The sequence below is a fragment of the Amycolatopsis sp. ATCC 39116 genome, from assembly GCF_000231075.2.
Lineage (GTDB): Bacteria > Actinomycetota > Actinomycetes > Mycobacteriales > Pseudonocardiaceae > Amycolatopsis_E > Amycolatopsis_E tucumanensis.
This window is the reverse complement of record NZ_AFWY03000001.1, coordinates 1-55456: the sequence shown is the minus strand read 5'-3', so window position 1 is coordinate 55456 and position 55456 is coordinate 1. Positions and strand designations below refer to the sequence as shown.

The 55456-nt window shown below is 68.8% G+C and carries 60 protein-coding genes and 6 pseudogenes (1 of these 66 cut by a window edge); 50 read left to right on the top strand and 16 right to left on the bottom strand.

The annotated features are described in order from the left end of the window. The 11 genes and pseudogenes from AMY39116_RS0300325 to AMY39116_RS0300280 form a co-directional block, all read left to right on the top strand. Positions 1-287, top strand: partial view of a 2-keto-4-pentenoate hydratase gene (locus tag AMY39116_RS0300325; protein WP_020415711.1) — the 3' portion only. Its footprint begins 511 nt before the window's first position; 287 of the gene's 798 nt are visible here — the last part of the coding sequence; its start codon lies off the left edge, out of view; the stop codon is at positions 285-287. Positions 288-292: 5 nt separating this feature from the next. Further along, positions 293-1066: a 2-keto-4-pentenoate hydratase gene (locus tag AMY39116_RS0300320; RefSeq protein ID WP_051123463.1), complete on the top strand. Its 774-nt coding sequence runs from the start codon at positions 293-295 to the stop codon at positions 1064-1066. Between the two features lie 2 nt (positions 1067-1068). Beyond that, positions 1069-1281 (top strand): tautomerase family protein, encoded by a 213-nt coding sequence (locus tag AMY39116_RS0300315; RefSeq protein ID WP_020415709.1) that lies wholly within the window; start codon positions 1069-1071, stop codon positions 1279-1281. 1 nt (position 1282) lies between these two features. Next, positions 1283-1813: an acyl-CoA dehydrogenase family protein gene (locus tag AMY39116_RS47050; protein WP_020415708.1), complete on the top strand. Its 531-nt coding sequence runs from the start codon at positions 1283-1285 to the stop codon at positions 1811-1813. Further along, positions 1814-2533: pseudogene (locus AMY39116_RS47260) on the top strand (acyl-CoA dehydrogenase family protein). Between the two features lie 196 nt (positions 2534-2729). After that, on the top strand, positions 2730-4031 hold the full coding sequence (locus tag AMY39116_RS0300305; RefSeq protein ID WP_020415705.1) for a cytochrome P450: 1302 nt from the start codon (positions 2730-2732) through the stop codon (positions 4029-4031). 83 nt (positions 4032-4114) lie between these two features. Beyond that, positions 4115-4381: a 4Fe-4S binding protein gene (locus tag AMY39116_RS0300300; RefSeq protein ID WP_020415704.1), complete on the top strand. Its 267-nt coding sequence runs from the start codon at positions 4115-4117 to the stop codon at positions 4379-4381. A gap of 10 nt (positions 4382-4391) precedes the next feature. Beyond that, positions 4392-4688: a hypothetical protein gene (locus tag AMY39116_RS0300295; RefSeq protein ID WP_020415703.1), complete on the top strand. Its 297-nt coding sequence runs from the start codon at positions 4392-4394 to the stop codon at positions 4686-4688. A gap of 8 nt (positions 4689-4696) precedes the next feature. After that, positions 4697-6058, top strand: coding sequence for an FAD-dependent oxidoreductase (locus AMY39116_RS0300290; protein ID WP_020415702.1), 1362 nt, complete (start codon positions 4697-4699; stop codon positions 6056-6058). Positions 6059-6084: 26 nt separating this feature from the next. Then, a complete protein-coding gene (locus AMY39116_RS0300285; RefSeq protein WP_020415701.1) occupies positions 6085-6279 on the top strand; it encodes a ferredoxin in 195 nt (64 codons plus the stop codon). Positions 6280-6281: 2 nt separating this feature from the next. Beyond that, the gene (locus AMY39116_RS0300280; protein ID WP_020415700.1) at positions 6282-7406 is read left to right on the top strand and encodes an NAD(P)/FAD-dependent oxidoreductase; all 1125 of its coding nucleotides are present in this window, start codon (positions 6282-6284) and stop codon (positions 7404-7406) included. Positions 7407-7433: 27 nt separating this feature from the next. On the opposite strand, the gene AMY39116_RS41795 is transcribed toward AMY39116_RS0300280, so the two are convergent. Together AMY39116_RS41795 and AMY39116_RS0300270 are read right to left on the bottom strand one after the other, a co-directional pair. Continuing rightward, complete coding sequence (locus AMY39116_RS41795) at positions 7434-8216, bottom strand: IclR family transcriptional regulator (protein ID WP_020415699.1); 783 nt, start codon at positions 8214-8216, stop codon at positions 7434-7436. 91 nt (positions 8217-8307) lie between these two features. Then, positions 8308-10614, bottom strand: a complete 2307-nt coding sequence (locus tag AMY39116_RS0300270; RefSeq protein WP_020415698.1) for a LuxR C-terminal-related transcriptional regulator — start codon at positions 10612-10614, stop codon at positions 8308-8310. A gap of 178 nt (positions 10615-10792) precedes the next feature. Between AMY39116_RS0300270 and AMY39116_RS0300265 the strand changes: the two genes are divergently transcribed. Beyond that, complete coding sequence (locus tag AMY39116_RS0300265; protein WP_020415697.1) at positions 10793-11299, top strand: nucleotidyltransferase domain-containing protein; 507 nt, start codon at positions 10793-10795, stop codon at positions 11297-11299. A 257-nt stretch (positions 11300-11556) separates the two neighbouring features. Here the strand turns inward: AMY39116_RS0300265 and AMY39116_RS46525 are convergent, their stop codons facing one another. From AMY39116_RS46525 to AMY39116_RS0300245, 4 genes and pseudogenes are all read right to left on the bottom strand, one after another. Then, positions 11557-11925, bottom strand: coding sequence for an amidase family protein (locus AMY39116_RS46525; protein ID WP_020415696.1), 369 nt, complete (start codon positions 11923-11925; stop codon positions 11557-11559). 30 nt (positions 11926-11955) lie between these two features. Continuing rightward, positions 11956-12099: pseudogene (locus AMY39116_RS48005) on the bottom strand (hypothetical protein); the annotation flags it as partial. An 874-nt stretch (positions 12100-12973) separates the two neighbouring features. Continuing rightward, positions 12974-13873: an NADP-dependent oxidoreductase gene (locus tag AMY39116_RS0300250; RefSeq protein ID WP_020415694.1), complete on the bottom strand. Its 900-nt coding sequence runs from the start codon at positions 13871-13873 to the stop codon at positions 12974-12976. A gap of 94 nt (positions 13874-13967) precedes the next feature. Further along, a complete protein-coding gene (locus AMY39116_RS0300245) occupies positions 13968-14846 on the bottom strand; it encodes an NmrA/HSCARG family protein (protein ID WP_020415693.1) in 879 nt (292 codons plus the stop codon). Between the two features lie 210 nt (positions 14847-15056). On the opposite strand from AMY39116_RS0300245, the gene AMY39116_RS0300240 reads away from it, so the two are divergent. Further along, positions 15057-15842, top strand: a complete 786-nt coding sequence (locus tag AMY39116_RS0300240; protein ID WP_020415692.1) for an AraC family transcriptional regulator — start codon at positions 15057-15059, stop codon at positions 15840-15842. Between the two features lie 541 nt (positions 15843-16383). Here the strand turns inward: AMY39116_RS0300240 and AMY39116_RS0300230 are convergent. Beyond that, positions 16384-16629 carry a hypothetical protein gene (locus AMY39116_RS0300230; protein ID WP_020415690.1) on the bottom strand — a complete coding sequence of 82 codons (246 nt, stop codon included), beginning with the start codon at positions 16627-16629 and terminating at the stop codon, positions 16384-16386. Between the two features lie 1159 nt (positions 16630-17788). Here AMY39116_RS0300230 and AMY39116_RS48000 point away from each other — a divergent pair. The 11 genes and pseudogenes from AMY39116_RS48000 to AMY39116_RS0300175 all read left to right on the top strand — a co-directional run. Beyond that, positions 17789-17923: pseudogene (locus AMY39116_RS48000) on the top strand (acetyl-CoA C-acyltransferase); the annotation flags it as partial. A gap of 181 nt (positions 17924-18104) precedes the next feature. Beyond that, entirely contained in the window at positions 18105-18875 is a 771-nt protein-coding gene (locus AMY39116_RS0300220) for an SDR family oxidoreductase (RefSeq protein ID WP_020415688.1), read from the top strand. Positions 18876-19167: 292 nt separating this feature from the next. Then, the gene (locus AMY39116_RS0300215) at positions 19168-20322 is read left to right on the top strand and encodes a substrate-binding domain-containing protein (RefSeq protein ID WP_084505967.1); all 1155 of its coding nucleotides are present in this window, start codon (positions 19168-19170) and stop codon (positions 20320-20322) included. Then, complete coding sequence (locus AMY39116_RS0300210; protein ID WP_157358329.1) at positions 20319-21941, top strand: sugar ABC transporter ATP-binding protein; 1623 nt, start codon at positions 20319-20321, stop codon at positions 21939-21941. The genes AMY39116_RS0300215 and AMY39116_RS0300210 overlap by 4 nt, the downstream gene beginning before the upstream one ends. Continuing rightward, the gene (locus AMY39116_RS0300205) at positions 21938-22972 is read left to right on the top strand and encodes an ABC transporter permease (RefSeq protein WP_020415685.1); all 1035 of its coding nucleotides are present in this window, start codon (positions 21938-21940) and stop codon (positions 22970-22972) included. Before AMY39116_RS0300210 ends, AMY39116_RS0300205 begins: the two co-directional genes overlap by 4 nt. Next, complete coding sequence (locus tag AMY39116_RS0300200; RefSeq protein ID WP_235716023.1) at positions 22920-24545, top strand: AMP-binding protein; 1626 nt, start codon at positions 22920-22922, stop codon at positions 24543-24545. Before AMY39116_RS0300205 ends, AMY39116_RS0300200 begins: the two co-directional genes overlap by 53 nt. A gap of 69 nt (positions 24546-24614) precedes the next feature. Continuing rightward, positions 24615-25361, top strand: coding sequence for a TetR/AcrR family transcriptional regulator (locus AMY39116_RS0300195; protein WP_020415683.1), 747 nt, complete (start codon positions 24615-24617; stop codon positions 25359-25361). A 9-nt stretch (positions 25362-25370) separates the two neighbouring features. After that, a complete protein-coding gene (locus AMY39116_RS0300190) occupies positions 25371-25946 on the top strand; it encodes a QsdR family transcriptional regulator (RefSeq protein ID WP_020415682.1) in 576 nt (191 codons plus the stop codon). Positions 25947-26109: 163 nt separating this feature from the next. Beyond that, a complete protein-coding gene (locus AMY39116_RS0300185; RefSeq protein ID WP_020415681.1) occupies positions 26110-27126 on the top strand; it encodes an alpha/beta hydrolase fold domain-containing protein in 1017 nt (338 codons plus the stop codon). A 30-nt stretch (positions 27127-27156) separates the two neighbouring features. Next, positions 27157-27609: a MaoC family dehydratase gene (locus tag AMY39116_RS0300180; protein WP_020415680.1), complete on the top strand. Its 453-nt coding sequence runs from the start codon at positions 27157-27159 to the stop codon at positions 27607-27609. After that, on the top strand, positions 27609-28466 hold the full coding sequence (locus tag AMY39116_RS0300175; RefSeq protein ID WP_020415679.1) for an enoyl-CoA hydratase-related protein: 858 nt from the start codon (positions 27609-27611) through the stop codon (positions 28464-28466). The genes AMY39116_RS0300180 and AMY39116_RS0300175 overlap by 1 nt, the downstream gene beginning before the upstream one ends. Before the next feature lie 42 nt (positions 28467-28508). On the opposite strand, the gene AMY39116_RS0300170 is transcribed toward AMY39116_RS0300175, so the two are convergent. Then, positions 28509-29426, bottom strand: a complete 918-nt coding sequence (locus tag AMY39116_RS0300170; RefSeq protein ID WP_235716036.1) for an NADPH:quinone oxidoreductase family protein — start codon at positions 29424-29426, stop codon at positions 28509-28511. 227 nt (positions 29427-29653) lie between these two features. On the opposite strand from AMY39116_RS0300170, the gene AMY39116_RS0300165 reads away from it, so the two are divergent. From AMY39116_RS0300165 to AMY39116_RS0300150, 4 genes are all read left to right on the top strand, one after another. Further along, positions 29654-30463 (top strand): SDR family oxidoreductase, encoded by an 810-nt coding sequence (locus AMY39116_RS0300165; RefSeq protein ID WP_020415677.1) that lies wholly within the window; start codon positions 29654-29656, stop codon positions 30461-30463. Beyond that, positions 30460-31149 (top strand): HAD-IA family hydrolase, encoded by a 690-nt coding sequence (locus AMY39116_RS0300160; RefSeq protein WP_020415676.1) that lies wholly within the window; start codon positions 30460-30462, stop codon positions 31147-31149. The genes AMY39116_RS0300165 and AMY39116_RS0300160 overlap by 4 nt, the downstream gene beginning before the upstream one ends. 101 nt (positions 31150-31250) lie before the next feature. After that, positions 31251-32486, top strand: coding sequence for an acyl-CoA dehydrogenase family protein (locus AMY39116_RS0300155; RefSeq protein ID WP_020415675.1), 1236 nt, complete (start codon positions 31251-31253; stop codon positions 32484-32486). 14 nt (positions 32487-32500) lie between these two features. Beyond that, a complete protein-coding gene (locus AMY39116_RS0300150) occupies positions 32501-33574 on the top strand; it encodes a phosphotransferase family protein (RefSeq protein ID WP_063710122.1) in 1074 nt (357 codons plus the stop codon). Between the two features lie 45 nt (positions 33575-33619). On the opposite strand, the gene AMY39116_RS0300145 is transcribed toward AMY39116_RS0300150, so the two are convergent. Further along, positions 33620-35119, bottom strand: a complete 1500-nt coding sequence (locus AMY39116_RS0300145) for a carboxylesterase/lipase family protein (RefSeq protein WP_027935503.1) — start codon at positions 35117-35119, stop codon at positions 33620-33622. 87 nt (positions 35120-35206) lie between these two features. Beyond that, positions 35207-36049, bottom strand: a complete 843-nt coding sequence (locus AMY39116_RS0300140; RefSeq protein ID WP_020415672.1) for an enoyl-CoA hydratase/isomerase family protein — start codon at positions 36047-36049, stop codon at positions 35207-35209. Positions 36050-36172: 123 nt separating this feature from the next. On the opposite strand from AMY39116_RS0300140, the gene AMY39116_RS0300135 reads away from it, so the two are divergent. Both AMY39116_RS0300135 and AMY39116_RS47995 read left to right on the top strand, forming a co-directional pair. After that, positions 36173-36562 (top strand): helix-turn-helix domain-containing protein, encoded by a 390-nt coding sequence (locus tag AMY39116_RS0300135; protein WP_020415671.1) that lies wholly within the window; start codon positions 36173-36175, stop codon positions 36560-36562. Positions 36563-37299: 737 nt separating this feature from the next. Then, entirely contained in the window at positions 37300-37746 is a 447-nt protein-coding gene (locus AMY39116_RS47995; RefSeq protein WP_369794286.1) for a hypothetical protein, read from the top strand. 745 nt (positions 37747-38491) lie between these two features. Here the strand turns inward: AMY39116_RS47995 and AMY39116_RS0300120 are convergent. Beyond that, on the bottom strand, positions 38492-39397 hold the full coding sequence (locus tag AMY39116_RS0300120) for an aldo/keto reductase (RefSeq protein WP_020415668.1): 906 nt from the start codon (positions 39395-39397) through the stop codon (positions 38492-38494). 84 nt (positions 39398-39481) lie between these two features. Here AMY39116_RS0300120 and AMY39116_RS0300115 point away from each other — a divergent pair, with 84 nt between their 5' ends. The 4 genes and pseudogenes from AMY39116_RS0300115 to AMY39116_RS44970 all read left to right on the top strand — a co-directional run bounded on the left by AMY39116_RS0300115 (position 39482) and on the right by AMY39116_RS44970 (position 41933). Then, positions 39482-40045 carry a TetR/AcrR family transcriptional regulator gene (locus AMY39116_RS0300115; RefSeq protein WP_027935502.1) on the top strand — a complete coding sequence of 188 codons (564 nt, stop codon included), beginning with the start codon at positions 39482-39484 and terminating at the stop codon, positions 40043-40045. A gap of 56 nt (positions 40046-40101) precedes the next feature. Next, entirely contained in the window at positions 40102-40584 is a 483-nt protein-coding gene (locus AMY39116_RS47250) for a hypothetical protein (RefSeq protein WP_235716022.1), read from the top strand. After that, positions 40491-41078, top strand: coding sequence for a YdcF family protein (locus AMY39116_RS47245; protein ID WP_235716021.1), 588 nt, complete (start codon positions 40491-40493; stop codon positions 41076-41078). Before AMY39116_RS47250 ends, AMY39116_RS47245 begins: the two co-directional genes overlap by 94 nt. A gap of 126 nt (positions 41079-41204) precedes the next feature. Next, positions 41205-41933, top strand: a pseudogene (locus AMY39116_RS44970) (phosphotransferase). 179 nt (positions 41934-42112) lie between these two features. Here the strand turns inward: AMY39116_RS44970 and AMY39116_RS0300095 are convergent. Continuing rightward, positions 42113-42448, bottom strand: a complete 336-nt coding sequence (locus tag AMY39116_RS0300095) for a hypothetical protein (protein ID WP_020415663.1) — start codon at positions 42446-42448, stop codon at positions 42113-42115. A gap of 215 nt (positions 42449-42663) precedes the next feature. Between AMY39116_RS0300095 and AMY39116_RS47990 the strand changes: the two are divergent. Further along, positions 42664-43434 (top strand): annotated as a pseudogene (locus tag AMY39116_RS47990) (helix-turn-helix domain-containing protein); the annotation flags it as partial. Positions 43435-43512: 78 nt separating this feature from the next. Here the strand turns inward: AMY39116_RS47990 and AMY39116_RS46515 are convergent. The 4 genes from AMY39116_RS46515 to AMY39116_RS0300070 are packed head-to-tail and all read right to left on the bottom strand — an operon-like array spanning position 43513 to position 45331. Further along, complete coding sequence (locus tag AMY39116_RS46515; protein WP_162146014.1) at positions 43513-43653, bottom strand: hypothetical protein; 141 nt, start codon at positions 43651-43653, stop codon at positions 43513-43515. A 27-nt stretch (positions 43654-43680) separates the two neighbouring features. Beyond that, positions 43681-44541 carry an SDR family oxidoreductase gene (locus AMY39116_RS0300080; RefSeq protein ID WP_039791018.1) on the bottom strand — a complete coding sequence of 287 codons (861 nt, stop codon included), beginning with the start codon at positions 44539-44541 and terminating at the stop codon, positions 43681-43683. A gap of 29 nt (positions 44542-44570) precedes the next feature. Continuing rightward, positions 44571-44864: a hypothetical protein gene (locus tag AMY39116_RS0300075; RefSeq protein ID WP_020415660.1), complete on the bottom strand. Its 294-nt coding sequence runs from the start codon at positions 44862-44864 to the stop codon at positions 44571-44573. Next, on the bottom strand, positions 44864-45331 hold the full coding sequence (locus AMY39116_RS0300070) for a hypothetical protein (protein ID WP_157358322.1): 468 nt from the start codon (positions 45329-45331) through the stop codon (positions 44864-44866). The genes AMY39116_RS0300075 and AMY39116_RS0300070 overlap by 1 nt, the downstream gene beginning before the upstream one ends. Before the next feature lie 367 nt (positions 45332-45698). On the opposite strand from AMY39116_RS0300070, the gene AMY39116_RS45105 reads away from it, so the two are divergent. From AMY39116_RS45105 to AMY39116_RS0300005, 15 genes and pseudogenes are all read left to right on the top strand, one after another. Further along, on the top strand, positions 45699-46427 hold the full coding sequence (locus AMY39116_RS45105; protein ID WP_235716020.1) for a transposase: 729 nt from the start codon (positions 45699-45701) through the stop codon (positions 46425-46427). Between the two features lie 102 nt (positions 46428-46529). Next, the gene (locus AMY39116_RS0300065) at positions 46530-46967 is read left to right on the top strand and encodes a DUF1772 domain-containing protein (RefSeq protein ID WP_020415658.1); all 438 of its coding nucleotides are present in this window, start codon (positions 46530-46532) and stop codon (positions 46965-46967) included. Next, positions 46968-47438 (top strand): pyridoxamine 5'-phosphate oxidase family protein, encoded by a 471-nt coding sequence (locus AMY39116_RS45100; protein ID WP_084505964.1) that lies wholly within the window; start codon positions 46968-46970, stop codon positions 47436-47438. Positions 47439-47503: 65 nt separating this feature from the next. Beyond that, complete coding sequence (locus tag AMY39116_RS47770; RefSeq protein ID WP_255346826.1) at positions 47504-47626, top strand: hypothetical protein; 123 nt, start codon at positions 47504-47506, stop codon at positions 47624-47626. A 28-nt stretch (positions 47627-47654) separates the two neighbouring features. Further along, complete coding sequence (locus AMY39116_RS0300050; protein ID WP_020415655.1) at positions 47655-48068, top strand: heme-binding protein; 414 nt, start codon at positions 47655-47657, stop codon at positions 48066-48068. Further along, the gene (locus AMY39116_RS41770) at positions 48068-49279 is read left to right on the top strand and encodes an NAD(P)/FAD-dependent oxidoreductase (protein ID WP_020415654.1); all 1212 of its coding nucleotides are present in this window, start codon (positions 48068-48070) and stop codon (positions 49277-49279) included. Before AMY39116_RS0300050 ends, AMY39116_RS41770 begins: the two co-directional genes overlap by 1 nt. Positions 49280-49323: 44 nt before the next feature. After that, positions 49324-50012, top strand: a pseudogene (locus tag AMY39116_RS47240) (IS5 family transposase); the annotation flags it as partial. Between the two features lie 67 nt (positions 50013-50079). Further along, positions 50080-50370 carry a transposase gene (locus AMY39116_RS45885; protein WP_027935500.1) on the top strand — a complete coding sequence of 97 codons (291 nt, stop codon included), beginning with the start codon at positions 50080-50082 and terminating at the stop codon, positions 50368-50370. After that, positions 50370-51251 carry an IS3 family transposase gene (locus tag AMY39116_RS0300035; protein WP_039791016.1) on the top strand — a complete coding sequence of 294 codons (882 nt, stop codon included), beginning with the start codon at positions 50370-50372 and terminating at the stop codon, positions 51249-51251. The genes AMY39116_RS45885 and AMY39116_RS0300035 overlap by 1 nt, the downstream gene beginning before the upstream one ends. Before the next feature lie 317 nt (positions 51252-51568). Further along, positions 51569-52342, top strand: coding sequence for an IclR family transcriptional regulator (locus AMY39116_RS41765; RefSeq protein WP_162146015.1), 774 nt, complete (start codon positions 51569-51571; stop codon positions 52340-52342). Between the two features lie 782 nt (positions 52343-53124). After that, positions 53125-53601, top strand: a complete 477-nt coding sequence (locus AMY39116_RS44485) for a MarR family winged helix-turn-helix transcriptional regulator (protein ID WP_020415650.1) — start codon at positions 53125-53127, stop codon at positions 53599-53601. Between the two features lie 162 nt (positions 53602-53763). After that, positions 53764-54015 (top strand): hypothetical protein, encoded by a 252-nt coding sequence (locus AMY39116_RS0300020; RefSeq protein ID WP_157358318.1) that lies wholly within the window; start codon positions 53764-53766, stop codon positions 54013-54015. Positions 54016-54218: 203 nt separating this feature from the next. Further along, a complete protein-coding gene (locus AMY39116_RS44480) occupies positions 54219-54404 on the top strand; it encodes an ABC transporter permease subunit (RefSeq protein ID WP_020415648.1) in 186 nt (61 codons plus the stop codon). Positions 54405-54422: 18 nt separating this feature from the next. Next, positions 54423-54710 carry a carbohydrate ABC transporter permease gene (locus tag AMY39116_RS41755; protein ID WP_157358316.1) on the top strand — a complete coding sequence of 96 codons (288 nt, stop codon included), beginning with the start codon at positions 54423-54425 and terminating at the stop codon, positions 54708-54710. An 81-nt stretch (positions 54711-54791) separates the two neighbouring features. Continuing rightward, a complete protein-coding gene (locus tag AMY39116_RS0300005; protein WP_020415646.1) occupies positions 54792-55103 on the top strand; it encodes a hypothetical protein in 312 nt (103 codons plus the stop codon). The last annotated feature ends 353 nt before the right edge of the window (positions 55104-55456 follow it).

Here is a 55456-nt window from a genome sequence, read left to right as displayed (position 1 = left end):
CCCGGCTGTCCGATGTGGACTTGCGCATGGCGGGCTGCGTGCTGTACCGCAATGGGCAGGTCGCCGCGACCGGCGCGGGCGGCGCGGTGCTCGGCTCGCCGCTGAAGGCGCTGGTGTGGCTGGCCAACACCGTCGGCCCGCTGGGCACCGCGCTCGAACCCGGTCACGTCGTGCTGCCCGGGTCGATGACCAGGGCGATCTCGATCGCCCCCGGAGACACCGTGGTGACCAGCATCGCCGGCATCGGCAGCGTCACCGCCGTCCTGTCCACCGAGGAGGAAGCGTGAGCATCATGGACGTGCGGACCGCCGCGGAGGTGCTGCTCGAAGCGGAAAGCGCCGCGACCGCGCGGGGGCCGATCACCGAGCAGTGGCCCGGTCTCGACCTGCGCACCGCCTACGCGATCCAGGACGAGGCGCTGCGGCTGCGTCGGCAGCGCGGCGAGACGCTGATCGGGGTGAAGCTCGGGCTCACCTCCCGCGCGAAGCAGCAACGGATGGGCATCGGCTCGCCGTCGCTGGCCTGGCTCACCGACGCGATGGTGCTGCCCGCGGGCGACCCGGTGCCGCGGGAGAAGATGATCCACCCGCGCGCCGAACCCGAGATCGTGTTCGTCCTGGGGCGCCGGCTCGCCGGGCCGGGCGTGACGGCGGCGACGGCGCTGGCCGCGGTCGTTCGGGTGCACACCGGGATCGAACTCATCGACAGCCGCTACGCCGACTTCAAGTTCACGATGCCCGACGTCGTCGCCGACAACGGCTCGTCCGGGCTGTTCGTCACCGGCGGCATCGGGCGGGCGCCGCAGGAGGTGGACCTCACCCACGAAGCCGTGCTGCTCGAAGTCGACGGGGACATCACCGACACCGCCACCGGCGCCGCCGTCCAGGGGCACCCCGCGGAGGCGCTGGCGCTGGCGGCGAACACGCTCGCCGAGCGCGGGCTGGCGCTGGAAGCGGGCTGGATCGTGCTGACCGGCGGCATGACCGACGCGGTCCCGGTCCGCGCCGGCGCCCGGGTGGCCGCCCACTTCACCACCCTCGGCTCGATCACCGTCTCGGGAGACTGACCTTGCCGTTCATCGACATCACCATCGGCGAAGGCCGCAGCCCCGACACGATACGCGAGCTGATCGCCGAACTGCACGACGCGACGTGCCGCGCTCTCGGCGTGCCCGGGGAAAGCATCCGCATCTGCGTGCGGGAAACACCGTTGACCCACTACGCCGCGGGCGGGCGCACCATCGCCGAACGCCGCGCGGCCGAACAACCGCCAGGGAAGTGACGTGACGACACTCGAAGACCCGAAGACCGCGACGGCCGGTCCGGAACGGATCGCCGACCGCCTCCACCACGACCTGCTGGCGCCGGAGGAAACCCGCGAAGTCCGGCGCCGGGTCAGGGACGTCGCGCAGCGGATCGTCGCACCCGTCGCGGCGCGCATCGCCAACGGCGACGAGCGGACCGACGGGTTCCCCCGAGAGGTGTTCGACGCGCTGGCGGCCGAGGGGCTGTACCGGATCCCGTTCGCCCGCGATGTCGGCGGCGACGGCCTGGCGCACCCGGCGCTGGCGACCGCGGTCGCGGTCGAGGAGCTGGCCTACTACTCCAACAGCGTCGCCGCGATCTTCGACGTGCACTGCATCCTCGCCGGCAACGCCCTCAACCAGGGCAACGCCGAACAGCGGCAGCGGTGGCTGAAACCGTTGGTGGCGGGGGAGTTCGTGGGCGCTTTCGCCACGAGCGAGCCCGCTGCCTCCAGTGACCTGTCGCCGCAGGCCGTCGCCACCGTGGCCACGCAGGCGGACGGCGGGTGAGTGCTCAACGGCCGCAAACGCTGGATCACCAACTCGGTGGTGGCCGGGGTGATCGTGGTGCTGGCCCGCACGGGGGAGCGGCTCTCGACGTTCATCGTGCCGGCCTCGGCGGCGGGGGTGTCCATCGGGACGCCCGACCGCAAGCTCGGCAACAAGGGCCAGATCACCGCCGACGTGATCCTCGACGACGTGCGCCTGGGTCCGGAACACCTGCTGGGCGAGGAAGGCGGCGGTCTCAAGGTCGCCCTGCAGACTCTCACCTACGGGCGCATCGGCATCGCCGCGGCGGGCGTGGGCATGGCGCAGGCCGCCTTCGACCACACCGCCGCGCACCTGGCCCGGCGGCACGCGTTCGGCGGCCCGCTGGCGGGCTAGCAGCACTGGCAGTTCCTGATGGCCGACCGGCTCACCGCACTGACCGCGGCCAGGGACCTCTACGTCAAGGCGGCGTCCCGGATGGACTCCGGTGTCCCGTTCCCGGAGCCGGAGGCCGCGATGGCCAAGGACTTCGGCACCCGCCTGTCGGTGGACATGGCGCGCGACGCCGTGCAGGCCTTCGGGGGCTTGGGGTTCACCCACCAGCGCGGCGCGGACGACGCCGTCGGGCCGGTCGAGGCGATCTACCGCGACTCCAAGATCGGTGAGATCTACGAAGGCGCCAACGAGGTCCAGAAGTGGGTGATCGCGCGGCAGATCTTCGGCCGCGACATCACCGGATAGCGTGACCCCCCACGGGCGGAGGCCCGGTCCCCGCGCGGGGACCGGGCCTCCGCCTTTTCGCCCCGGAGTCGTGATGTCCGGACGGTGGGACGGTCCGGCGGCTCGTCGTCCGGGATGCCGGGATGCGCGTTGAGTCCCCGCCGGGGCGGGCCCGATCCTCGTGACACAGCCCACGCAGACGAGGAGGTCTCGCAGGATGACCAGCACGGAGTCCACTCCCAGCACCACCGGGAAGTGCCCGGTGTCGCACATCGGGGAGTCGTTCGATCCGCTCGCCGCGAACGAGATGTACGAGTTCTACGCGAAGGCCCGCAAAGAGGAGCCGGTCTTCTACAGCCCGCAGCTGGACATGTGGGTGGTCACCCGGTACGACGACATCCTGCAGATCATGCAGGACACCGAGACGTTCTCGGCCGCCAACGTCCTCGAGCTCTACCAGGTCCCGTGCGAGGCGGCGCTGAACATCGTGGGCTCCTCCGGCGTGAAGATCGCCCCCAGCCTCGTCGACGAGGACCCGCCGGTCCACACCCGGCACCGCCAGGCGCTGCGCCGCCCCTTCACCCCGGAGCGGGTCAAGACCCTGGAGCCGATGATCCGGGAGTTCGTCGCCGACAAGATCGACGGTTTCATCAAGCGCGGCGAGGCCGACCTGATCGACGACTTCATGTACGAGGTCCCCGCGCTGGTGCTGTTCCGCATGATGGGCATTCCCGACTCGGACGTGCCCATCACCAAGCAGTTCATCAAGCGGCTGGCCGTGTTCGGGTTCGGCTTCCCCGACGAGGAGGAGCAGGTCGAGCAGGCCCAGAACCTGGCCGACTACTGGGGCTACATCAAGGGGCACATCGAACGGCTCCTCGCCAACCCGGGCGACGACGTGATGAGCCAGTTCATCGCCCAGCTACAGTTGCCGAAGAACTCCGACCTGTGGGACCAGGACTACGTCCAGACCATCATGATGCAGCTGACCTTCGCCGGTCAGGAGACCACGGTCAACGCCTCCGGCGGCATGTACCGGGCGCTGCTGGAGAACCGCGACCAGTGGGAACTGCTGTGCGCCGACCCCAGCCTGGTGCCCAACGCGGTGGAGGAGAGCCTGCGCTTCTACACGCCGGTGCCGCAGTGGAAGCGCATCACCACCAAGGCCACCACGCTGGGCGGCGTCGACCTGCCCGCCGGGCAGCGGCTGCTCATCGCCCTCGGGTCCGGCAACCACGACGACGCCGCCTTCGACGACGGCGACCGCTTCGACATCCGGCGGGACAACGCCAACAAGCACATGGCGTTCGGCTGGGGACGGCACCGCTGCCTCGGCGAGGGCGTGGCGCGGCTGGAGATGCGCATCGCGCTCGAGGAGACCGTGAAGCGGCTGCCCCACATGCGGCTCGTGCCGGGCCAGAACTGGGAATTCTCGCCCAACATCGGGCACCGCGGCCCGGAGCACGTGGACGTGACGTGGGACCCCGCCGCCAACCCGGTGCCGGCGGACCGCCCCTGACCCGATCGCCTCTGACCCGATGGCCGGCGGGTGCCCCGTCACCCGCCGGCTCCCTCCCCGCTGCACCTGAAGGACTCACAGCCATGACCTTTGTGATCACCGAGCGCTGCGTCGGCATCAAGGACACGTCCTGTGTGGAGAGCTGCCCGGTCGACGCCATCAAGCCCACGCTCGACGACGAGGAGTTCGACGACGTCGACCACCTGTTCATCGACCCGGCCACGTGCATCGACTGCGGCGCCTGCGTCCCGGCCTGCCCGAGCGACGCGATCTTCGCCGAGGCGGACGTGCCCGACCAGTGGAAGCACTACATCGCGAAGAACGCCGGCTACTTCGCCAAGGCCGGCTGAGGAGGACGTGGTGAACGCGACCCTGCTCCAGCAGATCGTCGAAGAGCACGCGGCGGCCGTCGTCGCCGGGCACGTGGAGAAGTTCACGCGCGACCTCGATCCGTCGCTGCACGAGCGGATCCCGGCGGTGGCGGCGCTGCTCCCGCAGCCGCTGCGGAGCTTCGAGATCGTCGGGCTGTCCAGCACCGGGGACACCGGAACCAGCCAGACCCGGTACGTGGGCGGCAGCGGTTCGGTGACCATCCGGGCGAGCTGGCAGCGCCGCGGTGACCGGTTCGTCGTCGTCGACGCGGCCCCCGTCGGATGAGGAGTGTCATGCGCCCGCTCTACGTCGCCGTCGTCGGCTCGGGCCCGTCCGGGTTCTACGCCGCGGCCGCCCTGCTGAAACAGCGGGAGCCGGCGATCCACGTCGACGTGCTCGAACGGCTGCCCACCCCGTGGGGGCTCGTGCGGTTCGGCGTCGCACCGGACCACCCGAAGATCAAGTCGGTGAGCGCGGTGTTCGACAAGACCGCCGCCCACGAACGATTCCGGTTCTTCGGCAACATCGAACTCGGCCGCGACGTCGAGGCCGCCGAACTCGCGGCGCGCTACGACGCGGTGGTCTACGCGCTCGGGGCGCCCGCCGACAAACGCCTCGGTGTCCCCGGCGAACACCTCGCGGGCAGCATCGCCGCCGGCGACCTCGTCGGCTGGTACAACGGCCACCCCGACCACACCGGCGTTCCGGTGGCCGGGTACCTGACGGCCCGCCGGGCGGTGGTGATCGGCAACGGCAACGTGGCGCTCGACATCGCCCGGATGCTCGCGATGCCCGCGGACGAGCTGCGGGCCACCGACATCGCCGACCACGCGATGCCGGTGCTGGAACGCAGCTCGATCACCGAGGTCGTCGTGGTCGGCAGGCGTGGCCCGCTGCAGGCCGCGTTCACCCCGGCCGAGCTGCGGGAGCTGGGCGCGCTCGACGGCGTGGACGTGCGGGTGGATCCCGCCGACCTGGAAGCCGCCGGCGATGCCGACGCCGAGGCCGCCGGGAGCACCGTCGCCCTGAACATTGCGGCGTTGCGCGAATTCGCCCAGCGCGAACCGGCGCCGTCCGCCAGGCGCACGATCACGCTGCGGTTCTGCAGCTCTCCGGTCGAGCTGCGCGGCGACGACCGGGTGCGCTCGATCGTCCTGGAACGCAACGCCCTGCGCACCGGCGAGGGCGGCCGGGTCGTCGCCGAGCCCACCGGCGAACGGGAGGAGATCGCCGCCGAGCTCGTGATCCGCGCCGTCGGTTACCGCGGCGTGCCCTGCCCAGGGCTGCCGTTCGACGAACATCGGGGCGTGATCCCGAACGTCGACGGCCGCATCGAGGGGCGCCGCCACGAGTACGTCAGCGGCTGGATCAAGCGCGGTCCCTCCGGGATCATCGGTACGAACAAGAAGTGCGCCGGCGATACGGTGAAAACGCTGCTGGCCGACCTCGCCTCCGCCGAGCCGCCCGCGCGCGATCCGGACTACCACCGGCACCTGGCCGAGTGGATCCGATCCCGCCGCCCCGGCCTGGTCACCTACGACGAGTGGCAGGTCGTCGACGCCCACGAGCGCGCCCTCGGCGAGCCAGCCGGCCGCCCGCGGGTGAAGTTGTGCTCCATTCCCGAACTGCTCCGCGTCGCCCACGGCCGGGCTTGAGAACCCACCACAGGAAGGAAAACGACATGAAGGTCACCGTCGACAAGGACCGGTGCGAGGCGCACGGGCAGTGTGTGATGGCCGCCGAGGGCGTGTTCGCGCTCGGGGATGACGACGACGTCGTGACGGTCCTCGACGAGACCCCGGGGGAGGACCGCCGCGCCGAGGTCGAGCACGCCGCGGCGCTGTGCCCGGTGGCCGCGATCAAGGCCGGGGACTGACGGTGGAGCGGATCGTCGTCGTCGGCGCGGGGCTGGCGGGCGTGCGTGCCGCGGAAACGCTGCGGCGCAGGGGCTTCGCCGGTGAGCTCACCGTCATCGGCGACGAACCGCACCGCCCGTACAACCGTCCGCCACTGTCCAAAGAGGTCCTCAGCGGTGCGCAGGACCCGGATTCCTGCCTGCTCCCGTCGGACGGGATCGAGGCGACCTGGCTGCTCGGGCACGCCGCCACCGGCCTCGATCTCGACCGCCGCGTGGTCGGGATCGGCGATGACGAGGTCCGCTTCGACGGCCTCGTCATCGCCTCCGGGTGCGCCGCCCGCCCGTGGCCCGGAGCCGAGGGGATCGCCGGGGTGTACACGCTGCGGGGCCTGGACGACGTCGCCGCGATCCGGTCCGCGCTCGCGGGCCGGCCCCGCACCGTCATCATCGGCGCCGGCTTCATCGGCTGCGAGGTCGCGGCGTCGCTCGCCAGCCTCGGTGCCGACGTGACCGTGGTGGACCAGGCGAGCCGGCCGATGGTGCCACTGGGACCGGCGCTCGGTGCGCGGGCCGAAGCACTGCACCGGCGGCACGGCGTGGGTTTCCGCCTGGACGCCGGGGTCGCCTCGGTGGACGGCGGGTCGGTCACCCTGTCCACCGGGGAAGTCCTCGCGGCCGATCTGGTGCTGGTCGCGATCGGGGCGGTGCCGAACGTGGGCTGGCTGGCCGGCTCCGGGCTGAAGCTGGCCGGCGGTGTCGAGTGCGACCGGTATTGCTTCGCGATCGGCCAGGAGAACATCGTCGCCGCCGGGGACGTCGCCTCCTGGCAGGCCGGCCGGGGCCTGACCCGCGTCGAGCACTGGACGAACGCCGCCGAGATGGGCATCGCCGCCGCGGTGAACCTCCTCGCCCCGCCGGGGGAGCGCGTGGCCTACGACCCGGTGCCGACGATGTGGTCCGACCAGTTCGGGCACCGGTTCCAGGTGGCCGGCCACCTGGCCGACGCGGAGGAATTCCACACCGTCGTCGACGAGGGTGACGTGCTGGTCCTCGAAGGCGTCGCCGCGGGGAGGCTGGTCTGCGCGGCGGCGATCAACGGCGGATCCCGCATCGCCAAGTACCGGCGGAAGCTGATGGCGCGATGACCGAGGGGGCGCACGCGCCCCCTCGGATCAGTTCCGCGTCAGCACGCCCTGCCGCCAGCCTGCGGACGCTGCGGACAGCCTCCGCCCGATCTTGCCCGCCGCCACGCTCACGGACTTCCGCAGCTCCTTGCTGCGCGGGCGGAAGCGCGTCGCCGGCACCGTGACCGACACGGCGGCCACCACCGCGCCGTGCTCGTCCCGAACGGGCGCGGCGACGCACTGCACCTCCGCGACCGCTTCGCCGTCGTCGAACGCCACCTGCCGCGCGCGGACCTGGTCCAGGCACGCCCGCAGGCCGGCGGGATCGGTGATGGTCGTGGCGGTCAGCCGCTTGAGCCGCGCCTGGGCGAGCACGCGGTCGATTTCCGCGTCGTCCCGGTGCGCCAGCAGCACCTTGCCGATCGCCGTGCAGTGCGCGTCCAGCCGCGAGCCGACTCGCGCGCCGGTGACGGTCACCTGCTGGTGGGCCACCACCTTGTCCAGGTAGAGGACCTTGCCGCGCTCCCACACGCCCAGGTGGACGGTCTCGCCGACCTCCCGGGACAACTCCTGGATCGCCGGCTCCGCGCACGTACGCAGGTCCACTCCGGAGCGCATCGCCTCGCTCAGCTCCACCACCCGCCAGCCCAGCCGGTAGCGGCCGCGGCCCCGGCACTGGAGCAGGCCGGTGTCGACCAGGGTCGAGAGCAGGGCGTGGGTGCTGGAGCGCGGCGTGCCCAGGGTCTCGGCGACCTCCGCCACGCCCCATTCCGAGCGTTCCGGGGTGAAGAGGTCGAGGATCGGGCCGATCCTCTGGATGGTCTGCAGCACCGAAGCCTCCGTATCGCCGCTGATACCGATGTCGCGTCGTCCACTTTCGCTGGTCGTGACCGCGGTCACCACGGGATCGGTACGGAGAAACCTACGGAGAGCCGCCCGGCCGCTCGCGCACCCAGGCGGCGATCTGCGTGCGTGAGTGGTAGCCCAGCTTGTTGAGGATGTTCTCGACGTGGGATTCGGCGGTCCGCTGCGACACCACCAGCGTCTCGGCGATCTCCCGGTTCGTCAGTCCCTCGGCGACCAGGTCGGCCACCTGCCGTTCCCGCCTGGTCAGCGGCGACTTCCCGCGCTCGGGAGGCGCCTCGGGCGTGCCCAGCGCGCACGAGACCGCCTCATCGGCCGCGAGGTGCTGTCCTTGTGCGTGGCTCTGCTCGAAGCGGGCGTCACCCAGTGCCGCGCGCAACTGCGAGGCGCACTTCTCGTGGGCTTCCAGATAGGGGGCGAAACCGAACATCGGCTGCCCGACCGGGAGCCACAGCTGGCGGTTCGCGCCGAGCAGCCGGGCGGCGCGCTCGTGGTCGCCGGCCTCCGCCATGACCCACACGAGGACCTCGACCGCGCACGGGATGCCGAACCAGTCGCCGAGTTCCCGCTTGATCCCGATGCATTCGCGCAGCACCTCGAACGTCGGCTGCGGCTCCCGGCGCGACCACCCGATCAGCCCCAGCACCCACAGGGCCCACGAAGCCGCCCAGCGTTCGCCCAGCTCGGCGCTGAGCCGCCGGCACTCCTGGCAGGTGCGTTCCGCCTCCTCCGCCCGTCCGCACACCACCTGGAGCCAGCCCAGGGCCGCGAGCCCGATGAGCGAGACCGAGTCCCAGGACGCGCCGTCCCGGTACGGTGACATCGCGCTGGTCAGCAGAGTCTCGGCCTGGGCGAGCCGGTTGCCGAGCAGCAGGTGGATGCCGAGGAACTGCTCGGCGCGGGAGACCGCCTCGTCATCGCCGAGCTGCCGGGCGCTGCGCAGGCACTCGTTCAGGGCTGCGGCCGAGGCAGCGGCGTCGCCCTGGATCTGGCGTACCCAACCCGAGACCCACAACGCGCGCGACCGATCAGGGGTCTCTTCGGCGAGCACCTCGACCGCCCGGTCGAGCCACCGGCGCCCCTCGCGGCTGGCCCCGCACACCCACAGATAGCCGAGGTCGGTCGCCATGCGCGCGCCGTCGGGCGGATCGTGGTCGAACGCGTGCTGCAGGGCCGCGCGCAGGTTGTTCTGGTCCCGGCGGAGCTTCGCCGACCAGGTCAGCTGAGCCGGACCTGACCACTCGCGCCACGCCTGGGCGGCCTGCCGGGCGTAGTGGTCGCGGTGCCGGGCGCGGGTGGCCGGCTCGGCGCCGCTCTCGTGCAGCACTTCCAGGCCGAACTGCCTGATCGTCTCCAGCATCCGGTAGCGGGCGGCGGGTGCGCTGTGTGGTTCGCGGATCACGACGGACTTGCCGACCAGCGCGGTCAGGGCGTCGATCACCACCGGCGCGGACAGGTCCGCGTCCGCGCACACGGCGACGGCCGCGCCGAGGTCGAAACCGCCGCTGAACACCGACACCCGGGCCCAGACGGCCTGCTCGGCCGGTGTGCACAGGGTGTAGCTCCAGTCGACGGCCGCCCGCAGGGTCTGGTGCCGTTCCGGCGCGCCGCGCACCACGGTGGGCAGGGCCTGGAAGTGGTTCTCGAGCAGGTCGAGGATCTCGGTGACGCCCAGCGCCTGCAGGCGCACGGCCGCCAGCTCGATGGCCAGCGGCATCCCGTCGAGCCGCGCGCACAGCCGGGCCACGCCCTCCCGGTTCTCCGGGGTGAGCTCGAAACCCGGCACCGCGGCCGCCGCGCGCTGGGCGAACAGTTCGACCGCCTCGAACTCCAGCAGCTTGCGGGCCGGCAGGCCGGCCAGTCCCTGCTCGGGCACGCTCAGCGGCGGGACGGCCCACACGTGCTCGCCCGGCGCGTGCAGCGCCTCCCGGCTGGTCGCCAGGATCCGCACGTGCGGCGCCGCGCGCAGGATGGTCGCCGCGAGCCGGGCGCACGCGTCGAGCACGTGCTCGCAGTTGTCGAGGACCAGGAGCAACTTCTTGCCGCGCAGGTGGTCGGTCAGGACAGTCTCGGAGGAGGTCATCGACTGGTCGACCACGCCGAGCGCGTCGACGACGGCGTGCCCGACCATGTCCGGATCGCGCAGGTCCGCCAGCTCCACCAGCCAGACCCCGTCCGGGAAGCCCCGTCGCACGCTCTCGGCCACGTGCACCGCCAGACGGGTCTTGCCCATGCCGCCCGGCCCGAGCAGCGTGACCAGCCGGGCGGCCCCGAGAAGGGCCCGCACCTCGGCGACGGCGGCGCGCCTGCCGACGAAGCTGCTGACCGACTCGGAGCCGGGGAGGTTGCCGGGAACGCGCGCCAACGGTCGCCAACCTCCTCGTCGTCGAGTTCACCGCGCGTGCGCACGCGCGGCGGGGTTGCCCAAGGTTACCGTCCAGCTCAGCCGACGGTCCGCAGGTGATCGGCTTGATCGACTGTCACGAGCTGAACACGCCCCGAACTCCTGTCACAGTCCGCCGACCGGGTATAGCATTTGCTATATGGAGCCCGGTGATGAGCTGGCCGCGTCGTTGGCACAGGTGGCGGCAGAGGCCGACCGGATGCGCGCTACGGCCAGCGCCTCCCTCCGCGAGGCGGTCGGGAAGGCGGCTGACCAGGGGATGACGCAGAAGCAGATCGCCAAGGCCATCGGGCGGAGTCAGCCGGAGGTCTCGCGGTTGATCAGGGCTTATCGCGCCGCTCGGTTCCACCCCACCTCGCCGGCTGGGCGGGTTCTGGCCCGGCACCGGAGCGAGGTTCTGGCGCTCGCGCACGCCCACAAGGCGAGGAACGTCCGCGTCTTCGGCAGCGTCGCACGTGGGGAAGATGATGAGGGCAGCGACATCGATCTGCTGGTCGATCTCGACCCGGGTGCTGATCTGGTCGACCTTGCCGCGCTGGACATCGAGCTGGAGCGGTTGCTCGGCTACCCGATCGACATCGTGCCCGCCCGGATGCTCAAACGCGATATCGCGCCGTCGGCGCTCGCGGAGGCTGTCGAGCTGTGACCAGACGCCGTCGCAAAGACTCTCAGCACCTCGCTGATGCGCGCGACCACCTGCGCGTGTAGCAGGAGCATCTCGCGCGGGGTTCGCTGGCGGACACCCTGATCCGGGACGCGGTGAGTCACCGGCTGGAGGTCGCCGTCGATGCCGTCGCCAAGGTGAGTCCGAGTCTGCTCGAGGCCGAGGCGCCGGAGGACTGGCCCAGAATCGTGGGTATGTCGCTCCGGATGCGGGGCGACGCCGGTGAAACCGGTGTCGGTTCACCACCCGATCTTCAGGGACCGGTCGGGGCGACTGCGGCCGGCCTGGGCCAGGCTGGTGTCCGGTGTCCACGGGTAGAGGTCCCGGGAGGGCGGCTGGGCCATCACCTCCAGCAGCAGCAGGGAAGTGTCCTCGACGGTCCGCGCCAAGGGGCCCTCGGCGCCCGCCGCGAAGAAGGAGCCCGCAGGCGCGAGGCTCAGCAGGCCCCTGCTCGGCTTGATGCCGACCAAGTGACATGCGGCCGCCGGAGTGCGGGTGGAGCCGGCGGCGTCGCTCGCGTGGGCGATCGGGAGTGGACCGGCGGAAACGGCAGTCGCCGCACCGCCGCTGGAGTAGCGACCCGTGTCGTGCGGGGTGACCGCGGGCACGGGAGTGACGGCGTTCCAGGTGCCGAACGATGTGGCGAGGCAGGCTGTCGCGTGGAGGTCCTTGATGCCGATGGGGATACCGCCCAGCGGGGTGTGCTCGCCGCGCGCCAGTTGCTCGTCGGCGTGATCGGCGTCGCGAAGGGCGAGCGCGGGGTCGACCGTGACACGGCATCGAGCTCGCCGTCGAGCTTGGCGATGCGATCGAGGTAGTGCTGGGCCAGCTCCCGTGCGGAGATCTCGTGACTGCGCAAGGCGCGCAGCTGCCCGGCGGCGGACAGGTCGTGCGAGTGACTCATCGCGCTGCCGCCCCGGCCGTGATGACGCGGTACGCCGCGCTGGCCACGGCGTCGAGGAAGTCTGTCACCGTGCTCGACGGCACGCTCCAGGGACCACCGCAGCGAGCCCCTTCGGCGCAGGTCCATGGTGCGGAAGGCGGCCTCGGCTTCGTCGTGGCCGGCCAGATCGGAGAGCCAGCCCAGCAGGCTGTCCATCCAGGGTTCCGACCACGACCGGGCGAGATCACCGGCGTAGGCCTGGAAGTCGGAGAGCAGCGAGCCGGTGGCGACCTCGAATACCGGTGGGAGGTGCACGTCCAGGGTGTCGGCGATCAGACGGACCTGGTGGGCCAGCGCCGATACACGTCGCTGCGGTGCGGCGCCACTTACCCCGCTCCCTCATCAGAGATGTCAGCGTGTCGTCGCAATCAGAGCGTGGACCGGAAGTCGCTCGCGACGGTCAGGAAGGACTGTGGCGCGCCATCGAGCATGACTTCGACGCGCGATCGTGCTCGACAACATGTTTGCCCAGCCTCAACGGCTATCGGTCTGTGCCCGGCTTCGGGAAGCGGATGGGTGGACTCCGATCCAGTCCTCGGCTGAACCAACCACAGCGCGCTGGCGGCGGCGTGCGAGCAGCAGGCGGAACTGCTGCTCGCCCGCGGTCTCGGCCACCTGGGGCAAGCCGGGCCGGTGGAGGCGGACGAGCCGGCCGGGTTCGCCAGGACCATGACGCCCTGCCGTCGTGCCTCCCCAGCCGGCCAGGCGCTGAGCTACGGCCGCAGGACGAGCTTCCCGGCGGCGTGACCGCTCGCGCTCAGCTCCTGCGCCTTCGCGGCGTCCGCCAGCGGAAGGCTCTGCGCGATGCGCACCGTGAGCTTGCCGTCGGCTGCGAGGCGGGTGTACTCGCCGAGGCGGGGACCGAACGGGGCGCCGGGGCCGGAGAAGGTGACGCCCAGCTCGGCGGCCTTCTGATCGGCGATGGTGATGATCCGGTCGGTGCCGCCGCGCAGGTCGATCGACACCTCCAGGTCGCCGGCCCCCGCGGCGTCGTACACGGCGTCGATGCCCTGCGGTGCGGCCTCGCGGACCCGGTCGGCGAGGCCGGCGCCGTAGGCGACCGGGATCGCGCCCAGCGAGCGCAGGTAGTCGTGGTTGCCGGGGGAGGCGGTGCCGATGACCGTGGCACCGCGGGTGACCGCGAGCTGAACACCGACGGCGCCGGACACCCCCGCGGCTCCGTGCAGCAGGAGCGTGTCGCCTTCTCCGACGCCGAGAGCGTCGAGCACGCGGACCGAGGTCTCGACGGCGACGGGCAGCGCCGCGGCGAGGTCCCAGTCGAGGTCTGCGGGCTTCGGGCCGAAGTCGACGGCCAACGCGTACTCGGCGTACGCGCCGGTGACGGTCCAGCCCAGGACCTCGTCACCCACCGCGACGCCGGTCACGCCTTCGCCGACCTCGTCGACGACGCCGGCCGCCTCCACGCCGGGGGTCACCGGGAACGGCGGCGCGAGCTGCGGCCGCCACCCGTTGCGGATCTTGGAGTCGAGCGGGTTGACCCCTGCCGCCACGACCCTCAGCCGCACCTGCCCGGGTCCGGCGTGCGGCTCGTCGACCTCTTCGAGACGGAGGACTTCCGGTCCGCCGAACTCGGTATAGGTGATCGCCTTCATGTCTTGCTCCAGTGCTCGTCGCTCCAGGTGAAAGATCAACCGCCGGGACCGGCGGCGGCCGCACCGGCACTTCGACCAGTTCTGGCTCGGGGGCTCAGGAACCAGCCACGGTCGTGGGTGCGGTCCAGCCGGTGGATTGGATCCAACCGGCCAGGTCGAGGGTGGCCGGCTCGATCGCCCGCACGACCGCACGGTCCGACGGGTGTTCCGCCGCCTTCGCGAACTGGCGGAACATCGCCCGGTCGAGGTCGGTGGGAAGCACGCGCAACGGAAGGGCCTCGTACCGTGCCGGGAGCCCGGCGCGCGCGCCGAACGCCGCGGCGATCTGAGGGCCCGTCAGCTCGTCGCCGACGAGCTCCACGGCTCCGCCGGGTGCCTCCGCGGTGTCGAGCAAGAGCGCGGCGGCGACCCGGCCGACGTCCCTGACCGAGATCATCTTCAGCGCGACGTCCTCCGGCAGCGGCAGCCTCACCACGATCTCTCCGTGCTCCACGCTCGGTGCCATCTCCTCCATGAAGGGGGCCGGGCGAACCATCGTGGCCCTGAGGCCGGACTTCCTCAGGTACTCCTCGATCGAGTGCTTCGAGTCGTGGTGCGGCACACCCCGCTCCCGGTCCGCGCCGAAGACCGAGTTGAACACGACGTGCGGAACGCGTGCCGCGACCGCCGCGTCGACGAGCGCGGTGCCGATGCGGATCTCCGTCTGGACCTCTTCGAGGTTGTTCGCCTCCGGGGTCATGAAGTAGAACGCCTCGATCGCCGTCAGCGCGGCGGCCAGCGACGCCGGGTCGTCGGTCCGGATGGCCGCCAGCTCGACGCCGCGGGCGGCCAGCGCATGAGCCCGGTCGGATCGCGGGTTGCGGACCAGGGCCCGCACCGCGGCCTTGTGATCCAGCAGCGCGTCGACCACGGCCCCGCCCTGCCGCCCTGTCGCGCCGAAGACTGCGATCGTGCCGGTCGTCTGTGTTCTCATCGCTGCCACCCCTCACTCAGGGCGTGCGCGAGGTGAGCACGAGTTCGGTGTCGACCCCGGCGGTGGGGGGAGGAAGACGACGCGGCCGCGACGTCCTCGAGCTTGATCTGTTGTGGCATGTCTTCACGATGCGTCTGCGGCGCCCGGCTCACCACCGGTATCGCGCCAGGCTTTCCCGATAACCCGCCAGTGACGGGTAGCCTCGATCGCGTGTCCGACCCCAGCGGCGAGCCGAGCTTCTGCACCGACGAGGCGCCGTTGTCGGCGCTGCTGGCCCATGGCGCCGACGTGGCCGCGCACTTCCACGACTACGGCCAGCTCCGCTACGCCGCACGTGGGGCCCTGGTCACAGCGACCCAGGTGGGCACCTGGGTGGCGCCGGCCAGCCGGATCATGTGGGTGCCACCCTTCGCGGTGCACAGCAGCAAGGCGTACGGCGAGACGGACATCCGGGTGCTGTCGCTGCCCGTGACGCTGACCGGACAGCTGCCGGCCGAGCCATCGGTCTTCGTGGCGAGCGCGTTGCTGCGCGAGGCCTATCTGGCCCTGATGAGCGAGGGCGAGCCGCTGGAGAGCTCCCGTGCGCGGCTGATGATCGACGTCGTACTCGCCGAGCTCGCCCGCGCCGCACCGGAGCCGCTGCGCCTCCCGGAGCCGAGCGACCGGCGTCTCAAGGCGGTCACCGACCTGCTTCACGCGGACCCGGCAACCCCGGCGACCCTGGCCGAGCTGGGCCAGCGCGTCGGCTCCAGCGAACGCACCCTGAGCCGGCTGTTCGGCAGCGAGCTGTCGATGAACTTCCACCAGTGGCGCACCCTGCTGCGGATCCAACGGGCGCTGATCGAGCTCAGCGACGGCGCCTCGGTCACCGACACGGCGATCCTGCTGGGCTGGTCGAACCCCAGCAGCTTCATCGACGCCTTCACCGAGCTGGTCGGTCAGACACCCGGAAGCTATCGCTTGTCGGTTCGGTCCTCCCGCGGCTCCCATGGGTGAGAGGTTGGCGGGTTAGCCGTAGTTCCTGGCGGACCATCGGTGGCAGCCCGATGCCGGGGGAGCCTACGCTGGAACGGTGACTCCCTCCGCCATCACCCGGCGTTCGCCGCATCGGCGGCCTCGGCCGGTGCCACGCTGAGCGACCTCATCGTCCAGTCGCTGACGCGGCACAGCTCGTCGGAGGCGTTCGTCGCGGGCGACCGGCGACTGACCTACGCCCAGGTGCGGGACCTGGTCTCGCGGTACATGGGTGCGCTCAGTCGGCCCGGCGTCGGTTTGGGGGTGGGCGTCACCATGCTCAGCCCGAACACGTCTGAGTCCTGGATCGTGCAGGCTGCGACGTACCTCCTCGGAGGGCGCTTCACCGGACTCCAGGCCCTGGCCTCGGTGCGGGACCAAGTATCCGGCGCCCCACGACGATGGCGGTCCTGCGGTGCAGGAGGCGGGCGGCGAGGCGTTGCATGATGGCCTGGGTGTGCAAGCCGCTGGCGCACGGAACGCCGAGCGGGGACGAGCGTGCGAGCTGGAAGTGGAGTGGGTATCAGCGTTCGCCGAGGGCGATGATGTCGTCTTCGCACACGGTGAACTCGCCTAGGTCGAACCGGTCGCCTGCGGCCACGTCGTCGGCGTACCGGATCCAGTCGTCACCGTCGGCCGGCGGGTCCTGGACGGGCGCGGGTGGGGTGAATGCTGCGGTGATCAGCGCCCGCAGGTCCGGCCAGCGTGCCGCCTCGGTGCAGGCGCCAGAACTTGCGGAATGACCGGGTTCCAGGGCCTCGACCGCCACTCGCTCGCCGTCCCTGGATACCCGGCGTGACCCCGGCAAGGATCCGGCTGGGCGTAGCCGCTGGCGCTCGTCCTGGTTGAAGTGCGTCGCGACCGAGCTGACGAATCTGCTGCTCGGCACTCAGCCGCGTCGACCCGTTCGATCGCAGCTAGCTAGGGCCGCCGTACGGTTCGCGATCGCGCGGCGCGCCAGTCACGGCCGATTCAGCCCCCTGCAGTCCGGATTGCACTCCGGCCGGAGGGTGGATTGGACAGTACGACGGACCATCGCGGGCCGGGGTCGGCGAGTCAGCGCGTCTCGCACTTCGGTCGATGAGTCACCGGCCGGGTTGCCGGTGCCCGAGGCAGATTTCGATGAACGACCTGTTCTTCGGCGGCGCCGACATGGAAGTGAGATTGACGTCGGATTCAATTTCGGCCATCATGCTGACACCGAGAGAGCGGCCGGCAGCAGAGGACGGTATGGACAGTGACACCCCACGCGTGGCCGTCGCGACCGGCGCGGGCCGAGACATCGGCGGTGGGCTGGTGCGACGGCTCGTCGCCGACGATTGGCTGGACCTGGTGCTGGACGTCCATCTCCAAGGTGTCATCCGCACGGTCAGGGCGCCCCGGGGCTATTCCGCGGCTAAGACCGACCGCCGGAGCTTCACGAAGACATTGGCGACCAAGCTGGTGCGAAGCGACACGACGGCGCTCCAAACCACACCACATGGGCGACTCGCATGCCCAGAGATCCGCACAGGAGTGCAAGTGTCAAGAGCAGCCATCGTCGCCACGGCCGGTACCCCGATCGGGCGGGCTTACCGAGGTCCGTTCAACAACACCTTTGGGGTAGATCTCGCCGCCCACGCCATCTCGGGGCCGCCGAAGGGGCGGCCTCGACCCGAACCTCGTCGAACCCGAGCCACGTCGAGGACGTCGTCCTGGGCTGCGCTCTCCAGCAGGGGTCGACCGGCTTCAACGTCGCACGTGGCGATCGCCGCCAAGCAGATTCTGGTCGATGGCATGCGAGTGGCGATCGGCGGCGGCGTCGAATCGATCTCGCAGCGGGGAGCGACAGCGGCACAGGTGTCAGGGAGCTTCGCCGAGGAGATTGTCCCGATCAGCGTGACCGCCCGACGAGATGGGCATCGGGTCGATAACCGCAATCCCCGCATCTGCTCGAACAGCACGGCCTCGAGATCGGCGACATCGGCGTCTGGGAGATCAATGAGGTCTTCTCCTCTCAAGCGGTCTACTGCCGAGACGTGCTGGGCATCGCCCCGGAGAAGATGAATGTGAACGGCGGTGCCCTCGCGCTGGGCCCCCTACGGGATGACCGGTGCGCGGCACGGTCGGCCACGCGCTGCTCGAAGCACGTCGCCGCGGCGAGCAATTCGCCGTGGTGTCGATGTGCGTCGGACGCGGCATGGGTGCGGCCGGCCTGTTCGAACTGGCTTGACCGAACCGACTTCAAGTGACCGAAGGACTTCAATGGATACCTCGAACCTCTTCTCCCTCGCCGGACGGTCGGCCCTCATCACCGGCGGATCGCGCGGGATCGGGCGCATGATCGCCGCGGGTTTCCTCGCCCAAGGCGCCCGCGTATACATCTCGGCGCGGAAGGCCGACGCCTGTGACCAGGCGGCTGCCGAGCTGTCGGAGCTGGGCACCTGTGTGTCGTTGCCCGCTGACGTGTCGACCGTTGCGGGCATCAGCGACTTGGTCGCTCGCTACCGCCAGCACGAGTCGTCGCTGGACATCCTCGTCAACAACGCGGGCGCCGCTTGGTCGGCGCCGTTCGACGAATTCCCGGAGTCCGGCTGGGACAAGGTCATGGATCTCAACGTCAAGAGCGTCTTCTTCCTGACCCAGGCGCTGAAGCCCGACCTCAAAGCGGCGGCGACCGGCCACCCCGCCAAGGTCATCAACGTGGCCTCGATCGACGGGCTCTCGATGCATCCCTATGAGACGTACTCGTACCACGCGAGCAAGGCGGCGGCCATCCACCTCACCAAGCGGATGGCGTTGCGCCTGATCCAGGAGCGGATCGTCGTCAGCGGGATCGCTCCTGGGGCGTTTCCCTCGGCGATGAACAAGGATGCCCGCGACACCCCCGAGAGGATCCTCAGTTACATACCCGCCTCGCGGGTCGGCGAGCCCGAAGACATGGCCGCCGTGGCTATCTACTTGGCGTCACGAGCCGGTGACTACGTCGTCGGCTCGACGATCCCCGTCGATGGCGGGGTCATGCTGGCGCGATGAAAGTGCCGGGCGTTGCGGCGAACACCGCCGCAACGCCTGGGCATGAGGTCACGCTCGGTGACGCCTACGAGCGTTGCCTTTAGCGCCGCTGTCGGCCCGGGCATCTCGCGAGTGTCCGAATACTTCGTGCCACTCGCGGTGGCATCCCCGCACGGCTCGCCACCCGAACGCACTCGTCCCGGCCTGAACCTGACGTAAGTTTCAAGAATCCGTTGACGACCGCTGTGGCGGCAGTTACATTTTTCAAAGATGTAACAAAGGCTCGGGTGGAACCCTACGAGTCAGGAGAATCATGAGACCGTTCACAAGAGGCATCTCGTCGGCCCGGTCGGCGACGGTGCTGGTACCGGCGCTTCTCGCCGTGAGTGCATTGGTCACGGCGTGCGGCTCGACGACGCAGACCAGTGAAGGCCTGTCGCCGGCGGCGCTCGAGGGTGCACAAGCGACCGTGCGGGAAGCGGAGAAAGTCCCTACGACGATCTCCGCGACGACGCCACTGACGAAGCGACCGCCGACGGGCAAGTCCATCGTGTTCCTCCAGGACGGGACCCAGCCCAGCGTGGAGATCTACGCTGGAATCCAAGAGGCGGCCGAGGCTCTCGGATGGACCGCGCGGTCCATCAAGTTCGATCCGGCCGACCTGTCGACGCTCAACGCGGGCCTGCTGCAAGCGCTCACAACCGGGGCGGACTACGTCGTCGATTCCGGCTTTCCCGAGAGTCAGCTGAGCCCATCGACCGTCGCCAAGTTCAGGTCCGCGGGCGTCCCGATCATCGTCGTCGGCACCACTCCCGTGCCCGGGACCGACACGTTGCTCGGCGACTACGGCGATCAGAACCACTACGTCCTCGCCGGCAAGCAGCTCGCCGACTGGTTCGTGGCCGACGCCCAGGGGCAGGGGAGTGCGGTGGTCGTGAATCTCACCACCTACCCGTCGCTCACCTTGTTCACGGACAGCTTCTCCGCCGAGGTGACCAAGATCTGCCCGTCGTGCAAGACCGAAACGATCAAGTCGACCATCGGCGACGCACTCAACGGCACGTTGACCGCGCAAGTCATCGCCAAGCTCCGTGCCGACCGGTCGATCAAGTACGCGGTGTTCGACAACTCCGGCGAGATCGCCGGTCTCGACGCGCAACTGAAGACCGCCGGGCGCACGGACGTGAAGGTCCTCGGCCACGGCATCGACCCGGGCGCCCTGAAGAGCCTCAAATCGGGCCAGGCCAAGGCGTTCATCGCCTACAACTTCCGGTACGCGGGCTGGGCCGCCATGGACATCGCCGCACGCGAGTCGGTCGGAGATCCGGTCGCGAACCCGAACTCCGTCCAGCCCTCGCGGCTCATCACGAGCGCGACCGCTAACCAGTTGCCGGCCAACGCCATCTTCCGCGAGCCGGCCGACGGCCTGCAGCAGTTCAAGAAACTGTGGCTGGTTCCGGGCCCATGACGGACGCCGACGTGACCAGCCCAACCCTGCCATCGGCACAGACAGCCGGGATTGCTGCCGTGACGCCCGCCTTGGAGCTGCGCCGGGTGGTCAAGTCGTTCGGCGGCCGGACGGTGCTCGACGTCGAGGCACTCGATGTCGGGACCGGCGAGGTCCACGCCCTGCTCGGCCAGAACGGCTCGGGAAAATCGACACTGATCAAGATCCTCTCCGGCTACCACGTTCCTGATCCGCGCCCGGGTCTGACGCTCACGGTGTCGGGAGTGGACATTTCCCCGAACGCGGGTGACATGTCTCGACGGGCCGGGCTCCGCTTCGTGCATCAAGATCTCGGCATCGTCCCCGCGATGTCGGTCGTGGACAACCTCTATTTGGGTCGCGCCTATCCGACTCGTGTCCTCACCGTGAGAACCCGCACCGCACGGGCCGTCGCCCGGGAGGTGCTGGCGCGAGTCGGCCTCGGGGCGGTGGATCCCGACGCTCGCCTCGGCACACTGAGTCCCGCGGAACGGACGGGTGTGGCCATCGCGCGAGCCCTCGCCACCGACAGCGGCGCGGCGCCCCGCGTTCTCGTCCTCGATGAGCCCACCGCCACCTTGCCTGCACCCGAGATCGACAGGCTACTGGGCATCCTGAGAGGTGTGGCCGACGCTGGGGTCGCGATCTTGTACGTCACCCACCACCTCGACGAGGTCTTTTCGATCGCGGACCGCGTCACCGTCCTGCGGGACGGGCGAACGGTGGCCTCGGGCCCCGTCACCGGGTTCACCCGCAAGGAGATCGTTCACCACCTCGTCGGCAGCGAACTCGAGGAGCTGCACCGTCCCGCTCACTCGGATGCCGCGACCCGCGACGAGGACTCCGTGCTCGTCGTCGAAGGGCTCACCGGGGCCAGGATCCACGGCATTTCCTTCTCGATCGCGCCTGGAGAGATCGTCGGCTTCCACGGCGTGAGCGGCTCCGGCCGGGATTCGGTCCTGGGCGCCGTTTTCGGCGCCGAGCACCGAGATGCGGGATCAGTACGGACAGCGGAAACCGAACTCGTCCCCGGCCGGCCCGACCTGGCGATCGCGAACGGCATCGGGTTCGTCCCCGCCGACCGCAAGGCGCATGGCGGACACGTCGGCCTCAAAGTCAAGGAGAACCTCACCCTGCCAGGCGTCAGCGCCTTCTGGCGGCGGGGACGGCTCGACACGGCCGCCGAGCTGATCGAGACGACGACGTGGCTCACACGGTTGGACGTGCGCCCGGCCGCCAGCGCCGATCTGCCTCTCTCCAGTCTCAGCGGCGGCAATCAGCAGAAGGTCGTCCTGGCCAAATGGCTCCGGAAACGCCCGCGCGTACTCCTGCTCGACGAGCCGACCCAGGGCATCGACGTCGGAGCGAAGGCGGTCATCCACCGGACGGTACTGGACGCCGCCGCGAGCGGACTGGCCGTGGCCATCGCCTCCAGCGACCACGAAGAGCTCGCGGCCCTCTGTGCGAAAGTCCATGTCTTCCACCGGGGTCGCATCATCGACACGCTTGTGGGCGACGAGATCACCGAGGCGGAACTCAGCAGGCGACTGAACCCCTCGGGACACGGGCAGTCGCCCGCTACCGGAAGGACTCGCCCATGACCAAGCGTCCGAACCTGCAATTCGATCGGCTCAGCGGCCTCTACCTCCTCGTGGTCTTCGTTGTGGTGTTCGGCGTGCTTCGGCCGGACATCTTCCTGACCATGGACACCGTCCATCTGCTCGCCTCCGGTCAGGCTCTCAACGGCCTGGTGGCGACCGCCGTCCTGATCCCGATGATCTGCGGGCATTTCGATCTGTCCGTCGGCGCCAACGCCAACCTGGCCGCCATGGTGGCGGTGCAACTGCAGGTCGAGAAGGGTGTACCCGTGCTGTCCGCGGTCGCGATCGCCGTCGCGATCGGGATCGCGATCGGGATCGCGAACGGATTCATCGTGGTCAAGCTCGGGGTGAGCTCCTTCATCGCCACGCTGGGAATGGCCTCGGTGTTGACCGCGTTCCAAACCATGGTGACCAAGTCCCAGCTTCCGCCGGTGCCGGAATCGTCGCTGTGGTCGGCCATCACTCAGAAGGAGGTCTTCGGCTTCCAGGTCGTGTTCCTCTATCTGCTCGTGGCCGTCGTCATTGCCTGGTGGGTACTGGAACACACCCCCGTCGGCCGTTACATGATGGCTACGGGCAGCAACCTCGAGGCAGCGCGACTGTCCGGGGTACGCACCGATGTCTGGTCCTGGGCCTCCTTGGTGGCGGCGGGTGGGATCTCCGCCTTCGCAGGCGTTCTCTATGTCTCACTCACGGGGCCGTCGGTCTCTTTCGGCAACTCGCTGGTGCTGCCGGCCTTCGCGGCGGTCTTCCTCGGCTCCACCCAGCTGAAGCCTGGCCGCTTCAACATTCTGGGCACCGTGCTGGCGATCTTCGTGCTCGCCACCGGCGTGCTCGGACTCCAGCTGCTGACCAGCATTTCCTGGATCAACGACATGTTCAACGGCGTCGCGGTCATCGCGGCGGTGGCATTGGCGGTCGCCCGGCGACCGGGCGCACGGCCTCGCTTGCGCAGGCGCCGTGCGGCGCCATTACCGAGTGCTTCCGAGCGCGACGACACCGGGACCCGAGCGCCTTCCCTGCGGGCGTGACAGGCCCGGAATATTGAATCCGAGTACATTTCAGCTGAATTCGAGTCACTCACGTCTGGGAGAGCCGTCCAAGGTGAACATCGCAGCCAAAGTGTGGAGGCAAGCCGATCTCCAGGGGCAGAAGGTGGCGGTCAGGTCGGCGCGCCTCGACCTGTCGTACGCGGACCTGCGAGAGCGGGGCAGCCGGCTCGCCGGCGCCGTTTCGGCGGCGGGCCTGGAGCCCTTCGACCGGGTCGTCATGATCTGCCCGACGGTGCCCGAATTCCCCGTCGCGTACTACGGGCTGGGCGCCGCGGGTGTCACCGTCATCACGATGAACACGATGTCGACGGCGCCCGAGATCGAATACGTCCTCGTCGACTCGGGTGCGTCCCTCGTCCTCGCCTGGCACGAAAGCGCTGGAGCCGCCCGCGCCGCCGCCGAGGCCACGGGCGTGCCCTTCTGGGAACTGGGCGAAGGCGCGCATTTCGACGCCGCACCGCTGACGGACGTCCACGAGTTCGCCAGGGATGACACCGCGGTGATCCTCTACACGAGCGGCACGACCGGGCGACCGAAGGGCGCGGAGCTGACGGCCGGCAATCTCGACGCGGCGGCCACGATTCTGCTCGACGGTTTCGAGTTCCGCGTCGAAGACCGCTTCGCCACGGGCCTGCCGCTGTTCCACGTCTTCGGGCAGGCGGCCGTCATGAACGGCGCCCTCGCCAACGGGGCCTCGATCTCCTTGATCGCCCCCTTCGACGCGTCCGTCCTGCTCGACGTCATCCGCAGGGATGCGATCACCCTGGTGTCCGGCGTGCCGACGATGTGGAACGCCATGCTTCAGGCGGCGCGCAGCGGTACGCGGGCCGACTTCAGCGGACTGCGCTACGCGACTTCCGGTGGCGCGGCACTACCCCTGGAACTGCTGCGGGAGTTCCGGGAGCGGTTCGGATGCGAGATTCTGGAGGGTTACGGGCTCACGGAGACCTGCGCCATCGCCACCAGCAACGACGCCAAGACGACCAAGAAGCCCGGCACCGTCGGCCGGCCCGCACCCGGCGTCTCGATCGAGATCCGCGACCAGGAGAATCGGCCCGTGGAGCCCGGCGTCGTCGGCGAAGTGCACGTGTCAGGACCGACCGTGATGAAGGGCTACTGGAACCGCCCGGAGGCGACGGCCGCGGCGATGACCGGTGGCTGGCTGAAGACCGGTGATCTCGGCGTCCTGGACGCCGACGGTTACCTGAGCATTGTGGACCGGATCAAGGACCTCGTCATCCGGGGCGGCTACAACGTCTATCCGCGCGAGATCGAAGAGGTCCTGATCACTCATCCCGACGTCGTGGAGGTCGCCGTGCTCGGGGTCCCGGACAGCTACTACGGGGAGGAGATCGCGGCAGTCCTCGCCCTGCGGCCGCAGTCCGGTGTCACGGCGCGGGAACTGAAGGCTTGGGCCAGGGAGCGCCTCGCGGCGTACAAGGTTCCCCGCCTGTACCACTTCGTGGACGCGCTGCCCAAGGGGGCCACCGGGAAGATCCTCAAGCGTGACCTCGACAAGAACACCCTCCTGGCGGCTGCCGTCCGCGGTTAGCGGGGAACCGGACGCCGTCTGGCAGGATGGTGCGGCTGGGCCGAGCGGGCCCGGCAGGAAGGAGTAGCGATGGCGGCCGACGACCCGTCCACGGAGGTCCCGAGCCTGGCCGACACCACGGCACTGCGCGAGCCGCCGACGGCGAAGGGCAACCGCACGCGGGCGGCGCTGATCGCCGCGGCCCGCCGGGTCTTCGACCGAGACGGCTACTTCGACACGAAACTTGCCGACATCACCGCCGAGGCGCAGTGTTCGGTCGGTACGTTCTACACCTACTTCGCGAGCAAGGACGAAGTTCTGCAGGCCGTGATCGAAGCGGCGGAACACGACATGCTGCACCCCGGCCTGCCGCGGCTGGACCCCGAGGAGTCCTCGCCCCTCGCCGTGATCGAGGCGAGCAATCGGGCCTACTTCGTGGCCTACCAGCGCAACGCGAAGCTCATGCTGATCCTGGACCAGCTGGCGGCCAGCGACGCGAACTTCCGGGTCCTGCGCGCACGGCGCAACGTCGTCTTCGGGCAGCGCAACGCGCGCAGCATCAAGGAACTGCAGGACCGGGGCCTGGCCGACCCCGGGCTCGATCCCTACCTCGCCGCCCGCGCGCTCTCCGGCATGGTGAGCCGCATGGCGTATGTCGTGTACTGCCTCGGCGAGGAGGTCCCGCTCGACGACCTCGTCGCCACGGCGACCCGGCTCTGGGCCAACGCGCTGAGGCTCGGCCCGGACGAGGAGCAGTCCGCGCCGGGATCGAAGAAACGCTCGCCCGCGCGGCGCTCCGACCGGCCTCGGCAGCGGACCGGCCGGGCCCGTTCCTAGAATGACCCCATGGGTGCCGACCAAGAGTTCACCAGCGGTGGCCGGTCCAAAGCCCTGGACCTGGCCAGGCGGAAGTACCTTGCCGGCGAACGGCTGGACATCGGGCGCCTCGCCCAGGAGCTGGGTGTCAACCGGGTCACCCTCCAACGCTGGGTGGGCACCCGCGACGCGCTGATCGTCGAGGTCGTCTGGCCTCTCACGCAAGCCACACTCGACCGTGAATGGGCGAAGGTCGAGTCGCTGCCCGGACCACGGGTGCCCCCTCTCGTCGGCGGCTACCTGCGGGCCAACCTGTTCCACGGGCCGGCGCAGCGGTTCCTGCTGGAGGAGAACGAGCGGGCGATGAAGATCTTCACACTCGCCTCGTACGGCTACCAGCCACGTCTGGTCGCCGCCGTCCGTGGGTACCTCGAGGACGACCTCCGCACCGGCCGGGTCACCTCGCGGCTCTCGCTGGACGAGCTCGCCTACGCGACGGTCCGCATCGCGGAGTCCTACGCCTACCTCCCGACGATCACCGGGCAGGACCCTGATCCCGCCGGGGCCGAGCGGGTGCTGGATGCGTTCCTGGGCGGTCACACCTGACGGTTGACACAGACTACAAATTCAAAATATGTTGCATGTCGCGGCTCTCGCTCGCGACGTGCAAAGGAGCATGACAATGACGTCCGCTCATCCACCGCTTCTTCCGGTCGAGGCGCCCGGGCGCCTGGGCAACCCGGATCTCGCCCCCCGTACCGACCCGCGCATGAACGGCAAGCTGCTGGCGACCCTGGCGCAGTTCGGCCTTGATTCGGCCGCCGCCGATCCCCCGGTGGACCGCTCGGGTGCGCCCGCCGACATCGACGCCGTCATCGAGAACTCGCACGCCGGCACCGAACTCCTCCTCGACGCCCTTCCGAACACGGACCCCCGTCGCACGCTGGAACGGGTCACTCGTGCCGTCCGGACGATCCGCGGCGCCGACGACAATCCGATCGACCTCTACATCTATGAGCCCGAGGGCCGCAGCGGCAGGCTTCCAGCCGTCCTCTACTTCCATGGTGGCGGCATGACGATCGTGTCGGCCGACAACCGCGGGACGAGCACCTGGTGCCGCGAACTCGCGGCCCTCGGCCTGGTCGTCGTCGGGGTCGGCTTCCGCAACGCGCACCACCTCGGACCGAACCCGTTTCCGGCCGGACTGAGCGACTGCGTCGCAGCCGTCCGGTGGCTCGACGAGCACCGCGACGACCTCGGCGTCTCGGGCATCATCCTGCAGGGCGAGTCGGGCGGCGCCAATCTGGCCCTCGCCGTGGCGCTGACCGCCAATCGCGAGGGATGGAGCGACAAGATCGCCGGGGTCTACGCCTTGGTCCCCTACATCAGCGGGGCCTACGGCTGGCCCCTGGAGCGCAAACTACGGGAGCTGCCCTCGCTCGTGGAGAACGACGGCTACTTCGTGAACTGCGCGGAGATGGACCTCTTCGTGCACAGCTACGACCCGACGGGGATGCACGCGACCGATCCGTTGGCGTGGCCGTACTTCGCGACCCCGCAGGATGTCCGCGGGCTCCCGCCCCATGTGATCTCCGTCGACGAGCTGGACCCCCTCCGCGATGAAGGGATCGCCTACTTCCGCAAGCTCCAAGATGCCGGGGTGCCGGTCGTCGGACGGGTCAATCTCGGGATCACGCACGCCGCCGAGTCGATCTTCCGCGAAGCGTCGGCCGAGTACTTCGACGCGACCATCGCCGACATCCACCGCTTCGCCGGCTCGCTCTGAGCCGAGGGCAGAGGACAAGAGGAGCCGCAGATGAGGGTCTTCAGCAGCCTGCAGGAATTCGAGCGGGCCGTCGGCACCCGGCTGGGACATGGCGAGTGGCTCGAGGTGACCCAGGATCGAGTCGACTGCTTCGCCGACGCGACCGGTGACCACCAGTGGATCCATGTCGACCCGGAGCGGGCGGCGACCGGTCCGTTCGGCACCACGATCGCTCACGGCTTCCTCACGCTGTCGCTCGTCCCCCTACTGACGGAGGGCATCGTCCGGGTGGAGGGTTTTTCCGCGGCCGTCAACTACGGCTGCAACAAAGTGCGTTTTCCAGCGCACGTGCCCGTCGGATCCCGGATTCGTGCGGGCGTCGAACTTGTCTCGGTGGAGCGCGCCGCCGCAGGGGCGCTGTCCACGACGCGGGTCACCGTCGAACTCGATGGCTCCGAAAAGCCCGTCTGTGTGGCGGACACCCTGACACTGATGATCCCGTGATGCAGCAACGTCTCGAGGGTGAATCCGACGCGCCGGTGCTGGTCTCGATCGATGATGGGGTGGGCCGCATCACCTTGAACCGGCCCGAGCGGCGCAACGCGCTCTCGCCCGAGATGATCGACGGTCTCGCACAGGCGCTCTCCGAGCTGAACGAACTCGATGACGTCGCCGCCTTGCTGATCACGGGCGCCGGCCGGGCGTTCTGCTCGGGAGGCGATGTCAAGGCCTTCGCCGAGCAGGGCGGAGAAGGCGGAGGTGCGCCGGCAGTGGATCCTGCCGCGATCGAGCAGCAACGCCGGGCCCAGCGCGCCACCGTCGGGACGATCTACCGCTCGCCGAAGCCCGTGGTCGCGGCGCTTCCCGGCGCGGTGGCCGGTGCCGGAGTCGGACTCGCGCTCGCCGCCGACCTCCGCATCGGATGCTCCAGCACGGTGCTGGTCACCGCGTTCGCCGACATCGGCCTGTCGGGCGACTTCGGCACTGCTTGGCTGCTCGACCGGATGGTCGGGCCGACAAAAGCGCGCGAACTGCTCTATCTCAGTCCGCGGATCGGTGCCAACGAGTGTCTGGCCCTCGGCTTGGTGAACCGCCTCATACCCGACGACGAGCTCGACTCCGCTGCCATGAGCCTCGCCAAGCGACTGGCGCACGGTCCATCGCAGGCGCTGGCCGGAATGAAGGACAACCTCCTGCGTGCACCGCGGGAAGAGCTCGAGGACTCGATGGACGCCGAGGTCGCGCTGCACAAGGCGACCGGTACAACGGCGGACCATGTGGCGGCGGTCCACGCCTTCATGACCAAGCAACGGCCCGTATTTTCGCGCCGGTGGCGAGGTGCCACCGGCGCGAAGGACTGAACTTCCCACCCCTTGCCGCGGCCCCGGTCCGCCGTCGGCGGGTCAGGGCCGCGCGACCACGCGGCCGGTCGTTTCGCCGCCGGCAAGCCGCTCAAGGCCTTCGGGTACCTCTTCCAGTGCGATCCGCTCGCTGACCAGAGGTACGGCGGATCCCGCTGCCGCGAGCCGGGTCAGCTCATCGTGACATCGTCGCACCAGCGCCGGATCGCGCTGCAAGTACAACCCCCAATGCAGGCCGACCACGGAGTAGTTCTTCACCAACGGATGGTTCAGCGGCGCCGACTGGATCTCCCCGCCCGCGAAGCCGACGACGACGATGCTGCCCTCGAAGGCGATGCACTTGGTCGATCGCCGGTACGCCTCACCTCCCACGGGATCGAAGACGATGTCGGCACCTCGTCCTCCGGTCAGCTCGTTGACCACCAGCACGAAGTCCTCTTCGCGCCGATCGACCACGACATCGGCTCCCAGCCGACGCGCCGCCTCCGCCTTGCCGCTCCCGCCCACCACGCCGACGACGGTCGCGCCCGCGGCCTTTCCCAGCTGGACGGCGGCACTACCGACCCCACCGGCGGCCGCGTGCACCAACAGGACGTCACCGGCGGCGACACTGGCCCGCCGGTGGAGTGCGAACCACGCAGTCTGGTATCCGATGTAGAAGGCAGCGGCCTCGGCGTCGTCGAGTGTCGACGGGGCCTGGAACGTGGTCGCCGCGTCCATGAGGGCGAGGTCGGCGAAGGCCCCCGCCACGGAGGCGCCGATGACCCGGTCGCCGACCGCCACGCTTTCAACGCCCTCGCCCAGCCCCAGGACCTCGGCACACAGCTCGACGCCGGGCGTGAACGGCAACGTCGGCTTGACCTGGTACAGCCCGCGACACATCAGCACGTCGGAGAAGTTGGCCGCCGCGCCCAGCACTCGGACGAGTACCTGTCCCGGCCCAGGTTCCGGCTCCGGCACCTCGGTCAACGTCAGCGCTTCCCCCGGCTCCCCCAAGCGCACGACCTGCCACGCTCTCATCGGCCGGCCTCGGCGCACCGGACGCGCGACGTCTCGCCGGAGGCGTCGGCTGTTCTCACTGCTGCACACACAGGCATGTCGGACTCCTCGTTGATTGCCGGACCATCCTCAATCTACCATGGAAACTGAACCTGTATTCGGATTCATATAGTGAGGGCAGGAGCTGCATGAAGGTGGAAGACAGAGTCGCCATCGTCACCGGCGCGGCAGGAGGTATTGGTTATGCCGTCGCGCAACGATTGCTGGAGCACGGCGCCCACGTTGTCGTCCTCGATCTCACGGCGCAGGGCGTCGAGTCCGCGGTCGGCACCTTGGCCGCGCGCACGCGAGGACAGGTCGTCGGCCGGGCCGGTGACTGCTCCGCCGAGGATGACCTGCGAGCGGCCATCGATCTGGCCGAGACACGGTTCGGACCGGTCGACCTCTTCGTCGCGAACGCCGGCGTCGCCCTCGGGGGAGGGCTCGAAGCCGACGAGACCGACTGGGCGAGGTCAATCGAGGTGAACGTCATGGCCCACGTCCGGGCCGCTCGCCTGCTGGTGCCTGGCTGGCTCGAGCGTGGCCAGGGCTATTTCCTCGCCACCGCCTCCGCGGCGGGCCTGCTGACGCAGCTCGGATCTCCGGCCTACTCGGTCACCAAACACGCCGCCGTGGCGTTCGCCGAGTGGATGTCGGTCACCTATGGCTCCCGTGGGATCGCGGTCAGCTGCCTGTGCCCGATGGGCGTGAACACCGCGATGTTCAACGCCGGCATGGAGTCCGACAACGAGATCGCCCAACTGGCGGCAAGAGCCGTCTCGCGGTCGGGGGCGGTCATGGAGCCGCTTCAGGTCGCGGACATCGTCCTCGAGGGAATTAGCGACGAACGCTTCCTGATTCTGCCGCACCCGGAGGTGCTCGGCTTCCATCAACGCAAGACCGCCGACTACGACCGCTGGCTCGCGGGAATGCGCCGCTACCAGGAGACGCTCGCATGACCGGCCTCAGCGGTGCGAACCACCAGGTCCCGGCGACGCGTCGGACAGCGGTTCTCGTGGACTTCGGCGGTGTGCTCACGTCGAGCGTGCTCGACGCGATCGGCGACTTCGGGCAGGAAGTCTGTGGCGACCGGGCGCTCCCGCTTCGACTGCTGACCTCCGACATCGAGTCGAAACGGCTCCTCGTCGACCGCGAAGAAGGCCGCATCAGCGCGAGGACGTTCGAGACGGCCTTCGCCGGGAGGCTTCGCGCCCACGGCGCCGAGAGCGGAGACGGGGGCTTGCTCCACGCGGTGCAGTCCCGGATCCGGCACGACTCATGCATGATCGAGCTGATCGGCCTCTTGCGCGCCGCCGGCATACCGGTCGGCCTGATCTCGAACTCGCTGGGCGTCGACGACTACGCGGGCCTCGACCTCGGGACCATGTTCGACGCCGTCGCGATCTCGGGCCGTGAGGGTGTGCGCAAGCCATCGCGGCGGCTGTACGAGATCGCCTGCGAGCGACTCGGCGTCCCGCCGCACAAGATCGTGATGGTCGACGACCTCCAGCAGAACATCGATGCCGCCGAGCGACTCGGCATGGCCGGCATCGTGCACCGGGAAGCCGGTGCGACGACGACGCGCCTCGGTCACCTGCTGGGGATGGACATCACCGCATCCGGCGGCGGCAGCCGATCGACTTGAAACCGAACACAGATTCAGTTTATGGTGGCGGCGAGATGATGCCGTTTCGCGCGCTCGTCACTGGCCGCGGCGGAGCCGGGCCCGCCAACCGAGGAGAGTCGATGGACTTCACACCCAGCCCGCGAGCACTTGAGTACCAGGAGAAGCTGCTGGCCTTCATGGATCAGTACGTCTATCCGGCAGAGTCGATCTACGCCGCCCAGATGGCGGAGGCGGGCAACCCGAACTTCCATCCGCCGGTCATCGAGGAGCTCAAGACAGAGGCGAAGAAGCGTGGCCTGTGGAACCTGTTCCACCCGCACCACGACGAGGAGTGGGGTTCCCCCGGTCTCAGCAACACCGACTACGCCCCGCTGTGCGAGATCATGGGCCGGAGCCCGCAACTGGCGCCCGAGGCGACGAACTGCAACGCACCCGACACCGGGAACATGGAGGTGTTGCAGCTCTTCGGCACGGAAGAACAGAAAGAGACCTGGCTCAAGCCGATGCTTGCCGGAGCGGTCTCGTCGGCGTTCGCGATGACCGAGCCCGCGGTCGCGAGTTCGGACGCCACCAACGTGCAGTTGCGCATGGAAGCCGACGGTGACTCCTATGTGCTCAACGGCCGTAAGTGGTTCGCGTCCAACACGCTGCACCCCCATTGCCGGGTCCTGATCGTGATGGGCAAGACCGACGTCGAGGCACCGCCGCATCGGCAGCAGTCCATGATGGTCGTCCCGCTCGACACACCTGGCGTCACCGTCGTCCGTGGCGTGCCGGTCTTCGGCTACCTGGACCGGGAGGGGCATGCCGAGATCATCTTCGAGGACGTCCGCGTGCCGAAGACCGCGCTGCTGGCGAACGAGGGCGACGGGTTCATGATCAGTCAGGCCCGGCTGGGCCCGGGGCGTATCCACCACTGCATGCGGGCGATCGGGATGGCGGAGCGCGCACTCGACATGCTGATCACCAGGGCGCAGCGCCGGGTCACGTTCGGAGAGCCGATCGCGAACCGCGCCAACATCCAGGACTGGATCGCCGAGTCCCGGATCGACCTCGAGATGGTCCGCCTGCTCACGATGAAGACGGCCTGGCTGATGGACACCGTCGGCAACCGGTCGGCACGCACCGAGATCGCCGCGATCAAGGTCGCTGCCCCGCAGGTGGCACTGAAGATCATCGATCGCGCGATCCAGGTCCACGGGGCGGGCGGCTTGACTCAAGACTTTCCCCTTGCCCAGTTCTACGCCTACGCGCGCACGCTCCGCCTGGCGGACGGCCCCGACGAGGTCCACAAGCGCACGATCGCCCAGCGGGAGTTGCGGCGGCTGGCTCCCACGTCGAACGGGCAAGGCTGAGCAAGCGGTATCCGATGACGCGGACGAGGAAGGCGGAGCGGGTGGAGCGCACGACGAAAGACGACATCGGACTCGACCTGCACACGCTCGGGAGATTGCTCCGCCGCGACGGAATCGACGTCACCGGGGAACTCGCGGCCACGCGCGTCGGTCTGGGCCAATCGAACCTGACCTACCTGGTCGAGGACGGCGCGGGCGGCCGGTGGATCGTTCGGCGGCCGCCACGCGGACACCTGCTGGCCTCGGCCCACGACGTGCTGCGCGAGTACCGCATCCTGGAGGCACTGGCGGGCACCGAGGTGCCGGTTCCGCGAACGGTGGCCGAGTACCGCGACGAACAGCTCGCGGAGTCGCCCGTCGTGGTGATGGAGCACGTCGACGGTCTGGTCGTCGACCGGATGGACATCGCACACGCACTGGACCTCGGCACCCGCACGGCGATCGGGCCGTCGCTGGCACGAACGCTGGCCGAGGTGCACCGCGTCGACATCGACGCGGCCGGCTTGGGTGAACTCGCCAGCCGGGCACCGTACGCGGCCCGGCAACTCCGGCGATGGTCGCGACAGTGGGAGGATTCCCGCACCCGCGACCTGCCGCGGCTCGACGCGATGACCGAGCTGCTTCGTCGCCGGATGCCGGAGCAGGCTGAGGTCACTCTCGTGCACGGCGACTTCCACATCCGCAACGTCATCCTGGACCCTGACGGTAGCGCGGTCCGGGCGGTGCTCGACTGGGAACTCAGCACTCTCGGCGACCCGCTCGCGGACGTGGGAAGTTTGCTGGCGTACTGGCCGGAGGCCGGAGACGGGCCTACTCAGCTGTTCGCCGCTTCGGCGCTGCCCGGGTTCGCGACCCGCTCCGCGCTGGCCGACGCGTATCTCAAGGCGTCCGGTCGTTCCGGCTCCGACCTGGAGTACTGGCATGTCTTCGGGCTCTGGAAGATCGCCATCATCGCCGAGGGCGTGCTGCGCCGGACGATCGAGGACCCGCGTAACGCCGCCGAAGGTGGCCCCGCCACCCGGGAAGCGATCGGCATGGCGGTCGAGAGGGCTTGGGCTGTCGCCGAGGCTGCCGGCCTCGGCGACTGAGCACAAGCGAAGCCTCACGCGCCGGTAGGCGTTGCGCGGCAACGCCTACCGGCGCCCGTCCCAGGCGCGACGCAGTTCGGCGTCTGGGTCGTCGGCCACGGAGACGGTCTCGGCCAGAAGTGCCGTCGTGCGCGTCTCCTCGCTGTAGGCGGCCCAGCCGGGATCGCCGTTGGTGATGAACCGGACCCACACGCTGTGCGTGGACGCGGCGATGGCGCGGGCGGGGTTCGGCCCGATCAAGGGCTCGAGCTCCGGCCGGCCGGTGGTGTCGAAGACATAGGGCAGTTCGACCGCGTGGGCCGCGCCGAGACCGTGGTTCTCCTCCGGACGCGGCCGGTCGAACCGGTACACCCACGTCGCCCCTCCGCCACGTTCGCGTGCCTCTGCCATGCGAACGGCCGGCACAGCGTAGTACCAGTCGGTGACCACTTGCGCCAGCAAGTCACCGGGCGCCAGATCAGGAAAGTGCCGGCGGTAGCTGTCAAGCCCCGTCGGAGAGAGGCCGTACGCCGCCGATATCTCGGCCAGAGCCGTCTCGTCGATCTCGTCGATCGTTCCGGGGGCCACAAGGAAGAGCCTGGCCTCCTGCCTGTTGGAACCGGTCAGCACCGCGACGTCACGGCCTGCGCCACTCTCGAAAGCGTCCAGGGGGTGCCGCGGAAGGAGCGCACCATCGATGACAGGGGCGAACGGCAGCGTGCTGAGCGCGAGAGCACCCCACTTCGCGACATCGCGCGTCGTTTGGATCTCGGTGACGAGATCGGAGACGGCCTTCACCACCGCATCGAGGCCTGCGTCGGCGATCGCTGCGCGATCGGGTTCGGTGCCGAGCCTGTCGGCCAGCACGCGACTGACGGCGAGACCGGTCTCCGCATCCAGGGTGTTCGCGGCTGCCCCGGACTGCGCGATCACCCGCGCGAAGAGCCCGGCGGCCGACGGCATCGCCAGCAGTGTCGTCACCGCCATCGCTCCGGCCGACTGCCCGCCGACGGTGACCCGCGCGGGGTCCCCGCCGAAGGCACGGATGTTCGCCTGGACCCAGCGGAGCGCCGCGATCTGGTCCTGGAGGCCAAGGTTCGCGGTTCCGGTGCCGCGATCGGCCTCCGTGAACAGGAAGCCTTCCGCGCCCAAGCGGTAGTTGATGGTGACGCACACGACGCCGTCCCGGGCGAACGCGGAACCGTCATAGGCCGTTACCGCATTGGAGCCGTTCGTGAACGACCCGCCGTGCACCCACACGAAGACCGGCAGGGATCCACCCGAGAGGGCGTGCGACGGAGTCCATACGTTGAGGTTCAGGCACTCTTCGCCGGCGATCACCGGCTCAGGAAAGATGGCCTGGTACTGCGGCGGATACTCACCCTTGGGCGCGGTCGGCCCGCACGATGTCGCATCTCGCACACCGTCCCACGGTGGCACCGCTGCCGGTTGCTTCATCCGGTGCGCACCGAACGGTGGCGCCGCATAAGGGACGCCAAGGAACCGCGCCACACCGTCCTTGGTGATCCCCCGGATTGTCCCACCGGTGACTTGAACCTCGACCACGGAAGCCTCCTGCTACATTTTACAACTATGTAGCATGGTGACTCGCGTCACCGAGGCCGTCAAGGTGGTGGTGCCGCGAGGACGGCCTTACGCTCCCTTGGCAGCGATCGCGCGGAGGAGTGCCTCGAGGTCTCGTTCGCCGCCGGGGGTCTGTGCTCCGCTCGTCAGGGCCGTGCCCATGATCCGCTGGGCCGCCGGCAGGCCGACCAGACCGGCCCAAGCGTCGTTCTCCGCGATCAGTCCCTGGCCGTACTCGGTGGGCGGGAGTGCCTTCTTCGCCGCGGCGATCACGCCGTCAGGGAGCGCTGCGATCTTCGACGCGACGTCGGACACGTACGCATCGAGGTCCGCCGCCGGAACCGCGCGGTTGATCCAGCCGATCGAGGCGGCCGTGCGGGCGTCGACGAGTTCGCCGGTGAGGACGATCTCCAATGCCCGGTTCCTGCCCACTCGCTCACGCAGGTACTGAGTCCCGCCGCCGCCCGGCGTGATACCCATCAACGCTTCGACCTGTCCCAGTCCCGCGGTTTCCTCCGCCGCGTAGGCGAGGTCCGCGGCCGCGACGAACTCGGCTCCGCCGCCCCGCGCCTTGCCCGCCAGCTTGACGATCGTGACCTGCGGCTGCCGCCGGATCAGCTCCCCGATCAGCTGGAAGACGTTCACCCCCTCCGGCGCGGACGCGGCGAGGTCCTCCAGGATGTCCATGCGGTCGGCAACCTGCATGTCCACGTGGGCGAGGAAGAACTCGGGATTCGCGCTCTCGAACACGATGACCTTCACCGAGGAGTCCTCACGAACGGCGGCGAGCAGGTCCCGCACCTCACGCATCATGACCGCACCGAGTACGTTCACCGGCGGGTTGTCCAGGACGACCCGAACAATGCCGTTCTCGCTGGTCGCCCGCAGCGTGTTGTAGCCGTCCAGAACCATCAGAGTCGCTCCGTTTCGTCGTTGCCTGTTCGCTGGTATGCGATACATACTTAGGCTCGCGCGAGCCTCTAACGTCGTCAATAACGCACTTTCGGGACACCAGGGATCACGGAGGACACCACGATGCCCACCTCGGCTCAGCAGACGGCATGGACCTTCAGTGCGGACTGCCCGAGCCGTCCGATCCTCGATCAGATCGCGGACAAGTGGTCGATGATGGTCATGGCGGTCCTGGAAAGGCCGACTCGGTTCAATGAACTCAAGCGGCGTTTGGAGGGCGTCACCCAACGGGTCCTGACACAGACACTGCGCAGGCTGGAGCGCAACGGCATGATCCGTCGCACAGTGCTGCCGACATCGCCGGTCGGAGTGGAGTACTCCCTCACGCCGCTTGGAGAGTCCCTCCGCGACCCGTTCCTGCAGCTGTACGAGTGGACGGTCCACCACAGCGAGCAGATCATCGCAGCACAGCGCGAGTACGACGGCGCGGTCGGCGCCACGCCGCCCCGATGAAATCGGCGCAGTGACGGTCGGTGCCACCTGGCCGGGACCGGTTCGCTCGGCGCATCAGCCGATTCCCGCCGGCCCGCTCCCATGGACGTGTCCGCCGCGAGCCCGGGGGATCAGCTGGTGCTGGTCATCACGGACATGTCGCCGGCCCGGCCGCCGGGAGTGGTACACCACGCGGACGTGGTTTCCACCCGGGCCCCGTGCCGCGCAGGTGCGTCCAGCCGCGACCTCAGCGCGACCGGCGCCCGCACCTGGGGCGTAGGGAAGAAGCCACCCCTGAGCGCGAGCTGCGTGGATCTTGGTGATGCCGTCCGTCAACCGTCCTTTTCAGACCGGTTCGCGGCGGTGGCGATCTCGGTGCCTGCGAACCAGACGGCGCGTTCGCGGGTCGCCGCCGATCAGGACGAGGTCGGCTCGCAGGCCCGGTGCGATCGTGCCGCGTTCGGTCAGGCCGAACGCTCACGCCGCGTCGGTGGTTGCCGAGTGCGGGATCTCCGCGCTGGTCAGGCCCGTCTGGGCCATGAGCTCGAATTCGCGGTGCAGGCTTTCCCCGTGCCGCACGGCTCCAGGGGCGCCGGGTTCGTCGTTGGGCAGGCGAGGTTGGCGGCGCCGGCGGCGTGGAGGTCCGCGAGGCTCCGCAGGAGACCGTCGGTCGGGAACCGGCCGCCCAGGAGGCCGATTGTGAAGATGCCTTCCAGGCATGGTGACCGTGGGGGATCGCCACCAGTTGCACGGGCGTGATGACTCGGCACCGGAATCGACCGCGATGGAGTACGCAGCAGGGGAGACGGCGTGCACGAGCTCTACGGCCAGACCGAGACCGGGGCGCCGTGCTGCAGCGATCCGCGGGTTTTCCGACCCGCCCTGCGAGTCCCAGGGCCCTGGTACGGGCGGGTCCCGCTGCGCAGGTGGAGCGTGCGATCATCGACGACCGTTCGGTCCGCGACTGCGGCGTGGTCGGCGTCGCGGTCGAGCACGGGGACCAGGAAATCAAGGCCTTCAACGTCCTCGAGTCGGGGCAAGACGCGGATCCAGCAGCCATCACCGAGCACTGTTCGGCTCGGATCGCCTACTGCAAGGTGCCCAGGTACCTGCAGTTCGCGGCAGAGCTACCACGCCCTGGATCAGACGTGCGACCGCCTCCTCCCACTCATTCGCACGCTGCGGCGCGGCGCGGTGCTGCTTGACGGCGAGCTCGTTAGGCTGCGACGAGCACGGGCGCCCCGGATTTCGGCCGCCTGCAAGCCTGAATGGGGCCGGTCCGTCTGCGGCCGCGCGCTGCCGGAGTCGCACCCCGTCCGGCTCTACCTCTTCGACCTACCGCACCAGCGCGGGGAAGGCCGGCTCACCGCACCGCATGAGCAGCGCCGGGCACGGCTGGCCAACCTTGCCCCGGAAGCCCCATCGACCGTGCGAGTTCCCGCACACTTCCTCGGCGCGGACATCGCTGGGCAACCCTGCTCGAGGCTGCCGACGGGCAGGGACTGGAAGGCAGCGTGGCCAAACGTCTCACCTCCTCCTCCGTGCCGGGCCGGCATACTCGCGACTGGATCAAAACCCCGCTGCGTCGCACCGCCGAGATCGTTATCGGCGGCTGTACAGCCGGTGAGGCCGCCGCGCGGGGGGTTGCCCGGCGTCCACGACGAGCACGGCCGGCTGCTCTTCGCCGGGCACGTCGGCACTGGCTTCACCAACCGCGCCGTGGATGAGATGCGGGACCGTCTCACCTCGCTCGTCGGGGTGGTCCGATCCGTTGACGAGCAGACAGCGGGGCACATGATGTTGAGATGCTGGCCGCGTTCCCAGCGCGGCAATGTGGCGATATCCGGGAACAGCAGTACCCACAGCGCGTTACCGGAGACGCTCTCGAGGTTGCGGTCGCGGGCGTACGCCGGGCACAGGCCCATCGACTCCAGCGCCGAATCTCGACGTCTACCCAAGCGGGATTTCTTGAACCCGCGCCGGGACCGAGTCCAGCATGGCGAGGGTGGCCTCGTCGAGCACGAGCGAGCCCGCGGTGACGTTGGCCTCCAGGTGGTTCACGCTCGCGGTGCCGGGGATGAGGTGCGTGTTCGGGGCGTGGTGGAGCAGCCAGGCCAGACCGACCTGGGCGGGGGTGACGTCCAGTGCCTTGGCCGCGTCGAGCACGGCGGGCTCCTCGGTCACCTTCGGCATGCCGGGGAAGGCGCCGCCGAGCGGGAAGAACGGCACCCAGGCGATGCCCTCGGCCACGCAGAGCCGCAGCATGTCCTCGTTGTCGCGCGCGACGAGGCTGTAGGAGTTCTGCACGCACGCGATGCCGGCCGGGAGCGCGTGACGCAGACCGTCGAGCGTGACGGCGCTGAGCCCGATCGCGCCGATCTTGCCCTCGTCGCGCATCGCGATCATCACCGCGAGCTGGTCGTCGAGATCGACCACCTGGTCGCCTTCGGGCCGCAGCCCGGGGCCGGTGTCGAGGCGGCGCAGGTTGACCAGCGGGATCCGGTCGAGGCCCAGGCTGACCAGGTTGTCCTCGACGCTCGCCCGCAGCTGCTCGGGGCGTTGCGCGGACCGCAGCGGGATGGCGCCGCCGGGGTTGGGGTCGGCGCCGACCTTGCTGGCGACCAGGACGCCGTCCTCGGGCCGCAGCGCCTCGCGGATGACCTCATTGACGAAGCCGTTGCCGTAGAACTGGGCGGTGTCGACGTGATCGATGCCGAGTTCGACCGCGCGGCGCAGGAGGGCGAGGGCGGCATCGCGGTCATCGTGCAGGCGTTCGAGCTGCATGGCGCCGAATCCGACACGGGAAACGATGCGGCCGGCGAGCGGGCCGGTGCCGCCGGGACGAGTGGAAGTCATGGAAATCCTGTCCTCGTGCGATGATGGAAGAAACGGAGGAGCCTCCGTTAGATTCACCGTAGCACAACCGGAGGTGCCTCCGTTTTGAGTTCTCCCCGCCCGGGTCGCGCCGATGCCCGGCGCAACCGTGAGAAGCTCCTCGCCGTGGCGCGCGAGGTGTTCGCGGCCGCCGAGGGCGCCGTGTCGCTGGAGGCGATCGCCCGCGAGGCAGGTGTCGGGATCGGCACGCTCTACCGCCATTTCCCGACGCGTGAGGCGCTGGTCGAAGCCGTTTACGCCGCCGAGCTCGACGACGTGACGGCCAGCGCCGAGCAACTGTTGCGCGAGCGGCCGCCGGAAGCGGCGCTGCGGGCGTGGATGGAGCGCTACGCGGCGTTCGTCGCGACCAAGCGCGGGATGCTCGACACGCTGCGCGCCGGATGGGCCTCGGGAGCGATCGCGACGCCGGCCACGCGGGAGCGCATCACCGGAGCGATCGGCGCGATCCTCGATGCGGGGACGCGCACCGGGGAGTTCCGCGACGACGTCGACGCCGGGGACGTCACCACGCTGCTCCTCGGCACACTGCTCGCGACGACGTCCGACAGCCCGAAGGGGCAGGTGGCTCGGCTGTTCGACCTGGTCGTGGACGCGCTGCGGCCGCGGTGAACCGGCCCAGCCGGGCCGGTGGCTCGATGTCGCGGTCCGGCGGGCGGGAGAACACGGTGAGCAGCGCTCTCTACGCATCGGCCGCGGTGGCGGCTCTGGTGATCTTCGTGCTGCGTGTGGTGCGGGAGCCGCGACGGCTCGGCAACGCGGTGTGGCTCGGCATCACGGCCCTGTGCGGGATCTTGTTCGTGGTGTCGGCGGCCGACCACGTGCCGTGGCTGGCAGGTGTGCTGCGCGGCGCGCTGGTGGTGCTGCTGGTGGCGCTGAACCTGGTCCTGCCGGTCGCGTTGATCGTCAACGGTGTGCTGATGTGGCAGCGCGAACGGCGCCGGCCGGCCAACCTGCTGTCGCTGTTCGCCGGCCTCGGTCTGGCCGGGTGCGTGGCGGTGTTCGCGATCGCCGGCCGGCCCGCTGGATCAGCGCCGCGGCGGGTTCGGTGGCGCTGGTGGTCGGCTACGTGGCGTTCCACGCCCTGCTCTACGGTCGGCTCGTCCGGCCGCACCGGATCGCGGCGATCGTGGTGCCCGGCGCGGGACTGAGCGGGGAGAAGGTGCCGCCGCTGCTGGCGAGCCGGCTGGACACCGCGGTCCGCCTGTACCGGCGTGCGGCCCGCCGCGGCGCCGGGCCCGTGGTCGTCGTGTCGGGCGCGCAGGGGCCGGGCGAGACCGTCACCGAGGCGGCCGCGATGCGTGAGCACCTCCTCGCCGCCGGTGTGCCGGAGTCGCGGGTGCTGACCGAGGAGGAGGCGGTGACGACGGAGGAGAACCTGCGACTGAGCGCGGACCTGCTGGCCCGCCACGGCCGCCGGGGCCGGGTCGTGGCCGTCACGAACAACTACCACGTGTTCCGCACCGCGGTGATCGCCCGGCGCCGCAGGCTCGACATGGCCGTGGTGGGCGCGCCGACCGCCTGGTACTTCCTGCCCAGCGCGTTCCTGCGGGAGTTCGTCGCGCTGCTGGCGCATTACCGGCGCACCAACATCGCGGCCCTCGCGGTGCTGACGGTGGCGCCGTGGGTGGTGGCGTTCGGCTGACGCCCGGAAGACCGGTGGGGCCCCGGTACCGCGCCGGCGCATGACCGATGCCGAGATCACCCCGGATCTGGTCCGGGAACTGCTTCGGAGCAGCACCCGGACCTCGCGGGGCTGCCCCTGAGTGAGGTGGCGGGCGGCTGGGGCAACCAGCAGTGGCGCCTCGGGGACGAGCTGCCTGTTCGCGTGCCGCGTACCGAAGGCGCTCCGGATCTCCTGCGGAAGGAGCGGCGGTGGCTGCCCGTCCTGGCTCCGCGCCTTCCGCTGCCGGTTCCGGTCCCGGTGCGAACCGGTGAACCGTCCCCGCGCTTTCCGAAGCCGTGCACCGTCATGACGTGGGTTCCCGGCGAGCCCCTGGACTCCAGCTCGATCTGCCGTGGCGACCACGCGGCCGGTACGGCCGCGGGCTTCCTCAGGACACTGCATGTCGAGGCCCCCGACGATGCACCGGACCGCGGCGGTCATCCGAAGGAGTACACGGACGGCTTCGACGAATTCGTGCAAGCCGTCGCGCCGGGCGACATCACCGGCGAAGCCTGGGCCGCCTGAGAGGACGCCGTCGCGGCGCCCGCGCGGCAGGGGCCGCAGGTCTGGGTGCACGGCGACCTCCACCCCGCGAACGTCGTCGTCGCGGACGGAACGCTGGCGGGGGTGATCGACTTCGGTGACCTGTTCGCCGGCGACCCGGCCTGGGACCTCGCGGCCGCGTGGGTGATCCTTCCCCGCGGTGCCGCCGCACGGTTCTTCGACCGGTACGCCCTCGCGGACGAGGCGACGATCCGGCGCGCCCGCGGGCTCGCCGTCCTGAAGAGCCTGTTCCTCATGCGCATAGGTCAGAACGGAGACCGGGGCCTTTAGCCGAACTCGCCACCGTACCCAAAGCCGTACACAGCCTGGACGTCCCAACCCGCCCAGAACTCCCGCTGCAGAACCCGTTCGCTGTCATCGCTCCTCGCATCCACGCAGCGACTAGCATCAACGCCGACGACTGCGAATGGCTCCTGCAACGGCTCGACCAACTCCAAGCCGGCTACCGCCTACTCGAAACGACCGAGGGCCGGTTCGTCCTGTACGGAGACGCCTGGCAAGGCAACGTCCCCGTCCCCGACGACGGCCAGCCGATTCTGCTCGACCTCGAAGCGTTCTCGATCGGCCCCAAACAATGTGACCTCGTGCAAATCGCCGTCGACTACACCGACTTCGCCCGCCTCACCGATGCCGACTACAAGGCCTTCCTCGCCGCCTACGGCGACGACGACATCACCGGAACCCCCGAGTTCCGTACCTTCGCCGACATCCAGGAACTGCGCGGGGTCGCCTTCGCCGCCAGCAAAGCCACCAGTAACCCCAACGCTGCCCACGGGACCCGTCACCGCATCGCCTGCCTGCAGGGCACGAAGCCGTATCCTTCGGCCTGGTCCCCCGTGAACAGGCGATGTCGCGAGGTGCGGGGCCGGGAGCACCTTGCGGGCCGCGCGGGCACGTCATGGCTACCACTCACTGCAGATGAGAAAGGAAAACCTGTGATCGACGTGGCCCGGTGCCACTCGACCGGCGGGCGCCCGGAAGCGCGTTGTTGCGCGAGAAGATGGCCGATCCGGCCGGCGCCCGCAGGACGGTGTTGTGCAGCGCGAGGTTGTCACCTCCCGCGCCCGTCACGGTGAAGGCGGGGCCGCACAGCCGCGCGCCGGTCCACACCGGCAAAGACTTCCCCTGGTTGCTGGGTGTCCCGGTCACCATCGGTGGCATGGAGATCCACTCCGGTGACCTCGCGGTGGGTCGACGACGACGGTGCCGCCGTCCTCCCCGCGGCGGAGATCGACGGGATTCTCGAGCGGGCCGACGGCCCGCGTCCGGCAGGAAGCCGAGTACCTGTCTCTCATCGCCTGGGCGCAGTGGATCTCTACGACCTCGAGGTCAACGGGCGATGCGGATGACGGCTTGCCTCGCCGTGCGCGTCTGGTGCCGGCCGCGAGAACGTGGCGTTCCTTGCTTGCGGAAGTCTCGGCGTCGAGTTGCAGCACGAGCAGGCCGCCGAGCGCGGCGAGCGGGACGGTCCACCCGCCGGTGGCGGAGTGCAGGGCGCCGAGCCCGATGGGGCCGAGACCGGCGAGCAGGTAGCCGAAACCCTGTGCCATGGTTGACACGTGCGCGGTGTGCGCCGTGTCCGGCGAGCGCCACACGATGTAGGTCAGGATTGTTCCTCGCGGAAACAGGCATGAGTTTCCCCCGCTGGTGGACCCAGCTGCCCATCCGCCGCGCGTTGCTGATGCTCGCCGACGGCACACCGGTGACCGACACCGCGATGGCGTGCGGGTGGACGAATCCGAGCGCGTTCATCGAGAACTTCACGGCGCTGGTCGGCCGGACACTCGGCCCGGTACCAGCGGTCGCTCTTGACTTCCTGACCGGCCGACCGACCGGTGGTGCGTCGACCTCAGGCGGAGACGCCGTCGCCGAGCGAGCCGTGCAGGCTGCCGCAGAACGCGGCGACCAGACGGTGGCTCACCTGGACCTGCACCGGCGTGTTCGCCGGCCGGGCCGGCCGCGGACGGCGCAACGCGACAGCACGGAACACGGACGGTGCCGCTGCATCACAGAAAGGTCAGGCGTTGAGCGCTGCGGCTACAACGTCGGCCAGTGGGGTGGTCGGCCGGCCGATCAGACGGCTGAGGTCCCGGCTGCTGGTGTCGAGGTGGCCCAGAGCTGTGTTGAGGTCGGAGTCGGTGAGCATTTCCGCTTTCGCCTCCGGCACGCCCGCGTCGACGAGGAGCTTTGTGTATTCGACCGGCGGCAGGTCCTGGTAGGCGATGTGCGTGCCGCTCTGGCGTGACACCTCGGCGGCGAGTTCGGCCAGGGTGAACGGTTCGTCCCCGCCGAGTTCGTACGTCCGGTTCTCGTGTCCGTCTTCCAGGAGCACTGCGGCCGCGGCGGCTGCGTAGTCGGCCCGCGCCGCGCCGGCGACGCGGCCGTTGCCCGCGCTGCCGAAGATGACGTTGGTCTTCATGGCCGGACCCAGGTTCTCGGTGTAGTTCTCCAGGTACCAGCCGTTCCGGAGGAAGACGAACGGCAGCCCGGAGCGTTCGATCAGCTGCTCGGTCGTCTTGTGCTCAACGGCCAGCGCCATGGGCGATGACTGCGCGCGAAGCATGCTCGTGTAGGTGATCAGGCCGATGCCGGCGGTCTTCGCGGCGTCGATCACGTTCCGGTGCTGGTCGACTCGCTGTCCGACCGCGCTGGACGAGATCAGCAGCAGCTTGTCGGCGCCGGCGAACGCTCCCGCGAGCGTGGCGGGCTTGCGGTAATCGGCTTCGCGCACCAGAACACCAGGGGTGGCGAGGTCCGTGGCTTTCTCCGGGCTACGCACGGGTGCGATGATTTCTGAGGCCGCGGCACCACGTTCCAGTAGCGCATCGATGACGAGACGGCCGAGGTTTCCCGTGGCTCCGGTGACGACGATGGTCATGATCGATCCTTCTGTTTGACACGATGTGGTCAGGAATGCAGGGTGTGCGTGCCCGGCCAAGTGATCTCGGTCCGGGTGAGAGACAGCTCGAAGGCCTTGGCGACCGCGTCCGGACTGGACCGTGGCGCGGGGCTGATGAGAAGGTCGACGACGGTTGCGGGCGACCCGGCCATCGCTGCCGGATCGAGCTCGATCTGCTGGTTCGGCACTGTCCGGCCGTTGACGATCGCGTCGGCGACATCGGTGGAGTGGATCGGCCGGAACCGGCGTGAGGGGCTGGCGAAGACCCGGACGGGAGCCTCGGGGTCCGTTTGCTTGAACATCAGCTCGAACGGGCACGGGGCGCTGTGTCCGCCCGCGATCGCGTCGATCCGGAAGTCACGCTGTCCCGGACTGTCGGGACCAGATCCTCGGCCTGCCCCTTCGACCTGACGTACCACTTGTCGTCGGCCGGGTCGGCACCTAGGTACGACAGGTAGACGAGCCGAGTAGTCGGGCTGACCGCGCCGACAATCAGGCGCGTGGTCGCGACATTGCCGGCCTCGTAGGTCTCCCAGTCCCGCGCCGCGAACACCCCGCTGAGGTGAACGACCGCCGAAGCTTCCGCGAGCACGTCGAGGGCGCGCGGCGATTGCGTCCAGCCGACGATGACCTCGTCGGCCGGCAGGTCCTCCCGGTCCCCGGACGAGTGCGACGACCCGGAGGTGCTGCCCGTTGAGCCGGGCCGGGACATCTGGTCCGGTGCGGCTGTTCGCGCCGCTGACGACGACGGTCGGATGGCGTTCGACATGGCGACCTCTCAAATTTGTGTGCTTAGCAAATATATAACACGGCATATATACGCACAGCATGTAATTCGCTCATGTGGGTTCTCTGGCCGGCTCTGTCCGAGCGCACGTTTTGAGAGCAGGTCGCCGGGTCTATGGCAAGCCCTCGAACTGACGTCTCCCTAGTTGCATAACTCGGGCCGCTGTTCGACATCGTGACACACCGCAGTGTAGCGAGATGTCCCCTTTCTCAGCCACCGCGGTCCCAGCGGGACGCACATGACGGCCAAGATTCTCGTCGGGCTTCCAACAGCGGCCGGACGTCACCGTGCAGCTTCTCCGCGACCATTGGCGCCATCCCCGCGGAACCGGCGAGCCGTCCTTCGTCAGGTGTGGAAACCAGGATTCCGGGCGGCGGAGGCCACCTGGGGGCATCCCGACCTCGTCACCGAAACCACGACCCGGCTCTATGGACCCGCCCTGGTTCGAGCGTGGGATCGGCTGCATCCACGGCTGACCCACCGCATCGCCTGGGCCGGCCACGACGGCACTCTGCCGATCATCGAGGGCACTGTGATTCGGCTCGAAGTTCAGCGGCTGCCCTCCGGGGCGATCCCGAAACCCGTGTGGCTTTGGCACTCCCGCATCGGTCTGGACCACACCGAGGTTGATCTGGTCTGGCAGGCGTTCCTGCGCCGGTTCGACATCGAGCACACCTTCCGCATGCTCAAGCAAACCCTCGGCCGGACCACCCCAAAACTTCGCTCACCCGAAGCGGCCGACCGCTGGACCTGGCTGCTGCTCACCGCCTACACCCAACTGCGCCTCGCCCGTGACCTCACAGCGGACTTGCGCCGTCCTTGGGAGAAACCCCGACAAGCCAAGCGACTCACCCCGGCCAGGGTCCGCCGGGGGTTTCGGAACCTGCGTCCACAACTCGCCTGCCCCGCCGGCGTCCCGAAACCCTCGCGGCCCGGCCCCGGACGTCCGGCCGGAACACCCAATCACCGACCCGCGTCACGCCATGACGTCCACACTGTCACCAGCACGAACACACGAAAACCCAAGCACAGCAAGAACACCAAATCGAGCAACCCATGGCCTCGCCGAACCGGTTAAAACTCAAGCTAGGTGTCCGCGGAGTTGTCGCCCCGTCCCTCTTGCAGCTCGTCGCACGATACGGTTCACTGTTCGCTATCGTGCTACATTGATGGAGATGGCATGCTTGAGATCGCTCTCCTCACCATCTGCGGGATCTGGACCGGCGCCGTCACGACGATCGCCTGGGAGCGGATCCCGGTCTGGCGTCGTCTCGACCTCGTGTCTCGTGCCGTGGATTTCCGCAGATCGCTGAAGCGGATGGATCCCACGATGCCGATCGTCGCGGTGGTGATCCTCGCACTGGGCGGCATGTACGCGCTGCGGCACGATGGTGCCGCGCGCGTCCTTACCTGGCTCGGGTTCGCGGGGGTCGCGCTGATCGTCGTTGGTTCGATCGTGCTGCTGGAGCCCATCAACTCCAAGTTCCGCCGACTGCCCGAGGGCACTCCTCCGGAGCACGCTGCGACGCTCTTCGTTCGCTGGTCGTGGCTGCACATCGTCCGGGCGGGGGTGGCCATCGCCAGCCTGGCGCTGTTTGTGGCTGCGACAGTGTCCTAGGTGATCGATTGGAAGGGAAAGCGAGTGCGAGAGCCTTCTCTTGACGAGGTCTCGGTGGCAGTGGCCGGCCTGCTTCACGACGAGGAGATCGGGACGCTGGCGACGATCGACGGCGACGGTTCGCCGGCCGCCTCGACCATGCACATCGCTTCCGACGGGTTCTCGGTGTACATGCACACCTTCACCTACAACCGGAAGTACGCCGAAATGCTGGAGAATCCCCGCGTCAGCTACGCGGTGACCCACCTCGGCAGCTACGAGGAGCGTTTCCAGGTGTACTCACTCCAGGTCAAGGGCTGGGCGACGTCATGGCTCGCTGACATCGCGATGTACGACAACGTGAAGAATCCCGCGACTACACCCAGCAGGTCTTCTTCCGGATCGACCCGGTTTCGGCCCTCTGGACCGACAACCGCGTGCGGCTCCTGTGGCGCAGGATCCTCGACTTCTCGTCCGATGGCCGGAGCATGACCGGCATGCGCCCTTGCGACGTTGTCGTCGGCCGAAGAACCGGCACAAAGGTGGCTTCGTTCGGGGTGAGCACCCTGCCGAAGGCGTCGACAACGCCGTTGAAGAGCGGTTCACCCCGCATCGAGGCGACCCTGCAGCCCGCGCCGTACCACCCGTACGCCCACACGGCCTACCGCAGCAACGACTAGTAGGAAAGACACGCCGGAAGGAAGACTAATGAGGTCAATTCGGTCCCTCACTCTCGATGACGCCCGCGCGATTATCGCGGCGGGCGAGCAGTTCGCCACGTCCAGCGGTCTCGGGGTCGCGATCGCAGTCGTCGATCAGACTTCGTACGTCCTCCAGGTTTCGCGGTTGGAGGGGGCTGGACTCGGGACGCCCGACGCGGCTCTCGCCAAGGCGCGGTCGGCTGCGACCAACGGCTATGCAACCGAGTTTTGGGCTCAGAACGCGAACGGCGATCAGATCGGCGTGATGAGCATTCCTCTGGTCAGCACCGTGGCCGGCGGTCTGCCTGTTCTCGTCGATGGACAGCTGGTGGGCGCTGTCGGCGTTGCCGGCGGACCGCCGCACCTGGACGTCCAGATCGCCGAAGCGGGCATTGCCGCCCTCCTGGAAAACGCGTCTTGATGGGGGACAAGTACGACGTCATCGTCGCCGGTGGCGGGCCGGTAGGGCTCATCACGGCGCTCAAGCTCGGGCGTTCGGGCGTCCGCGTTCTCGTCCTCGACCGGCTTGAGAGCGTCTCGACGGCGCCGCGCGCTCTGGGCTACCAGTGGCCGAGCCCGCTGGTACTCGAGGACATCGGCGTGCTCGATGACGCGATCGCCGCGGGCGTGGTCAAGACCGAGCTTGCGTTTCGAAGTGCGGCCACAGGCGCCGTGGACAGGCTAACGCTCGATTGCCTACCCGCCGACGAGAAGGGGCGCCGCCCCTTCGATATCGGGCTTGGTCAGGACACGCTCGCTCAGATCATCGTCGAGCATCTCAGCACGCAGGAGACCGTAGACGTACGCTGGGGCACCGAGGTGGTCGGGCTCGAGCAGACACCCAACGAGGTTGTCATCACCGCCGAAACCGAGAGCGATCGCACGAAGTTCCGCAGCAGCTACCTCGTCGGCGCTGACGGCTCGCACAGCACTGTGCGAAAGCTGCTGGGTCTTGCATTCGAGGGCCGTACCTGGCCAGATCGTTTCGTGGCGACGAACATCCGGTACGACTTCGCGGCGCATGGCTACGCGCCCTCGGTCTTCGTGCGCGACCCGGTCGACTGGGCGTTCATCATCCAGTACGGACACGACAACCTCTGGCGCGTGACTTATGGCGAGGCCGCGAGCTTGCCGAGGGAAACGGTGAGCGACCGGGTCGAGGAGCACTTCAGGCGCATCTTGCCCGATCCGGACCAACCGTACGAGATCGTTGCGATGAATTCGTATCAGGTGCACGAGCGCTGCGCGCCGACGTTCCGCGTCGGTCGGGTGCTGCTCGCCGGTGACGCCGCGCATGTCAACAATCCATCCGGAGGCTTCGGCCTGCTCGGGGGAATATACGATGCGAACGCGCTCGGACTGGCACTCATCTCCACCTTCGAAGGTGTGCGGGACGAGCGGGTCCTGGATTGGTATGCCGAGGAGCGACGCCAAATCTTCCTCAAAAAGACCTCGCCGTACGCAACGCGTTACAAGGGCTCGATGATGGTGCCCGAGGAGATCAAGCAGTTCGAAGGATTCTTGCGCGCCGCGAAAGCTGACTTGGGCACGATGCGTCAGCTTCTTTCCGCTCCTGCGAGCATTGTCGGTACGTTCCCGATCGAGCCCGGTTCGCGACTGGAACGCGCTTAGGGCGCGTCCTCAAAGAGCCATTGCTACCGGTGTCGGGGACGAAGGGACGTCCGCGGGTCGATGACCGCCGGGTGATCAATGGGATGTTGTTCAAGGCCAAGACCGGGGTGGCTTGGCGTGACTTGCCGGGGCGGTATGGGCCGTGGAAGACGGTCTACAACCGGTTCTGGCGCTGGTCACGTACCGGCACTCTGTCCGCGTTGGTGGCACGGGTTCGTGTGATTGCCGAGGCGATTGACGAACTCGACCGCGAAGTTTCGGTCGATTCCAGCATCGTGTGGGCGCATCAGCACGCTGCCGGCGCCCGCCGCATGACTGCGTCCCACACAGGGGGAAGCGCTCTCGTGCGGCGGACACAGCGAAGCACATGATCATGCCATGGGCCGGTCCCGCGGCGGACCAACCACCAAGATCCATCTCGCCTGCGACGGCCACGGACGGCCCTTGTCGATCCTGTTGGCCGGCGGCAACGTCAACGACTGCGCCATGTTCACGCAGGTCATGGCGGGCATCGAGTTCCACCGGCCAGGCCCAGGCCGTCCGCCGACCCGGCCGAGCAGGGTTCCTGGCCGACAAGGGCTACTCCAGCCGCGCCATCCGCTCTTACCTGCGCCGACGGCGCATCCCGGCGACCATTCCCGAACGACGGGACCAGCAGGCCAACCGGCGGCGCCGCGGCCGGGCCGGTGGACGCCCACCGGCCTTCGACCGCGCTGCCTACAAACGCCGCAACTGAGCTTGGCCCCGTGGCCCGGACACCTGACCTGAGGTGAGCGTCGGTCACCGGGGAGGATGTTGCGGTGCCTGCACCACACCCGCCTGAGTTCCGTCAGCGCGCCGTCGAGTTGGCCCGTCTGGGCGACAAACCGGTCGCCGCGCTGGCGAAGGACCTGGGCATCAGCGAGTCGTGTCTGCGGAACTGGATGGCCCAGGCGGACGCCGATGAGAACGGTAGTTCGGCGCGGCTGACCAGTGCGGAGAAGAAGGAACTGGCCGAGCTGCGGAAGAAGAACCGGCAGCTCGAGCTGGAGAACGAGATCCTCAAACGGGCAGCGGCCTATTTCGCCCGGGAAAACATCCTCCCAAAGTAATCTACCCGCTGGTCCGCGAGTTAGCCGACGACGGTATTGATGTCGCGGTGGCCTGCCGGGTGTTGAAGGTTTCCCGTTCCGGCTATCACGAGTGGCACACGCGGCCGCCCGCTGCTCGTGACGAGGAGAACGAATTGTTACTCAAGCACATCCGGTCCATTCACGCCGAGTCGCGCGGCACCTATGGTTGGCCGCGGGCGCACGCCGAGCTCACGCTCGGGCTGGGCCTGCCGGTCAACCACAAACGGGTCGCACGACTCATGCGGCAGGCCGGCATCCAGGGCCTCTACCGGCGCCGCCGACGAGGCTGCACCGTGCGCGACCCCGCCGCAGAACGGGCCTCTGACCTGGTCAACCGCAACTTCACGGTGGACCAGCCAAACTGCCTGTGGATCACCGACATCACCGAGCACCCCACCGAGGACGGGAAGGTGTGCTGCGCGGCAGTGATGGACGCCTATTCCCGGCTCATCATCGGCTGGTCGATCGCCGACCACATGCGCTCCGAACTGGTCACCGACGCACTCGGCATGGCCATTTTCCGCCGAAACCCCGAAACCGGAACCACAATCCTGCATTCCGACCACGGCGCGCAATACACGTCCTGGGCGTTTGGTCAGCGACTCCGATCAGCCGGCCTGCTCGCCTCGATGGGCACCGTCGGCGACTGCTACGACAATTCCATGATGGAATCCTTCTGGGGCACCCTGCAACTCGACCTCCTCGACTCCAATCAATGGAAAACCCGCGAGGAACTTGCCAATGCCATCTTCGAATGGATAGAATGCTGGTATAATCCGAAACGGAGACATTCCAAAATCGGAATGCACAGCCCCGTCACGTTTGAAGCCCTGCACACGGAGTCAGGCCAAGATCACTGACCCCACACTCGAAGTGTCCGGCGAACGGGGGCAAGCTCAGGTCTCGCCCGGCCCGACTGTCCGTGCCGATGCTGATGGGATCCGGCATAACAGCACCTCCCGCAATCGTGTGCTATGCGAATATAGCACATATAATATATATACGCTCAGCATGTATCGTTGGTCACGGGTGGTTGCCGAGCGGTTTTCACCCGCACCTCCAGCGGTTGAGAGTCGGCGGACGTCTTTACGTGTCAACATATGGAACATTGTGCCCCAATACGTGCTCCAGTTCGCATCGGTTCGGGGGTTGCCTCATGCGCGGTAACCTGCTCTCCGTGGATCCCGAACCTGAGACACGCCCTGCCGGACTGATCGGCGCTGTTGACAACGTCCTCAAATTGCTGCGTCTGTTCGAGGGCCGGGAGCTGCTCCGGGTGAATCAGGTGAGCAGGGAGATGGGGTTGTCCCGGTCGACGGTGCACCGGATGCTCGCCACGCTCAACTACCACCAGTTCGTCGAGCAGGACGAGCACTCGCGCGGCTACCGGGCCGGGCCTGCTCTTGTCGACATCGGGCTGGCCGTGGTGCAGAACATGGACGTCCGTGCGGTGGCCTACGGCGCTCTCGTGCGACTGCGCGACGAGACAGGTGAGACGGTGCACCTGGCCACCCGGCGCGGTAACGAGGTGCTCTACGTCGAGGGCGTGGAGGGGGAGCGGATCCTCAAGACCGGATCGCGAGTGGGCTGGCGGTTGCCCGCGCACGCCACCGCCGCAGGCAAGGCCATTCTGGCCGAGCTGACGGACCAGGAACTGGCAGCACTCTATCCGGCCGAGACGTTGTCGACGGCCACCGAGCGGGCGGTCGGATCGCTGACCGCGCTGCGCGAGGCTCTGGCCGAAGTGCGGCTCTGCGGTTATGCCACGAACGACGCTGAGAGCGAGGAAGACGTCAGTGGTGTCGGAGCGGTTGTCAAGGACCGCCAGGGCAAGGTGTGCGCTGCGGTTGTGGTGACCGGCCCGCGTTCCAGGGCCGACCAGGGCTGGATCGAGCGGGTCGCAGGGGCGACCATGCGCACGGCCAAGGAACTGAGTGGCATCATCCTCTAGCCCAGTGGCTGGGATGGCCGCCCAGTGAACTACGAGGACCAGCAGGACGAAGTGAGTGCCGGAACACCCACTCGTCCCGAGGTCCTCCCGGCAGTCAAGCCAGCACGCCGCCATCAACCCCGCGCGTCAGGACTTTTGGCTGCAGGGTTGATGGGGCGGCCGGTTGCCGGCTACTCGTAGCCGGTCCTACGAACTTGCCTCGCTCCCGATGATCCGGGACGGCGTGGCTGATCGGCGCGAGCGTTGACGGCAACAGCGCGGCCGCGCCCATTCCCGCGATCGCCTGCCCGGCTCACAAAATGGTGATCGAGTTGGCGCTGAGTGCGACGGCGGCTCCCGTTCCGGCGAATGCCAGGCCGGCCTGGAAGACGATTCTCCGGCCGAAAACGTCCCCGACCGCTCTCGAGGTCAGAATGAACGCGAACGGTGCTTTGCACGAACTTCTCCTTCGGGTCGGTGTGGCTTCTGTACGATGACACAGGGAATCAATGGACAATGGTCAAACCGGCTCTGCGCACGCAGGTCCAAGAGTGTTCGTCGTCGTGATCAGCGGCCATCGCGTTGGACCAGGGTGGAACGGCACCACCTTGTGCGCTCGGGTTGCGGAATGCGTTCCCTGACCATCCGCAGGCTACCGCTGGAAACTCATTGCCGCAGACTGTCAGAAGCTTCATTCTTGACTGGGGCTGCGATATGCGCTCTCGGCTCGGGTGCGCGACCGATGGCGGGCGCCGCGTAGTATAGCGCACAGCATATATGCGCACATCATGTATCATGGTTCGGTGGATGAGATCGAGGAGTTCGGCCTGCTGGCCAAGGCACTGGTTCGCGATTCGGACCGCCGCATCAACGACCTGCTGCGGCCGCTGGGGCTCACCACGGGCCAAGCCGAGGCGCTGCAACTGCTCGACCGTTACGGTCCGCTCTCCCTGGGGCAGCTGGGTGCCCTGCTGATCGCGGAAGGTGGCCATCCGAGCCGACTGGTCGACCGCCTGGTTGCCTCTGGGCTCCTCGAACGGGAGGCCGCCCCTGATGACCGTCGGCGGATCGAGATCTCGTGTACGTCCCGCGGCCGGGAGCTCGCCCGCGCTGCCCGGGAACGCAAAGAGGTCTTCCGTGCCTGGTTGCGCGGTCGACTGGACGGGCGAGATCTGTCCTCGACCTTCGATGTGCTCGGTGCATGCCTGGACGACAGCCCGTTGGCGGAGACCGTGCGTCAACGCCGCACGCGAATGCTCGCCGGGGACGGGCAGGAGTGATTTCGGACCTTGTCCGCGCTCGCCCCCGATGTGCCGACGCCTTGGCCGGTGTCGACGGTGCGCCCTTGTGCAGGGCCTGCCGAGGCTGCACCGGAGGCGGACCGCGATCTGATCGCACCGCAAGCCTGAGGTCTCGCCGCCAAGTGGATGATGAGGGAATTCATGCGTGTTCTGTGTACCGCTCTGCCAGGCTCCGGGTTGTTCCTGCCCACAGTGTCGATGGCCTGGGCGTTGCGAGCGGCCGGCCGCGAGGTGCTGCTGCTGAACAACGCGTCGGCGCCGTCTCCGCTGCTGGGGCCGGGCTGCCGTGGCGAGCCCCTGCCGGAGCGTGACCTGTGGCCGGAGTTCATGGAGATGGTGGCGGACCGGGCGGCTGGAGAGGCGCCCCGTCCCCTACAACCGGAAATCGGATAGTGCCAGCCTGGTTGACCGAGCCGCCGGACCGCCCACGTGTCTGTGTCACCCTGGCACGGTGGTTCCCGCGCTGGGCGGGATCGCCGTGCTTCATGACATGCTGGCCCAACTGTCCCGATGGATATCGAGGTCCTGCTCGCGCTCAGTGATGCGGACTTGTCCGAGCTGGGACCCTGCCGGCGAACGTCCGTGCGCTCGGCTGGATGCCGCTGAGCGCCGTGATGCCGACATGCTCGGCGATCGTGCAGGATCCGGACCTCGCGCTGTGGGTTGTTGCCGGGGCGAGCATCTGGTTCTTCGTCGGCTTCTACATGATCATTCTGCTGGGCGGGTTGCAGGAGATACCGGCGGAGGTTCTCGAGGCCGCACGGTTGGACGGAGTCGGGTAATGGCGCACGGTGTTCAGTGTGATCCTGCCGATGTTGCGCCCGATGACGTTCTTCGTGCTGGTGCTGTCGACGATCGCCGGACTGGCGGGGTTGCAGGCGTTCGACCTGATCTACGTCATGACGCAGGGTGGTCCGGCCAACGGGACCAGCCTCGGCGTCTACTACATCTACCAGCAGGCTTTCAAGTTCGGAAACGTCGGCTACGCCTCGGCCATGGCCACCATGTACGCCCTGCTGCTCGTCGCGCTCACCGCGGTCGCGTTCCGCTTGATCCGAGGAGGCCGGTTCGACTTCGACGACCAGTGAGCCCGGAAAGCGAACGTCCGGCGTTATCCGGTTCGTGCTCGCGAGCGTGCTTGCGTTGGCCCAGCTCTTCCCGCTGGTTGGATGATTTCCGGGGCCTTCTCGTCGTGGCTCACGGTCATCACCAAGGTGTTCACCGAGATCCCGTTCGCCCGCTACCTGCTGAATTCCCTTCTCACGTCGGTGGCTGTCACCGTCTTGCTGCTGCTGTTCGGTTCGATGGCTGAACCGCCACGGGTTAGAGACCGGCTTCGGTGGCAGATCAGCGCCGGTCGGCTGGGGCTCGGCTTGACAGGACGGCAGATCGCGCCTGGCGTCGACGGCGAGGTACTCGGCGTAGGTGCCGTCCCGGTCGAGCGCCGACGTCCGTACACCACATCACCGACGGTGAGTTAGGTCGCTGCCGCACCAGGCCGACGACCGTGCCGGCGAAGTCCCAGCCCAGGATTTGCGAACGGGCGGTCGGAGAACTTGTGAATCCCCTGGCGTCAAGGGCATCTACCAGGTTGGCGGCCGCGGCGTGTACGCGGACCAGCACGTCGCCGGTGCTGGGCACGGGCAGGGGAGCGGACTCCACCTTCAGGACCGACCTGTCGCCGTGCTGATGTATGCGGACTGCTTTCATGACGGAGGCTTGCTTCTTCGCTGGTGGATTGCCGTTACCGGCGACAGTAGGCCGAGCCGGCCCGCATTACTGTCGGCCAGTCCGCGCGTTTCCCCTCAGCGCCCTGATCTTCGCGGCGCGGCCG

Excerpts from the sequence above, each read along its gene's own strand:
- AMY39116_RS0300180 (WP_020415680.1), top strand. The coding sequence starts at position 27,157 with ATGAGGGTCTTCAGCAGCCTGCAGGAATTCGAGCGGGCCGTCGGCACC.
- AMY39116_RS0300190 (WP_020415682.1), top strand. The coding sequence starts at position 25,371 with ATGGGTGCCGACCAAGAGTTCACCAGCGGTGGCCGGTCCAAAGCCCTG.
- AMY39116_RS0300065 (WP_020415658.1), top strand. The coding sequence starts at position 46,530 with ATGCTTGAGATCGCTCTCCTCACCATCTGCGGGATCTGGACCGGCGCC.
- AMY39116_RS0300320 (WP_051123463.1), top strand. The coding sequence starts at position 293 with ATGGACGTGCGGACCGCCGCGGAGGTGCTGCTCGAAGCGGAAAGCGCC.
- AMY39116_RS0300135 (WP_020415671.1), top strand. The coding sequence starts at position 36,173 with ATGCCCACCTCGGCTCAGCAGACGGCATGGACCTTCAGTGCGGACTGC.
- AMY39116_RS0300005 (WP_020415646.1), top strand. The coding sequence starts at position 54,792 with ATGATTTCCGGGGCCTTCTCGTCGTGGCTCACGGTCATCACCAAGGTG.
- AMY39116_RS0300305 (WP_020415705.1), top strand. The coding sequence starts at position 2,730 with ATGACCAGCACGGAGTCCACTCCCAGCACCACCGGGAAGTGCCCGGTG.
- AMY39116_RS0300070 (WP_157358322.1), bottom strand. The coding sequence starts at position 45,331 with ATGTCGAACGCCATCCGACCGTCGTCGTCAGCGGCGCGAACAGCCGCA.
- AMY39116_RS0300220 (WP_020415688.1), top strand. The coding sequence starts at position 18,105 with ATGGATACCTCGAACCTCTTCTCCCTCGCCGGACGGTCGGCCCTCATC.
- AMY39116_RS0300245 (WP_020415693.1), bottom strand. The coding sequence starts at position 14,846 with ATGAGAACACAGACGACCGGCACGATCGCAGTCTTCGGCGCGACAGGG.
- AMY39116_RS0300290 (WP_020415702.1), top strand. The coding sequence starts at position 4,697 with ATGCGCCCGCTCTACGTCGCCGTCGTCGGCTCGGGCCCGTCCGGGTTC.
- AMY39116_RS44480 (WP_020415648.1), top strand. The coding sequence starts at position 54,219 with ATGCCGCTGAGCGCCGTGATGCCGACATGCTCGGCGATCGTGCAGGAT.
- AMY39116_RS0300215 (WP_084505967.1), top strand. The coding sequence starts at position 19,168 with ATGAGACCGTTCACAAGAGGCATCTCGTCGGCCCGGTCGGCGACGGTG.
- AMY39116_RS41770 (WP_020415654.1), top strand. The coding sequence starts at position 48,068 with ATGGGGGACAAGTACGACGTCATCGTCGCCGGTGGCGGGCCGGTAGGG.
- AMY39116_RS0300020 (WP_157358318.1), top strand. The coding sequence starts at position 53,764 with ATGCGTGTTCTGTGTACCGCTCTGCCAGGCTCCGGGTTGTTCCTGCCC.
- AMY39116_RS0300195 (WP_020415683.1), top strand. The coding sequence starts at position 24,615 with ATGGCGGCCGACGACCCGTCCACGGAGGTCCCGAGCCTGGCCGACACC.
- AMY39116_RS0300285 (WP_020415701.1), top strand. The coding sequence starts at position 6,085 with ATGAAGGTCACCGTCGACAAGGACCGGTGCGAGGCGCACGGGCAGTGT.
- AMY39116_RS0300210 (WP_157358329.1), top strand. The coding sequence starts at position 20,319 with ATGACGGACGCCGACGTGACCAGCCCAACCCTGCCATCGGCACAGACA.
- AMY39116_RS0300185 (WP_020415681.1), top strand. The coding sequence starts at position 26,110 with ATGAACGGCAAGCTGCTGGCGACCCTGGCGCAGTTCGGCCTTGATTCG.
- AMY39116_RS0300205 (WP_020415685.1), top strand. The coding sequence starts at position 21,938 with ATGACCAAGCGTCCGAACCTGCAATTCGATCGGCTCAGCGGCCTCTAC.
- AMY39116_RS0300080 (WP_039791018.1), bottom strand. The coding sequence starts at position 44,541 with ATGACCATCGTCGTCACCGGAGCCACGGGAAACCTCGGCCGTCTCGTC.
- AMY39116_RS0300050 (WP_020415655.1), top strand. The coding sequence starts at position 47,655 with ATGAGGTCAATTCGGTCCCTCACTCTCGATGACGCCCGCGCGATTATC.
- AMY39116_RS0300165 (WP_020415677.1), top strand. The coding sequence starts at position 29,654 with ATGAAGGTGGAAGACAGAGTCGCCATCGTCACCGGCGCGGCAGGAGGT.
- AMY39116_RS0300075 (WP_020415660.1), bottom strand. The coding sequence starts at position 44,864 with ATGTTCAAGCAAACGGACCCCGAGGCTCCCGTCCGGGTCTTCGCCAGC.
- AMY39116_RS0300175 (WP_020415679.1), top strand. The coding sequence starts at position 27,609 with ATGCAGCAACGTCTCGAGGGTGAATCCGACGCGCCGGTGCTGGTCTCG.
- AMY39116_RS0300150 (WP_063710122.1), top strand. The coding sequence starts at position 32,501 with ATGACGCGGACGAGGAAGGCGGAGCGGGTGGAGCGCACGACGAAAGAC.
- AMY39116_RS0300300 (WP_020415704.1), top strand. The coding sequence starts at position 4,115 with ATGACCTTTGTGATCACCGAGCGCTGCGTCGGCATCAAGGACACGTCC.
- AMY39116_RS47995 (WP_369794286.1), top strand. The coding sequence starts at position 37,300 with ATGACTCGGCACCGGAATCGACCGCGATGGAGTACGCAGCAGGGGAGA.
- AMY39116_RS0300140 (WP_020415672.1), bottom strand. The coding sequence starts at position 36,049 with ATGGTTCTGGACGGCTACAACACGCTGCGGGCGACCAGCGAGAACGGC.
- AMY39116_RS0300120 (WP_020415668.1), bottom strand. The coding sequence starts at position 39,397 with ATGACTTCCACTCGTCCCGGCGGCACCGGCCCGCTCGCCGGCCGCATC.
- AMY39116_RS0300160 (WP_020415676.1), top strand. The coding sequence starts at position 30,460 with ATGACCGGCCTCAGCGGTGCGAACCACCAGGTCCCGGCGACGCGTCGG.
- AMY39116_RS0300265 (WP_020415697.1), top strand. The coding sequence starts at position 10,793 with ATGGAGCCCGGTGATGAGCTGGCCGCGTCGTTGGCACAGGTGGCGGCA.
- AMY39116_RS0300250 (WP_020415694.1), bottom strand. The coding sequence starts at position 13,873 with ATGAAGGCGATCACCTATACCGAGTTCGGCGGACCGGAAGTCCTCCGT.
- AMY39116_RS0300155 (WP_020415675.1), top strand. The coding sequence starts at position 31,251 with ATGGACTTCACACCCAGCCCGCGAGCACTTGAGTACCAGGAGAAGCTG.